Raw genomic sequence first — 57,671 nt, forward strand, 5'->3', positions numbered from 1 at the left:
GACATGGCGATGATGGCGAACTTCGACGTCGTCTGATCAGCGAGACACCCGCTAGCGTCGACGACTATGAAATACGGCGTCATTCTGCCGGGCGGCACCGCCCCCGAGCAGCTGCAGCAGGCGGTCCTGGCCGAGCAGGCCGGCTGGGACGGCGTCTTCGTCTGGGAGGCGGCGTCCGGGGTCGACGCGTGGAGCCTGCTCGCCGCGATCGCCGCCGCGACGACGCGGATCCGGCTCGGCACGATGCTGACGCCGCTGCCGTGGCGCCGCCCGTGGAAGGTGGCGAGTCAGGTCGCGACGGTCGACCAGCTCTCCGCCGGCCGGGCCGTGCTCGGCATCGGCGTCGGCGCGCTCACCGCCGACCTCCCGCTCACCGGCGAGGCCACCGACCTGCGCGAACGAGCGGCCATGATGGACGACGGCATCGACCTCATGCGCACCCTCTGGGCGGGCGGCACCAGCCACCACGGCCCGCACTACGACTACGAGGTCGGCCGCGGCGATCTGGCCGAGGTCGGCCGCCCGGTGCAGGAGCGCGTCCCGATCTGGGTGGTGGCCGTCTGGCCGAGGCCGAGGTCGTTGCGGCGGGTGCTCAAGTGCGACGGGGTGATCCCCGGCCACGGTGGCGGGCCCGACGAGATCCGCCAGATGCGCGCCTGGCTCGTCGAGCGCGGCGCACCGGAGGACCTCGACATCCTCGCCGAGGGCGAGACGCCCGGCGACGACGCCGCGGCCGCCTGGGCGCGGGTGTCGCCCTGGGCCGAGGCCGGCTGCACCTGGTGGATGGAGACCCGCTGGGAGATGCCGCACCACAGCGCCGAGCGGATGCACGAGATCCGCGGGCGGATCGCCGCCGGTCCACCCCGGCGCCCGGCGTGATCCGGCGCGCCGGATCGCCGCCGGTGCGCCAGGATGGCCCGATGACCAAGCTGACTGGACGGCAGATCGCCGACGCGGCGCTGGACGGGTGGGTCTACCTGCTCGGCGGCCTGCAGACCCGGATACCGGCCGCCGACTTCGCGGCCGGGCTCTCGCTCGCCGTCGCCATCGGCGCGGCGGCCGAGGAGCTGAACCATCACCCCGACGTGGACCTGCGCTACGACCACGTCGACGTCCGGCTCACCAGCCACGACGCCGGCGGCGTCACCGACCGCGACCTTCGCCTGGCCCGCGCGATCTCCGCGATCGCCGCCGGCGCCGGCACCCGCACCGGCGCCGAGGGCCTCTCCCGGCTCGAACTCGCCCTCGACTCACCGGCCTTCCCGAATGTGCTCCCGTTCTGGGGCGCGGTGCTGGCGATGGAGCGGCCGGGGGCGGAGCCGGGCGACGAGCTGCGTGACCCGGGCGGCGTCCTGCCCGCGGTGTGGTTCCAGGAGTCCGGCGACGAGGAACCCCGGCAGCGCTGGCACCCCGACGTCTGGCTGGACCCCGCGGAGGTCGGGCCCCGCATCGAGGCCGCGCTCGCCGCGGGCGGCACCCTGGTGAGCGACGCGGAGGCGCCGAGCTTCTGGGTCCTCGCCGACCCGGAGGGCAACAAGGTGTGCCTGTGCACCTGGCAGGAGCGCGGCTGATCTCCCACCGCCGGTCAGGCGTCGGGCAGGCCGGCGACATAGGCCGCCGCCACGCGCTTGGGGACCACCATGCGCCAGGCGTCGATCACCAGCTCCTCCATCTGGCGGTGTTCCAGCGCCGCCAGCCAGGCCTGCACCCACTGGAAGCGCATGTTTGTCGCGTTCGGCAGGTGGAAGACCTCGGGCTGGGCCGCCACCAGGGCCGCGCGCTCCTCCCTGGGGAAGCCGAAGCCCATGATCGTCTCGTCGCGGGAGAAGGCGACATAGACTATCTTTCCCACCCGGAACTTCACCCGGTCGTGGATGAGGTGCTCGCTCGTGCGGGGCAGCCTCAGCGCGACCTCGCGCACGTCCTCCACTGTGACCATGGGGGCACGCTAGCGCCGCCGTACGACACTCTCCCCACCGGCGTCAGGACGAGCGCGGCCGCGGTACGAAGGGCGGGCGGGCGGCCTCCAGCGTCTCGTCGTCGGCCGGGACCGCATCGCGGACCTTGGCCCGGGCGACCCGGTCCGGCGCGAGCCGATAGGTCGGCGCCTGCACCAGCTCGTCCGGCACCAGGTGACGCCCGATGCCCTCCTCGCCGTCGGGCCCGGGCGCACCCGGATGCAGCGACGTTCCGGCGGTATCCGGCGCCCCGAGCACGGCCGGACGAAGCCCGGCGGACGGCGGCGTGACCGACGCCTCGAGCGCCGAGGTGACGGGCCGGGCGGACGTCGAGGCGACGACCGCCGTGCCACGGGCCGCACGCCGCGGGCCGATCAACCGGGCCGCCATGCTGAACACGCTCCGCGTCGCGGTGTCGTACCCCTCCCGGTATGCCTCATCACGGTCCAGACCGGTGCGGTACCACTGGTGCAGGCGGCCGGCGGCGTATCCGGCACAGGCCGTGAACACGGCCACCAACGTGATCAGGAGGGCGTCGTCAGCAGGGGCGGTCATGGTGCGATTCTTGCCAGTTGTATCGACCGTTAGCTATAGCCCGTTTGACGGACCACGATCGGTCGACAAGCCCTCGGCGACGAACCGCCGCCGTGGCCCGGCCCGGGCGTATTCGCCGAACTCCGGCGCCCGGCGTCCTCGCGGGCCGATGCTGGAACCACGACGAGGGGAGTTCGATGGCGAAGTTCATGGACGTGCACACCGGGTTCTTCGGTACGACCCACGAGGAGCTCGACGCGGCGCACTGCGCCGACCTGCAGATCGAGGCCGAGGAGGGGGTGCACTTCGAGCGGGCCTGGCTGGACCCGGAGCTCGGCAAGGTGTTCTGCCTGTCGAGCGGGCCGAGCAAGGAGGCGGTCCTGCGGGTACACGAGCGGGCCGGGCACCCGGCGACGGAGATCTACGAGCTGACCGTCGAGGTCTGAGGTTCCGCCCGGGCGACCCGCCCGGGCGGAACCGGCGCTCAGGACGAGGACGGCCGGGGGCCGGGCGGCCCGCTGCCCATGGGGCCGCCGCCCATCGGCGCTCCGCCACCCTCGGGTCCGCCGCCGCCGGCGGTCTCGGTGCCGGCGGGGTCGATCGCGATCGTCAGCGTGGCGGCATAGCCTTCGGCGACACCGCCGGCGACGGTGGCGAGTTCGGTGGCGGCCGAGTCCTCGCCGAAGACGTTGTCGGTGGCGAGCGAGACCCGGCTCAGGTTGGCGACGCTCGCGCGGTAGCCGTCGGTCGCGTACACCGCGCCGGCGACGTCCTCCGGGAGGGCGATCTGCGAGGTCTTCACGATCGGCCCGGCACCGCTGGTGGCGTTCTCCAGCGACCGGTAGACCTCGAAGTGGATGTGCGGCCAGCGGCCGGCGTAGCAGCCGGGGAAGATACTGGTGAACGTCACGGTGCCGGTGTCGTCGGCCTCCTGGACACCGCGCAGGTAGTTCTGTTCGGTGATCCCGGTGGAGTACAGCGAGTAGTTGCCGTCCCGGTCACAGTGCCAGGCGTAGACGGCCGCGCCGGCCACGGCCGCGCCGTCGAGGTCGGTCACCCGGAGCGAGAACGTCAGCGGCACGCCCTCGGCGGTGCCGGTCGCGGTTCCGAACGAGGACCGGATGTCCCCCCGCACGATGCCCGGCTCGGTCCGCACGTCGGGCCCGTTGGATCCGTCCGCCGGGTACGGCCCGGCGGTCTCCGACGCGACCTCGCCCGTGGCGGCGCCCGCGCCCGGTGCGGCAGCCGCCTGACCCTCCGCGGTGCTGTCGCATCCCGCCGCCCCGCCGACCAGCGCCAGGGCGCTTGCCCCGCCGAGCGCCGCCAGCAGCCGGCGCCGCGACATCGTGCGCATGTCGAACGTCAGCCCCCGGTCGTGCACCCTGCGCACGTACGCGGCGTTGTCCCGGTCCTCTTGCTCCTGCACGGCTGTGGCCTTCCGTAGAAAACGTGTGCAGTAAGCAAAACCGGGGCGACTGTGTGCGACCTGCGCCTTCCCTGTGCCGGGGCCCTCAATCGCGAGGGCCGCTCAGTAGTAGGCCACCGGCGCGGGGGCGGGCGGCGGCGCCACGGGCTGCGGAGGCGCGGGCCGTCGGACGAACGGGGAGACGCGGGGGCGACGCCGGGCGGCGAGGTCCTCGACCCAGCCGAGGGCGAGCACGGCGACCCCGATGAGGCCGATCGAGACCGCGAAGTCGGCCGCGTTCGCGAGGCCCTCGCTGGGTAGCTTCCAGAGCTCCAGCGGGCCGTAGAGCAGAATCGCGACGGTGATGGCCACGTTGTGCCACAGATAGATCGTCACGGCCCGGTTGTTCACCATCGACACGAAGCCGTCCAGCGGCCGGAGCCGGGCCAGCCAGTCCATCCGCGGCTGCCAGCGCATCAGGGCCAGCACGAAACCGATGCAGAAGATCGCGTACGCGATCGGGTGGCCGGTCAGGTCGACGCCGTCCTCCCCCGGGTGCAGGAAGGCCCAGCCGAGGCCGACACCGACGCAGGCGGCGGCGAGGCCGCCGACCGTCGCGGGGCGGAGCTTGGCGAGGTCGCCCTCGCGGTGGGCGAAACCGAGAACCCAGCAGGATCCGAACATCAGGACGTTGTGCGCGACCCACGCGATGGTCGGATTGAACTCGTCCCGGTACGCCATCAGCAGCATCAGCCCGATCAGCGGCAGCAACACGGTCGGCAGGTTCCACCGGCGGTAGAGGCGCAGCAGCAGCGGCGAGAGCAGGACCAGCCAGAGGTAGGTGACCAGGTACCAGAGCACCCCGGCCGCCGGATAGCCGAACTCGCTCGACGGCGGGTCCGCGATCGGGAACACCCAGAGCAGCAGGTACGGCCAGGACGGCTGGTCCGGCCAGCCCTCGCGGATCATCAGCGGTACCGCGATCAGCGCCATCACCCACAGCGCGGGCAGCAGCCGCCGCAGGCGGTTCTTGACGGCCTGGACCTCGGCCCGGTCCAGGGACTTCACCATCAGCGAGCCGCCGAGCGCGAACATCACGGCCATCGAGGGGAAGACGAGCTCGAGCGCCGCGATCGGAAAGGCGTGGAACACGACCACCCGGAGGATGGCGAGAGTACGCAGAGTATCGAAGTATCGGTCTCGTCCGACCACGGTTCCCTCAGACACGGTGCTCCCAACAGCCAATCCTCACCGACCGCAGGCAGCGGGGACTACAGACAGTAGCCGCATTCTTGATCGCCTCAGCGGTCCGAACGGACCGTTCCGATCACCGTTCCGGCTCGGGTGCCGCGGCCGGACAGGTCACCGCCGGGCCGGTCCCGGAGGCAGACATCGATGTCATAATTGCGGCCTGCGCCGGATTAGCCCTTCCGCCGCGCCACCGAAGAGTTCGGAGCAGCATGTCCGCAGCCCGGTCCGCCAACGGGAACGCCGACGCCTCGGCCACCCGCCGGCCGACGCTCACCCAGGTGGCCGCCCTGGCCGGGGTGAGCCTCAAGACGGCGTCACGGGCGCTGAACAGCGAGCCGAACGTGGCCGAGGCCACCGGCCGCCGGGTCCGCGACGCGGCGGACCACCTCGGCTACCGGCTGAACGGCATCGCCCGGGAGCTGCGCCGCGGCGCCACCTCCGCGCTGGTCGGCCTGATCAGCGGCGACCTGACCAACCCGTTCTACTCGGCCGTGGCCAGCGGCATCGAGCGCGAGCTGCGCCAGCACGGCCTGCAGCTGGTGACCGCGAACAACGACGAGGACGCCGAGCTGGAGCACGCGCTGATCGACGCGTTCCTCGAGCGGCGGGTGCGCGCCCTGCTGGTGGTGCCGAGCGCGGACCGGCACGCCTACCTGGCGATCGAGGGCAGCCGCGGCGTGCCGTTCGTCTTCCTGGACCGCCCGCCGGTCGGCGTCGACGCCGACGTGGTCGTCATCGACAACGCCGGCGGGGCGCGGGCCGCCGCGGAGCATCTGCTGACCCGCGGGCACCGCCGGATCGCCCTGGTCGCCGATCTGGCCCGGATGGTGCCGCAGCGCGGCCGCATCGAGGGCTTCCAGCAGGCGATGCGCGCCGCCGGCAACGACGAGTGGGAGCCGTTCCTGCGCACCGACGTGCACGACGTACGCCGTGCCGAGCAGACGGTCCGCGAGCTGCTGGAGCTGGATCCGGCGCCGACGGCGCTGTTCACCACGAACAACCGGCTGACCACCGGCGCGCTGCGGGCGCTGAAGGAGCACCCCGACCCGCCGGCGCTGATCGGCTTCGACGACTTCGACCTCGCCGAGGTGATCGGCACGACGGTGGTGGCGCACGACGCGGTCGCGATGGGCCGCGAGGCGGCCCGGCTCGCCTTCGAGCGGATCAGCGGCCACTCGGGGCCGGCCCGTTCGATCGTCATCTCCACCTCGGTCATCGCCCGGGGCAGCGGCGAGCGCCCGCCCCGCTGATCCCGGCCCACCGTGAGGCCCGTCTCTTCACCCGATCCATACTTGAACACGTTCAACAGGCCTTGCCATGATGATCACATGGGACGCATCCTGGGATTCACCACGCTGGCGGGCATGAACGTCGGCGGCGCGACCGGCGCCGTGTTCACCCCGTTCGGGCTGGTCGTCGGCGCCGTCGTCGGACTGGTGCTCGGACTGCTAGCGGGCCTCTTCACCGGCGGCATGGTCATGCTCGACCGCTCGGGCCTGACGCCGGCCGGGGCCCGGCTGCTCGTCGGCGCGCCGCCCATCATCGTCCTGGCCCTCGCGACCGTCCCCCTCTTCATCTACGACGCGCTGCACGAGGGTTCCAACGTTCCCACCGCGGTGGCCCTGGTCTCCGTCGTCGTGGGTACCCCGTTGATCGTCACCGTCACCTGGACCGGGGCGCCGTGGTGCGTGGCGCCGCTCGCGCCCGGCGCGGCCGACGAATCCGCCCGGCGCCGCATGGTCCGGGGCATGCTCTGGCCGGTCTGGGTCGGAGGCCTCCTGACGGCGGGCTGGTGCGTCGCGATCGTCGCCACCGCGGGATGATGAGCGGGCGGTCCACGGACCGGTGACTCAACCGAGCGATCAGGCGCCATCTCCCCTAGAGTTCGAGGGGTGACGCTGGAGATCGGACGTGCGCCGCTGTCGCGCATCGACGTCACCGTCAAGTCCGCGCAGGAGATCCGCGACGAGCGGCGCGCCGCCGCGCTGCGCACCGAGGTCGCCCTCAAGGTCACGCTGGTCACGCTCGCCTGGCTGGTCTCCGTGTCGCTGCTGCTGGGGTGGGGACTCACCGGGCCGCAGCGGCAGTCGGGCACCATCCTGCTGGCGGCGCTGTGCGCCGTCGTGGGCCCGTTCGTCGGCGCGGTCATCGCCACCCGGCACGGCCAGTTCCGGCTCGGCGGGGTCTACGTGGTGCTGACGCTCGTCATGGTTCTTCCCGCGCTCAGCATGGTCCGGGCAGGATGAGCCCATGGCCGAGAAGGAAGAGCGTGACGGCGTACCGCTGACGAACCTTGATCAGGAGCTCTTCCCCGGCGCCGGGGCGACCAAGCGCGAGCTGGTCGACTACCTGGACGCGGTCCGCGACCGGATCGTCCCCGTTCTCCGCGACCGGCCGCTTTCGGTGGTCCGGGTGCTGCGCGGCCAGGACCGCTTCATGCAGAAGAACCTGCCGAAGTACACGCCGGAATGGGTACCGCGCACCGCCGTGTGGGCCGAGGCGTCGCACCGAGAGGTGCAGTACGCCCTCTGCAACGACCGCCGCACGCTGCTGTGGTTCGCCAACCAGCGCGCGGTCGAGTACCACCCGACGCTGATGACCATCCACGAGCGCGACCGGCCGACCCACCTGATCATGGACCTGGATCCGCCGGAGGGCGGCGCGTTCGACGTGGTCGTGCGGGCGGCCCGGCTGGTCCGGCAGGCGCTCGCCGACGCGGGCATGTCCGGCGCCGTGAAGACCAGCGGGTCGAAGGGCGTGCACATCTTCGTGCCGCTGGACGGCAACGCCGCCACCGTGGACGTGGCCGCCGCGACCCGGGCGCTCGCGGCCCGCGCCGAACGGCTCGACCCGGAGCTCGCCACCACCGCCTTCATCCGCGAGGACCGGCACGGCAAGGTCTTCCTCGACGCCACCCGGTCGGGCGGCGCCAGCGTGGTGGCCGCGTACAGCCCGCGGATCCGGCCCGGGGTTCCGGTGTCCTTCCCGGTCGGATGGGACGACCTGGGCGACGTGACCCCGGCCGACTTCACCGTGCACACCGCGCCCGGCCTGTTGAAGGACGGCGACCCCTGGGCCGAGGCGATGCCGCGGCCGCAGCCGCTCGACGCGGGCCTGGTCGAGGAGGGTCACACGATCCCGGTGGCCCGGGTGGCGGCGATGCACGAGGGCAAGCGCCGCGCCCGCGCGAAGCGCGCCGAAGGCTAGGGCGTATCTAGCGGACCAGATCGCGCCAGAAGGCGACGCTCGCCCGGCCGGGCTCGGCACGCACGCCGCCGAACTCGGCACGCAGGTAGGCGGCCAGGTCAGCGCCGTAGCAGATGATGTCGGTCTGCATCACCGACAGCACCGGATGCCCGGACGTGCCGTGGCCGGCGGGCAGGTAACGGTGCGAGTAGACCGGGATCAGCCGCGGCACGATCACCAGCAGCCGGCGGGCGACCACCACCGCGTCCGCCGTCGACTCCGGGCACGGCCCCCAGCCGGTGTACCAGAAGCCGTTCTCCGCCACGTCGAAGAGCACGCCCTCGACCGGCATGGCGAGCTTCTCGCGGAGCTGGCCGCGGTCGCCGTCGCGCCAGTCGGGCCAGCCGCGCCCGACCGGCAGGGCGGCGTTGAGGAAGGCACGGTGGTCGTCGGCGAACGAGAACCCGAACTCCTTCTCGACCGCGGCGATCTCGGAGTCGGAGAGGCCGGGGCGGAGCGTGAAACGGCCGTAGGAGGCGAGCACATCGGCGGCAGCGGCACCCTCGTCGATCACAGCCTCAGCCTAGAGCGGCATACAGCGATCGGTGTAGACCCGTACTCGAAGGGAGTCACCGGCAGAGACGCCCCGGGGACGACGCGCCGGCCACCCGCGCGACCGTAGCTTGCCGACATGACTTTCACCGGAACATCGAATCTGCGCCTGGTCGCGACCGCGCTGGCCGGGTGCGCCGCGGCTCCGGCCGTCGCCGCCCTCGGCGTCGCCACGGATCCGAGACTGGGGATCGCCGGTCATGAGACGCTCGTCTCGTTGACCGGGCGAGCCGCGCTGTGGGCGGCGACCGGATGCCTGGCCTTCGCGGCGGTCCGCCCGCTGCGACCGGCCGCGACGGTGAAGGGGTGAGGACCATGCCGCGATCGCTGCCCTGGGTGGCCGCCGCCCTCACCCTCATCGGCGTACCCGTCGGGCTCGCCGTCACCGGCGGAAACGTGCAGAGCGTCATGACGGCCACCCTGGCGTTCTGGCTGGCACTCATGATGCTGCTGGTCCGCCGGTGGCCGCTGACCGTCCTGACCGTGTCCGTGCTGACCGTGATCGCCTGGCGCACCTCGGGCCTGATCGCCAGCGGCTGGGCCTGGCCGGCCACGGCCGCCTTCGCCGCGCTGGCCCTCGCCGGCCGGCTACGGACCGCCGTGGTGGCCGGATCCCTCACCCTCGCGTACGGCCTGATGTGGGACGGCGTGGTCGAGCAGAAGCCGTCCGACTGGGTGCTGGGCCACATCGGCGGGGAGGCGCTGTGGCTGGCCGCGGTGCTCGCCGCCACCGTCGCCTACCGCAACACCCGGCGCTGGCAGGAGGAGGTCGCGGCCCGGCTGCAGCAGTCGCTGCACGAGCAGGAGTTGGAAGCCCTGCGGCGGCGCGCCGAGGAGCGCGTCGGCATCGCCCGCGACCTGCACGACGTCGTCTCGCACACGCTGGCCGTGGTGGGTGTGCACCTGAACGTCGCCCTGGACTCGTTCGACGACGAACCGGAGGAGGCCCGCGGCGCGCTGCGGCTGGCGCAGGACGTCCGGGGGCGGGCGATGACCGACCTGAAGTCCCTGGTCGACGTGCTGCGCGAGGGCAGCCGGATCGAACCCCCGGCGGCGGGCCTGGAGGGGCTTGCCGGACTCGCCGAGCAGGTCCGCGCCGCCGGCGTCGAGGTGGCCGTCACCGAGCTGGGCGAACGCTCCGAGGTGCCGGCGCCGGTCGCCACCGCGGTCTACCGCGTGGTGCAGGAGTCGCTCACCAACACCGTCCGGCACGCCGGCGCCACCCGCGTGACCGTGACGCTGCGGTACACCGCCGCGAACGTGGTGGTGGAGATCGCCGACAACGGCGGCGGTGACTCCTCCGGCGCGCCGGGGCACGGGATCATGGGTATGCGGGAGCGGGTCGCCGCGCTGGGCGGGGAGCTGGCCACCGGGCCGGACCCCCGCGGCGGCTTCATCGTCCGGGCGATGATCCCGATCGCGGCCTGACATGACCATCACCGTCCTGCTCGCCGACGACCAGCATCTGGTCCGTGCCGGGTTCCGCAGCCTGCTCAAGCGCGACCGCGGGATCGTGGTGGCGGGCGAGGCGTCCACGGGGGACGAGGCGGTGCGCACCGCCCGCGCGCTGCGGCCGGACATCGTGCTGATGGACATCCGGATGCCCGGGCTGGACGGCATCGCGGCGACCCGGCAGATCATGGCGGACCCGGACCTGCGGGACTGCCGGGTGATCATTCTGACCACCTTCGAGACCGACGAGTACGTGTTCGCGGCGCTCGAGGCCGGGGCGAGCGGCTTCCTCACCAAGGAGGTCGACCCGGAGGGCCTTCGGCACGCCGTACGGGTGGTGGCGGCGGGGGAGGCGCTGCTCTCCCCCAGCGTCACCCGCCGGGTGGTCAAGCAGTTCGCGCACCGCCCGGCCCCGGCGCCGGGCGGTGGTACGCGGCTCGCGGCGCTGACCGCCCGGGAACGCGAGGTGGTGCAGCTGGTCGCCACCGGCTTGTCCAACGAGGACATCGCCCGCGAGCTGGTGATCAGCCCGCTGACCGCGAAGACCCACATCACCCGGGCGATCGCCCGGCTCGGCGTCCGCGACCGGGTACAGCTCGTGATCCTGGCCTACGAGGAGGGGCTGGTCGGCGAACGCACACATCCGAACACCGATCACGCATGATCGATCGACGCGGGGCACTCGCTGTCCGACCATATTGCAAGCTCCAGACCGTTTGCAAGGGTTGGAGGCACCCGAGCTGACATCGATGTCAGTCGTGGGCGATCGCGTGCGAAGGAAACCTTGCATATCGACAGACTTAGAAGTGACGATGTGTCGCGGAGGTTTCCAGCGCACCGCCAAAGCCCCGAGGAGGAGACGGCATGCACCGGCCACGATGGGGTGTCGCCCTGTTATCCGTCACATTGATCGCGACGGCCGCGTCCGTCGCCATGGGCCGCGGCGCCCTGGCGGCGGCGGCCACCTCGTTCGCGTCGTCGTTCGAGACCGACGATCCGCAGCCGTCCTGGACCGACACGGTCGACCAGGACGCCGGCAGCTCCGGCGTCGACGGCAACGTCGTCGTCGGCATGCCGGGCAGCCTGCGCGGCCACGTCACGGCCATCGCCGTCAACGCGGAGCCGAACGGCAACGAGGGCGCCGGCAACCTCAACGACGGCGACTCGGCCACCAAGTGGCTCGTCGACACCCCGACCAGCTGGGCCCAGTACACGCTCGACGCGCCGGCCGAGGTGGTCAGGTACGCGCTGACCTCCGCCAACGACGCACCCGAGCGGGACCCGCGGGACTGGACGCTGCAGGGCTCCGCCGACGGCACCACCTGGACCACGGTGGACACCCGGACCTCACAGACGTTCGCCGAACGCTTCCAGACCAGGACGTACCCGGTCGCGAACCCGGCGTCCTTCCCGATCTACCGGCTCAGCATCACCGGGCATCCCTCGGGCAACCTCACCCAGCTCGCCGAGCTCGAGCTCGCCGGCGCCGACGTGACCGCGCCGCCGGCCGGGCCGATGCAGAGCCGGGTCGGCCCCGGGCCCGCCAGCTCCCCCACCGCCAAGGCGGGCGTCGGCTACACCGGGCTCCGGGCGTTCGCAATCGCGGGCCGGCACACCGCCGAGGGCCGCGGGTACTCGTACAACAAGGTCTTCGACGTCGATGTGGCCGTGACCGGCAAGACCGAGCTCTCCTACCTGGTCCTGCCGGAGTTCAACCGCGAGGACCTGTCGAATCCGGCCACGTACACGGCGGTCGACCTGGCCTTCACCGACGGCACCCGGCTGTCGGAGCTCGGGGCGCTCGACCAGAACGGCATCGTGGTCAGCCCCGCCGCGCAGGGCGCGTCCAAGACGCTGTACACCGCGCAGTGGAACAAGCGGACCGCGCGGATCGGCGACGTCGCGGCCGGCAAGACCATCGACCGCATCCTCATCGGGTACGACAAGCCGTCCGGCCCCACCGCCTTCCGGGCCTGGTACGACGACATCGCCATCGCCGAGGTACCGGCCGCGCGGCCCAAGGCCCACCTCTCCGAGTACGCGGAGACGCGGCGCGGCACCCAGTCGTCGGGCGACTTCTCCCGCGGCAACAACTTCCCCGCCACGGCGGTGCCGCACGGCTTCAACTTCTGGACCCCGGTGACCAACGCCGGCACCACCAGCTGGCTGTACGAGTACCACCGCCGCAACAACGCGGCGAACCGGCCGACCCTGCAGGCGTTCTCCGCCAGCCACGAGCCGAGCCCGTGGATGGGCGACCGGCAGACGTTCCAGGTGATGCCGAGCGCGGCCGCCGGCGTACCGGATGCCAACCGGGCCAACCGGGCGCTGGCGTTCGGTCACGAGAACGAGGTCGCGAAGCCCTACTACTACGGCGTCACGTTCGACAACGGGCTCAGGACCGAGTTCGCGCCGACCGACCACGCGGCGCTGTTCCAGTTCACCTTCACCGGCGACAGCTCCAACCTGATCCTCGACAACGTCAACACAGGCGCCGGGCTCACCATCGACGCGGCGAACGGGTCCGTTTCGGGCTGGTCGGACGTGAACAGCGGCGGCCTCTCCGCGGGCTGGACCCGGATGTTCATGTACGCCACCGTCGACGCACCCATCGCGTCCAGCGGCATGCTGGCGGCCGGGAACCGGCCGTCGACGGGTTACCTGAAGTTCGACACCACGCAGGACAAGACCGTGCGGATGCGGATCGCCACCTCGCTGATCAGCGTCGAGCAGGCCCGGCACAACCTGGACCTGGAGATCGCGGCCGACGCCACCCTGGACTCGGTGCGCGACCGCGCCCAGGCGCTGTGGGACGCCAAGATGCACACCGTCGAGGTCGAGGGCGCGTCCGAGGACCAGCTCACCACGCTCTACTCGAACCTGTACCGGCTGTTCCTCTACCCGAACTCCGGCTTCGAGAACACCGGCAGCGCCACCGAGCCGGTGTACCGGCACACCGTGCAGTCCGCGGTGACCAGCCCGGCCAGCACGCCGACGCAGACCGGCGCGCCGATCAAGGACGGCAAGGTCTACGTCAACAACGGCTTCTGGGACACGTACCGGACGACGTGGCCGGCGTACTCGCTGCTCACGCCGAAGGAGGCCGGCGAGATGGTGGACGGCTTCGTCCAGCAGTTCCGCGACGGCGGGTGGATCTCCCGCTGGTCCTCGCCGGGCTACGCCAACCTGATGGTCGGCACCAGCTCCGACGTGGCGTTCGCGGACGCATACCTCAAGGGTGTTCCCGGCATCGACGCGGAGACGGCCTACCGGGCCGCCCTGAAGAACGCCACGGTGGCGCCGCCGAACTCCAACGTCGGCCGCAAGGGCCTGGCCGGTGCGATCTTCAAGGGCTACACGCCGAGCGACGCGACCGGCGAGGCCATGTCCTGGGCGATGGACGGCTACATCAACGACTTCGGCATCGCCAACATGGCCGAGGCGCTGGCGAAGAAGGGCGGGCCGAAGGCTCAGGAGTACGCCGAGCAGGCGGAGTACTTCCGCAACCGGGCACAGAACTACGTGAACATGTTCGACCCGTCGGTCGGCTTCTTCCAGGGCAAGGACTCCTCGGGCAACTGGCGCAACCCGGCGTCGACCTACGACCCGCGGGTCTGGGGTTACGACTACACGGAGACCAACGGCTGGAACATGGCGTTCCACGTCCCGCAGGACGGCCAGGGCCTGGCCAACCTGTACGGCGGCCGCGAAGGCCTGGCGGACAAGCTGGACACGTTCTTCGGCACCGGCGAGACGGCCACCTTCTACGGCTCCTACGGCGGCCCGATCCACGAGATGTACGAGGCCCGCGACGTCCGGATGGGCCAGTACGGCCACAGCAACCAGCCGTCGCACCACATCATCTACATGTACGACTACGCGGGACAGCCGCACAAGACGCAGAAGCTGGTCCGCGAGGCGACGTCCCGGCTCTACCTCGGCAGCGAGATCGGCCAGGGCTACCCGGGCGACGAGGACAACGGCGAGATGAGCGCCTGGCAGATCTTCAGCGCGCTCGGTTTCTACCCCCTGCGGATGGGCAGCCCGGAGTACGCGATCGGCTCGCCGATGTTCACCAAGGCGACGGTCAACCTGCCCGGGGGCAAGAAGATCGTCGTCAATGCGCCGGGCAACAGCCGGTCGAACGTCTACGTGCAGTCGCTGAAGGTGAACGGCAAGGCGTACGACTCGACGTCGCTGCCGCACTCGCTGCTGGCGGACGGCGCGACCCTCGACTTCACGATGGGCGCCGAGCCGTCCCGGTGGGGCACGGGTGCGGACGCGGCGCCGCCGTCGATCACCTCGGGCGCCGCGGTGCCGACCCCGCTGAAGGACCTGACCGGCCCCGGCCGCGGCACCGCTTCGGACCCGGCGCTCGTCGACGACACGTCCACCACGCAGACGACGTTCGCATCGCGGACGCCGGCCTGGCAGTACCGGTTCGCCGGCACGGGCGAGCGCGCCGACTTCTACACCCTCACCTCGGGTACGGCGGCCGGCGACCCGACCGCCTGGAAGCTGCGGGGCTCGTACGACGGCATCACCTGGACGACGATCGACGAGCGCGCCGACCAGGCGTTCGAGTGGCGGCTGCAGACCCGCCCGTTCAAGATCACAAGTCCGGGCCGCTACGCGTACTACCGCCTCGAGGTCGGCGCCAACACCGGCGAGGCGAGCACCACGCTCGCCGAGGTGGAGCTGCTCGGCGTACCGGAACCGGCCTGCACCACGGTGATCTCCGACCGGGTCGTCGGCGCGGTGTCGGTGCGCTCCGGCGTCACCTGCATCCGGGCGGGCGCGCAGATCACCGGCCTGGTGTCGGTGTCGAGGGGCGCCTCGCTCTACGCCACCGGGGCGACACTGCGGGCAGCGGTGACGGCGAACGGCGCGGGCACGGTCTCGCTGCTGCACTCCACCGTGTCCGGGCCGCTGACCGTCACCGGATCCGGGCCGGTCAGCCTGGAGGCCTCCACTCTGAAGGGCGCGGTCACCCTGCTCAACAACACCGGATCGACGGTCGTCGCGGGCAACACCATCGGCGGGCCGCTCACCTGCACCGGCAACAAGCCGGCACCGGTGAACAACGGCCTGCCGAACACGGTCGGCGGCGCCCGCCTCGGCCAGTGCGGCCGGCTCTGACCCGGGCCGCCCGGCGCGGCCGCCTCCCCCGTACGCGGTGGGAGGCGGCCGCGCCGCCGTCTGGACTAGCGTGACGGTATGTCCGACAACCTCTGGGCCGTCCTCGCCGCGGCCAACCTGTGCACACTCGCGACCATCAAGCGCGACGGACGCCCCCAGCTGTCGGACGTGAACTACACCGCCGGCGAGACCCGGGTGCTGCGCACGTCCACCCGCGACTCCCTGGCCAAGGTGCACAACCTGCGCCGCGACCCGCGCGGCAGCGTCCGGGTCGCGGGACCGGGCGGCGCCGGCTACGTCGTCGCCGAGGTGCACGCCACGTTCTCACCGGTCTCGACCGACGAGAACGACGAGACGGTCGAGGAACTGATCGAGGTCTACCGGCTGATCACCGGCAAGGAACACCCGGACTGGGACGACTACCGCCGTGCGATGGTCACGGACGGCCGCCTCGTCCTGAGCCTCCACGTCGAACGCCTCTACGGCTGGGTGATGTAGCCCGCCGGCCCGTGAGCCCAACCTGCCGCACGCCGGCCGGCGCCGCTAACGGCCGACACACGTCAGGATCACCTGGCATGAATGCGGATCGACACCAGCGCCCCCAGACATCGCACGGCGGGTCCGCGTCTTATCCACTGTGAAGCTTCCGGATGATCGGCTCGGACGTGTGGTCCAGCTCCGCCGATCTCATGCGATCCGACGATAGCGACGGTCTTGATCAGGCCGAACGGGCACGACGCGAGCCGGGCGTCTGCGGGAGAGGACCGGCGTCCAAGCCGCTTCCCCTCCACCGCCGCCGCGGACGTTGGCGGACAAGGCGCCAGCTCACCGCTCCCCCACAACATCCACCACGATGCTCAACGTTGGCGGACAAGACGCCGAGCCCACCGCACCCCACAACATCCACCACCACCCTCAACGTTGGCGGACAAGACCCCCAGACCATCACTCCCCCACAACATCCACCACCACCGTGAATGCGGCCGGGCGAGGACGCCCAAGCGCAACAAGCGCCTACCGCAGAGCCCGGGCGAACGGACCACCGCAATCGCGCCACGCGGACAACCAGCAGACCCGGCATCCACCACCGACAAACACCCGAGCCGCCGAACGGATTCGAACAGACTGACTACCAAAAGTGTCAAGAGCTTGGCCCCTCAGCCCACCTCAAATGGTATGCGATTGGTCACGCAACCATCCCTCATCCGGCGGTGATGTTCGAGAAATTGGCATGATCGATCAACGATCGGAAATGGCGATCCTCGCCGGTTCGCGGGATAATTTATTCATGCGGCAGCTTCAGTTGTTCAGCACCAGTCAGCTGGCTGTCATGCGTGACCGGACCGCCTCCCGCAACTATTCACCCGCGCGGGACGAGTTTCGCCGCGACCACGAACGTCGTCGCGATTTCGGCCTGTCGCGGCGCCATGCCGAGCGTCTGCGCCACGCCCGCCATCGGTCTGGTGGCGGCAGAATCGCGGGCCAAGACGAGAAGCACCAGGAGACTCCACATCCGACACGGCCCGGTGCGGGCGCCCGCACCGCGCAGACACCGCACGCGGCGCCGGAGCCGCTCCGCCCCGATCCACCAGGACCTGCCGCAGCGCCACGACCAGCAGCAAACCGAACCCACCGAGGCGCACTTCCCTCGGCCCGCACCCACCGCAACATGCCCGCCGAAGCCCGCCCACGGCCTGCACCCAACGGGCTGACCGAACCTCAGCCAGGCGAAAACCTGCCGGTCGACGCCGGCCACGACCCGGGCCTGAGAGTCAAGCGGACCGGCCACAACCCGGACCTGAAGGTCAAGCAGACCGGCCACGACCCGGGGCCTGGAGGTGAATCAGAACCACCAGCGGCGCCCGACCATGCCCTGACCTGGCCGGGCGGGACAGGCCACGTCCGGCCAACGCCCACGGCGCCCAACCAAGCTGAACCCCGCAGACGGACGGACCACACCCAACCAACCCCCGCAGCACCCAACCAAGCTGAACCCCGCAGACGGACGGACCACACCCAACCAACCCCCGCAGCACCCAACCAAGCTGAACCCCGCAGGCAGGCGGACCACACCCAACCAACACCCGCAGCCCGATCACGAGCGTTACCAGTCCTGGGGAATATGCCTGCCGACGACTTTGCAGCAACGCATGCACGCCCTGGCCCGCAAGAGGGGAGATCCCGCCCGGACTCCCCGGCCACCCGCCGCCGTGGGGCGATGCTCGCCCCTGCTCCGAGACCAACCGGGAATTCCCGGACCGCCCAGGCCGGCAACCGGGGAGAGCTGGCCGCCACCCGCGGATACCCCGGCAGCGGTTCGGCGTTTCATCCGCTGCGATGGCCGAGGCCGCGCGGTTCAGGCGTCGGCCCGGCGCCCCGGGACCATCCCGTTCCGCGGCGAGCTCACCGCGAACAATCGCCGCGCTTTCGAAATTCGCGAAGGCAAAATCGGTAGGCTTAATCACGAAATCAGGCCCGGACAAAATCAAATTCATGCAGGATGCGCTCAACCCCAAGAGGACCGAATTCAAACCTTCACCTGGAAGCCCGCCACGAATCGGCAGGCCACGAACGGACCCCTCAGTGGGTGTCAAATCATTCTCGGGGCGGCACGGCGGACGCATTCCCATCGACAGATCCAGCGCACGCGATCATGAGTCTGCGCTTTACCGAGCTGACGACCACACCATGTGGCGCATGTTGAGCGGCGGATCCAGATGATGGGACGGCCTGTTGCCGGGGGCGCTGAGGGCAGGACTCGGTGAATGGAGAGCAATGACTGCCGTGAAAGGAGCGACCACTCAGGACAGCAACGCGGCACCGATTCGCATCCGCGTCCTCGTCGTTCCCGGGCCTGCTACCCGATCTCCTGGGAAGCGGCAGATGGCACCACCCGCCACCCGGACATGCTGCTACGCCGCCGGCAACCCGCCACCCAGACGCCCAGACTCGCCGCTACCTCGCCGGCAACCCCGCTACCCAGCCACGCCACCATCCCGCCACCAAGCCACCCCGCTACTCCGCTACTCCGCTACTCCGCCAGCAACCCACCATCCAGACACGCCACCACCCGGACACACAGCTACCCCGGCAACCCGCCACCCAGACTTCCCCGCTACCTCGCCAGCAACCCACCACCCAGACACACCACCACCCGGACACACCGCTACCCCGGCAACCCGCCACCCAGACTTCCCCGCTACCTCGCCAGCAACCCACCACCCAGACACACCGCTACCCCGGCAACCCGCCATCCGGACTTCCCCGCACTCGCCGGCGCACCGGCGGCCCGGCGCAGCGGTCTCCGGATCCAGTGGGCGCGGCGCGCGGCCGGTCAGGCCAGGGTGATCGCGTATAGGTGCAGACGGGGGTCGTTCGGCAGGGTGATCGAGCGGAGCTGTTTGCCTTCGGACAAGGGCAGGCTCAGGCCGAAGAGATTCACCGGCGGGCCGTCGACGCCGCGGCCCGCCTTGATCCGGTGTGGCATGGCGAGGACGGTCGTGGTGCCTGGGGACGCGGTGCCGCACCAGTCGGCGACCGTCACCGCGGACGATGAGGTCGTGCCGTCCGTGTACCCGATGGTCAGGGCGGCCGTGACCGGTCCGTTGTGTGTCGTCGCGATCAGCTTGACCGCCGTGTGATCGCCGGCCGGCAGCAGCAGCGACTGGCCGCGGGACCGTACGAGGTTCTTCGCCGTGCCGGTCGGATCCGGTGCCTGGTAGGTGACGCCGTCCCAGGTGACCGGGCCGGCGGCGGGCAGCAGGTCGGCGTCGTAGCTCCAGCCGCCGCCGTCGAAGTCGCCCTCCGCCGGCGACGCGACGGTCGCCGTGCCGTCGGCGTTGCGCTCGGTGCCGAGATCGACGAGGCAGGCGCCGGCCGTTGTCGAGGCGCAGGTGACCGGTTCGCGGACGGTGATCGAGGCCGGGCGCCGGACGGTCTGCGTGCCGGGTGCGGAGACCGAGACCTCCACCGGGTATTCGCCGACGGCCGTTCCCGCCGGGGCCCGCACGGTGACCGTCGCGGTGGTCCCGATCGGCAGGTGGCGGGTGACCAGGGTCCTGGGTAGCCGGGGGCTGACCGTCACCTGCCAGCCGGCCGGGGCGACGGCGGTGACCCGGGGCGTGATGGCCAGCGGCGCCTGGGCGACCACGTCCACCTCGAAGGCCGCCTGCTGCGCGGCGGGCGAGCCGGCGGGCAGGGCCGCTGTCGACGGGCGGACGGCGGCGTCCACGTGGGTGCGGTCGTCCGCCGGGGCCCGGTTGACCGACGGCGGCTGGGCGGCGACCGAGGTGCCCCAGTTCGAGGGGGTCGCGCCGAGGGTGTGGCTGAGGGTGCCGCCTGCGGCGACCGCCGACCAGTCGAGCCAGGTCCTGGCGACGGGCGCGCCGCCCAGCCGGACCCGCTGGATGTAGCGGTTGGCGTCGGAGGCACCCGGTGCGGTGATCACGAGGCGGCGGTCGCCGATGGTGACGGTCGCCTCGGGGAACTGCGGGCTGGAGAGCGCCAGGAAGTTCCCGCCGCTCATCGTCGGGTAGAGGCCGAGCGAGGAGAAGACGTACCAGGCGCTCATCGTGCCGAGGTCGTCGTTGCCGGTCATGCCGTCGGGGCCGGTGGTGAACAGCGTCATCGCGGCCCGTACGACGGTCGCGGTCTTCGCCGGCGCGCCCGCCCACAGATACATGTACGGCGCCAGCAGATCCGGCTCGTTGTTGGGGTTGTACGTGGCCTTGGCGTAGTAGTCGTAGGGGCTGGCGATCCAGTCCGTGCGCGCGGTGCCGGCGGGGTCGGTGAGCAGCCTGTCGTAGACGAAGAAGTCGTCCAGCCGCCGCTCCGTCGCCTTGCGCCCGCCCATCAGCGAGACCAGCCCGGCCGGGTCCTGCGGCACCAGCCACTGGTACTGGTAGGCGCCGCCCTCGTGGAACTGCTCGCCCGCCGCGACCGGGTCGTACGGCGTCAGCCAGGTCCCGTCGACCGTGCGCGGGCGGAACTGCCCGATCGACGAGTCCCACAGGTTGCGGTACCACTGCCCGCGGCCGGCGAACAGCCTGGCGTCGGCGGTCCGGCCCAGGCCCTCGGCCATCAGCGCCAGCGCCGCGTCGGCGGCCGCGTACTCCAGCGTCGCGGAGGCCGGGTGGTCGCAGTCGTTGTCGCCGCCCTTGTCGGCGCAGTCCCCGCCCACGTCGAGCCCGGACGGGACGTAGCCGCGGTCGGCGTAGTAGTCCTGGCCCGTGCGCCCGTTGTAGGGCGAGTCCACCGGCGGCTGCGCGGTGGCGTTGTCGCGCAGCAGCGCGTACGCCTCCTCCTCGTACCCGGCGAGCAGGCCCTTCGACCAGGCCTCGACCAGGAACGGGGTGACCGGGTCACCGGTCATGATGTTGGTTTCGCTGTTGGCGAGCGCCCAGCGCGGCAGCCAGCCGCCGTCGCGCCCGATCGCGACGACCGACAGCGCGACATCGCGGGCCACGTCCGGGACGAGCAGTTCGAGCAGCTGGTTCTGCGGCCGGTACGTGTCCCACAGCGAGAGGTTCTGGTACGGCGTGTACCCGGCGGCGGTGTGCACCCGCCGGTCGAAGCCGACGTAGCTGCCGTCGACGTCACCGGCCAGGTTGGGGTGCAGCAGCGAGTGGTACAGCGCGGTGTAGAAGACGCTGCGCCGCTGCGTGGTACCCCCGCCGATCTCGATCCGGTCGAGTTCACCGGCCCAGGTCTCGCGCAGCTTCACGCGGGTGGCGTCGAAGTCGTACGAGTCGGCGGTCTCGGCGGCGAGGTTGCGCCGCGCGCCGTCGGGCCCGGTGTAGGAGAGCGCGACCTTGACGACGACGTCGTGGTCCTGGGTCGCGTCGAAGGTGACCCACGCGCCGTTACCGCCGGCGCCGGACGCGTCCCTGCCGCCGGGGGTCAGCGCCGCGCCCCGCCAGGTGCCGGTCGACGCGAACGGGCGGTCGAAACTCGCGGTGAAGTAGACGGTGTGGTCGTCCTTGCCGGCGCAGAAGCCGCCGGCGTGCACACGTCCCTCGACGGTCCGGTCGCCGACGACGTGGATCTCGGAGTCGAAGACGGACTGGTTGGCCCGGCCGGTGTTGAACAGCACGTTCGCCGCGCCGGTCGCGGGGAACGTGTAGCGCTGCCAGCCGGTCCGCGGCGTCGCCGTCAGCTCGGCCCTGGTCTGGTACCTCGTCAGGCCGACCCGGTAGTAGCCGGGCGAGGCCTCCTCGTCGTCGTGCGAGTACGGCGAACGGTAGGAGTTCGGGTCGGACGTGGTGACCGCGCCGGTGGTGGGCAGCATGGGCAGTTCGCCGGCGACACCGCAGCCGACGCCGGACAGGTGCGTCTGGCTGAATCCGTGGATGCTGCCCTGCTGGTAGTCGTATCCGCCCTGGCCGCCGGTGTCCGGGCTGACCTGGACCATGCCGAAGGGCGCGCTCGCGCCCGGGAAGGTGTTGCCGAAGTTCTGCGTGCCGACGAAGGGGCGCACGAGGTCGACGGGACCGTCCGCCGCGGCGCCGGCCCGCGCGGGGCTCGCGTGGCAGGCGGTGGCGGCGAGCAGCATGGCAACCAGGAACCGACGGGTCATCGACAAGCCTCCCGTTAACGACGTCATCGTCCGGTGACAACGTTGTCACAAGCCAGCGACACATGTCAATGAAACGACCCGCGCGGACACCCGGATTGCACCCCGGGGCGCCTCAGATCAGGCCGTCCGTACCCGATCTCACCTGGTACGACCGTCCAGCAACAGGCGGTTTCACCGACCGGAGATGAGCTGATGGCAGCCAGCACGCAATCGCCGGCCCCGCCCGGAGCTATCGAACGGCGCGCGCCCCGCGCCGCTCAGAGCTGGGCGCGGGCCTGCATCGCCGTCGCCGTCACCATCGCCGTCTTCGGTGCCGTGCTGAGCACCGGCGTGTTCGGGCCGGACGCCTCGCGGATCATCGCCAACCTCGGGCTCTTCCTGGCCGCGCTCGGCGCGTCCGCCGCCTGCCTGTTCCGCGCCGCGAGGTTCGGCGGCCGGATGCGCGCCGGCTGGGCCATCATCGGCCTCGGCGCCCTTTCCTGGAGCGTGGGCCGGGTGCTCGCGTTCCGGCTGGAGACCTCGACGGGCACCGTCCCGCTGCCGTCCGAGGCCGACTTCGGCTATCAGGGCATGGTCCTGCTGACCACGGTCGGCCTGCTGGTGCTGCCCGTCGCCGCGCAGACCCTGGCCAACCGGGCCCGCAGCGTCCTGGACGGCCTGATGGTCGCCGCGTCGCTGCTGCTGATGGCCTCGTACGTCGTCTACGAGCCGATATTCGAGGCCGGCGTGGCCAACGTCCGCGGCCTGCTCGTCAACCTGTGGTACCCGGTCGGCGACGTCGTCATCGTGACCATCCTCGTGTACATGCTGGCCCTGCAGCGCCGGCAGGGGAGCGGCCTGGCCCGCCTCGCGCTGGTCGGCGCCGGCATCGCCGCCTTCACGGTCTCCGACATCGGCTTCGCGTACCTGAACATGCACAGCGCGTACAGCTCGGGCGGGGCCATCGACGTCGGCTGGTTCGCGGGCTTCCTGCTGATCCTGCTCGCCGCCGCCAAGCCCGCCGGCACCTACCCGGACGCCGGATCCGACGCCGCGGACTCCCGGCCGTTCGGCGTCCTGCTGCCGTACGTCGCCGTGCTCGCCGCCCTGGTGGTCAGCGTCATCTGGTTCCTGCGCACCGGGCAGAGCAGCGCCTTCACCTCGTACACCCGCTCGGCCATCATCCTGCTGATCGTCGGCCGCCAGCTGCTCACCCTGCTGGAGAACCGCAGCCTCACCGGCAACCTGGAGACCCGGGTCGCCGACCGCACCGCCGAGCTGTCCTCCAGCGAGCAGCGCTTCCACTCGCTCGTGCAGCACAGCTCGGACGTCGTGACCGTGGTCGGCACCGACGCCGAGGTGCTCTACCAGAGCGAGTCCGTACAGCGGGTCTTCGGCTACTCGCCGGGACTGCTCACCGGTCGCCGGCTCACCAGCCTCCTCGAGCCCGCCGCGGCCGCCCGGCTCGCCGGCGCCCTGCGCTCGGTCACCGAACGCCCGCACGCGACCACGATGCTCGAGTTGACCGTGCCGCACCGCGACCGCCGGCTGCGCCAGGCCGAGATCACCATCACCAACCTGCTCGACGACCCGAACGTCGGCGGCCTCGTACTCAACACCCGCGACATCAGCGAGCGCAAGGAGCTGCAGGAGCAGCTCGTGCACGAGGCGTACCACGACGCGCTCACCCAGCTCGCCAACCGTGCCCTCTTCCGCGAGCGGGTCTCCGCGGCCCTGGACCAGCGCCGTGCGGACGACGACGTGACCGTGCTCTTCCTCGACCTCGACGGCTTCAAGGAGGTAAACGACAGCCTCGGCCACATCGCCGGCGACCAGCTGCTGGTGCAGGTGGCCGAACGGCTGAGCACCTCCGTCCGCAGCGGCGACGTGGTGGCCCGCTTCGGCGGCGACGAGTTCGCCGTGCTGATCTCCTCGCCGCTGGGCGCGGGCGAGGCCGAACTCGTCGCGCAGCGCATCGTCGACGGGCTGCACGAGCCGTTCCTCGTCGACGCGCGCACCCTGCACGTGCGGGGCAGCATCGGGCTCGCCTCGTACACCACGCTGGCCGGCGGCGAGGATTCCGGCAACGCCGAACAGCTCATGCGCAATGCCGACCTCGCCATGTACAAGGCCAAGGGGACCGGCGGCAGCAGCTTCGCCAGCTACGACCCGCGGATGCTGGCCGGCCTGGTCGAGCGCCTCGAGCTCGAGGCCGACCTGCGCCTGGCCCTCGATCGCAACGAGCTCCGGGTGCACTACCAGCCGACCATCGACATGGTCGACAGCCGGGTCGTCGGCTTCGAGGCGCTGGTGCGCTGGCAGCACCCGACCCGCGGCATGATCAGCCCGCTCGACTTCATCCCGATCGCCGAGGCAACCGGCCTCATCGTCCCGCTGGGGCGGTGGGTGCTCACCGAGGCGTGCCGGCAGGCCGTCGAGTGGGCGAAGCGCGACAACCAGCGGCCGATCAAGATGGCCGTGAACGTCTCGGTGCGCCAGTTCGACCGCAGCGACCTGCCGACCGTCGTCCGCGAGGTGCTGACCGAGACCGGCATGCCGGCCGACCAGCTCTGCCTCGAGATGACCGAGAGCGTGCTGATGACCGACACCGAGGAGAACCTGGCCCAGCTGGTCCGGCTCAAGGCGCTCGGCGTGACCCTGGCGATCGACGACTTCGGCACCGGCTACTCGTCGCTTGCCTACCTGCGCCGGTTCCCGGTCGACATGCTCAAGATCGACCGGTCGTTCATCGAGCGGCTCGGCGAGCAGACCGACGACACCGCGCTGGCCAGCACCATCGTCCAGCTCGGGCAGAGCCTCGGCATGACGACCGTCGCCGAGGGCATCGAGGAGTACGGCCAGCTCGCCGCGCTGCGCGACATGGGCTGCACGTTCGCGCAGGGCTTCTACTTCTCGCGCCCGGTGCCGGCCGGCGAGGCAGGTCGCCTGCTACCGCAGGGCGCCGACGCCGCCGTCGCCTGATCCCGGCACCGCGCCGGCGTCAGAACAGGGTCGCCGGCCCGACCGGCTCCGGCTCGGGCAGCGCCCCGAGTCCGGGTACCCGCGCCCGGACCTCCTCGTGGAAGCGGCGGGCGAGCGCGGGCGCGTCGGCGTTGTCCGGGGTGTGTATGAACATGGTCGGCGAGCGGCCCTCGCGCAGCCACCCGGCGACGATGTCGACCCAGTGACGCCAGCCCTCGATCGTCCGCTCGGGATCGTCACGGCCGAGGTACCGGACGATCGGGCGGTCGGTCAGCGCGCGCGTCCGCAGCGGCAGGCGCGGCTTCTTGGCCCAGGCGTCCCGTTCCGCGTCGCTGGTCGGCGGGCTCGCGAAGAACGCGGCGGTGTCGAAGGGTATCCATTCGGCGTCCGCGGCGGCGAGCACGCCTTCCAGCAGCCCCGCCGAGCGGGGATCGTCGAAGAACGCGGGATGGCGGACCTCGACCGCGTACGGGTAGGCGGCCGGGAGCCGGCGCAGGAAGCGGTCGAGCGCGGGGACGTCGGCGGGGCCGAAGGATCCCGGTAGCTGGATCCAGAGGGCATGTGCTCGCGGGCCGAGCGGCTCGATCGCATCCAGGAAGATCCGGAGCGCCTCGTCGGCGCCGGCGAGGCGGCGTTCGTGCGTGATGAACCGGGGGAGCTTCATCACGAAGCGGAAGTCCGTGCCGGTCTGGCTCGCCCACGATGCCACGGTGTCCCTGGCCGGAGTCGCGTAGAATGTCGTGTTTCCCTCGACCGCGTCGCACCAGCCGGCGTAGGCACGCAGGCGCTCCTGCGGCGCGAGCGGATGCGCCAGAAAGCGCCCCTGCCACGACTTGTGGGTCCACATGGCGCACCCCACGTGAAGACGCACGCTCGGCGCCACGAATCCCCCTTTACCCCGCGTAACACCGCGAGGGTAACAATGCCTCGGCGGGAAACGCCCGAGCCGGTACCCGTTGTCGACCCGGGATGCCACGATGTTCGCCATGACCTTGGTACGCACGGTCCGGTTGCGATTCGGACAACTCTCCCGGGCAGCGGCCACGCACACGAACCTGTCCGCGGTCCGCGCCGACGGCCGGGTGCTCTGGATCGCCGGCGACGAGACGGCGACCCTGGAGCGGCTGGTGGCCGACGACCCGGCGGCGCCCACGGAGTACGCCGACGAGCGGACGTTCCGGCTGGCCGACTTCGTCGACCTGCCCGGCGAGGACGCCGACGAGGAGGCGGACATCGAGGGGCTGGCCCGCAACGGGCACTTCCTCTGGGCTGTCGGCTCGCACAGCCTGCGACGCAAAAGGATCAAGGAACGCCACGCCGGCGACAAGGCGCTGCGGCGGCTCGCGCGGGTGGAGGGCCAGGCCAACCGCCAGATTCTGGTACGGCTACCGATCGCCGACGTGGACGGCCTGCCAACACCCGTGCCCGAGATCGTGGTGGACGGTGAGCGGCACCGCGTGGCGCAGCTGGACCCCCGGGACGGCCTGCGTACGCTCCTGCGGCACGACGATCACCTGGCGCCCTTCCTGGCCATCCCCGGCAAGGACAACGGCCTGGACATCGAGGGCATCGCGGTGATCGGTGACCGGGTCTACCTGGGCCTGCGCGGCCCGGTGCTGCGCGGGTGGGCGTTCGTCCTAGAGCTGCGGCCCTACGTCGACCCCGGCGATCCGGGCCGGCTGCGCCTGCGCGACTTCGAGGACGGCCGGCCGTACCGCAAGCACGTCCTGGACCTCGACGGCCTGGGGGTTCGTGACCTCTGCCCGGCCGGCGACGACCTCCTGGTGCTCGCCGGACCGACGATGGCCCTCGACGGTCCGGTACGGATCTACCGCTGGCGCGGCGCCTGCCAGGTGGGCATGCCGGCGATCGTGCGCGGGGAGCTCCTCTCCCGCGAGCTGGAGCTCACCTACGGCGAGGGCGACGACCACGCCGAGGGGCTGGGCCTGGTCGGCCCGCCGGAGAACCGGACGGCGCTGGTGGTCTACGACAGCCCGGCCGCGATCCGGCTGACCGACGACGGCACGGTCGTCGCCGACGTGGTGCGGCTGCCGTAGCAGCCCGCGGGCCGGGGCGCCCGCGCATTGCCGCGACGCCGCCGTCCGCCTCGCGGACTTCATAAGCCCCGCGCATTGCCGCGACGCCGTCCGCCTCGCGGAGTTCATAAGCCCCATTGTGGACGGGCCGCGACGCGTGGCAGGGGACGCACGAGGTTCCGGAACCGTGAGCTTGCGGCGTGGCCTTGATCGGCCGCCACGCCGCCCATCACCACGCCCACCTGCGGAGACGAGCGTCGATCCCCGGCGCGCCCGGGTAGCGCCGCCGAGAACGCAGATGATGAAGCGCTTCCCGAGCCCCTAGCAGGCATTGACACCCGTTAACCCGGGGTTCACAGTGACCTATCAAAGAGCGCTTTCTCACGCATGTAGCGGCTCGGTAATCGCATCGACACATCCCCGGTCACCATCCCCATCCCCATCCCCCACTTCTTGATTCCCCGCAAGGAGGACCGTTCATGAGTTCAGCCGTTTTCCGAGGCGGAGGGCGCGGTATGTCGCCCGCGAGGGCCGTCGCCCTCACCGCCGCGCTTCTCGGTCTGCTCGCCGCCTACCTGGTCGCAACGATCCGGGACGCCGACGCGGCCGAGGTCATCGTCTCGCAGGGCAAGCCGACGACGGCCTCCTCCGTGGAATGGGCCGGCACCCCCGCCTCCGCCGCCACGGACGGCAACACCGGCACCCGCTGGTCCAGCGCCTTCTCCGCCAGCCAGTGGCTACAGGTCGACCTCGGCTCCACGATGGCCGTGAGCAGCCTGAATCTGAACTGGGAGGCCGCGTACGCGACGGCCTTCACGGTGCAGTTCTCCACCAACGGCACGACCTTCACCAACGCCACCGGCACGCTGCGCGGCAACGTCGGCGCCCAGACGGTCGCCGCCGCGGGCAATGCCCGGTACGTGCGGCTCAACCTCACCGAGCGGGCGTTGTCGATCTACGGGTACTCGCTCTGGGAGTTCCAGGTGTTCGCCGGCGGCACCCCGCCGACCGACCCGACGACGCCCCCGCCGACCGGCGGCGCCACGCTGCTGTCGTACAACAAGCCCGGCGCGGCGTCGAGCGAGCAGAACGACGTCAACTGCAACCCGTGCACCGTCGGCAAGGCCTTCGACCTGGACCCGGCAACCCGCTGGGCGACCAGTTCGACCACCGGGTGGGTGGACCCGGGCTGGATCTACGTCGACCTCGGCGCCACCGCACAGATCAGCCGGGTGGAGTTGCAGTGGGACCCGGCGTACGCGACCGCGTACCGGATCCAGGTCTCGCCGAACGCCGCCACCTGGACCGACATCTACTCGACGACGACCGGCCGGGGCTTCAAGGAGGTCCTGAACGTCTCCGGCACCGGCCGCTACGTCCGGATGTACGGCACCGCCCGCTCCGGCCCGTACGGCTACTCGCTGTACGACTTCAACGTCTACGGCACCGGCGGCACACCGAACACCCCGCCCGCCCGGCCCGCCGACCCGACCTTCCCGGCCACGAACCTGGTCTGGAGCGACGAGTTCAACGACCCGGCCGGCACCCGGCCGAGCACGGCCAAGTGGACCTACGACCCGGGGTTCCCGCAGAACGGTGAGATCCAGTACTACACCGAGAACAGCAACAACGCGCAGATGGACGGCGGCGGCAACCTCGTCATCGAGGCGCGCAGGGAGGCCTCGAACGGCCGCGACTACACCTCGGCACGGATGAACACCGGCGGCAAGTTCACCGCGCAGTACGGCCGGGTCGAGGCCAGGATCAAGGTGCCGAAGGGCAACGGCCTCTGGCCCGCGTTCTGGATGATGGGCGCCGACTTCCTCACCGGCCGCCCGTGGCCGTACAACGGCGAGATCGACATCATGGAGGTCCTCGGCCGCAACACCACCGAGGGCTACTCGACCCTGCACGCGCCGCAGTACAACGGCGGCGGGGGCTACGGCCAGAAGTACACCGCACCGGGCGCGGCCGACCTGTCGAACGCCTTCCACGTCTGGACGGCCGAGTGGGACAGCAAGGGCATCCGGTTCCTGCTCGACGGCGTCCAGGTCTTCTACGCCAGCAAGGCGACCGTGGAGGCGACCCGCGGACCGTGGATCTTCGACCACCCGTTCTACATCATCCTCAACCTCGCGGTCGGCGGCGACTTCCCCGGCCCGATCGACGCCTCGACCCCGTTCCCCTCCCGGATGCTCGTCGACTACGTCCGCGTCTACAAGTGACCTGACGACCTGCATCCAGCGCCGGGGCGGGGCCCCCATCCCCGCCCCGGCGCACCCACCTCCCAGAAGTTCCACCGCCACTGCTGGAGGGATTCCCCGATGAGAAAGAGAACCCTGTCCATCGCGGCCGCGATCGCGGCCGTCCTCACGACGTACGTCGCCGCCGCGCAGACGAGCGCGAGCGCCGCGGACGGACTGCTCTCCCAGGGCCGTCCGGCCACCGCGTCGTCCACCGAGTCCGCGGCCTTCCCCGCCTCGAACGCCGTCGACGGCAACCCGGGCACCCGCTGGTCCAGCGCGTTCAGCGACCCGCAGTGGCTACAGGTCGACCTCGGCGGCACCGCGACGATCTCCTCCGTCGTGCTGGCCTGGGAGACCGCGTACTCGAGGACCTTCAGCCTGCAGGTCTCCCCCAACGGCGGCACGTGGACCACGGTCAAGGCCAACGTCGCCGGCACCGGCGGGCGACAGAGCGTCGCCGTCGCCGGCTCCGGGCGCTACGTACGCCTGCTGTCGACGGCCCGGGCCACCCAGTGGGGCGTCTCGCTGACCGAGTTCGAGGTGTACGGCAGCGGCGGCGGCACGCCTGTCCCGCCGACCATCCCGCCGGGTGCCGTACGGGTCGCCGAGTTCCTCGCCGACTGCCCGTACAGCCACCGGTTGCCGGACGACCCGATCGTGTTCCCGAACATGCCGGGCGCCTCACACATGCACAGCTTCTTCGGCAGCACGGTGACCAACGCCCACTCGAACGTCACCGACCTGCTGAACGCGAACAGCAACTGCAATCCGTCGATCGACAAGTCCTCGTACTGGATACCGACCTTCTACCAGAACAACGTCCCGGTCGAGCCGACCACGGGCATCTTCTACTACCTGGGCGAGGGCGTCAGCGACGCGCTGATCGCGCAGACCCGGCCGCTGCCGCTCGGCCTGCGGATCGTGGCCGGCAACGCCCGGGCGACCGGACCGAACGACAACACCATCTCGCGCTGGTCCTGCCTGCACGCCGGGGAGGTCGGCTCGTCGCACGACTTCGTGACCTGCCCGGCCGGCACGATGCTGGAGGCGTACCTCGACTTCCCGCACTGCTGGGACGGGGTGAACCTGGACTCGGCCGACCACAAGAGTCACATGGCGTACCCGGTTAACAATGCGTGCCCGGCCAGCCACCCGGTGGTCGTGCCGAAGCTGCGCCAGGTCATGCGGTACCCGGTCAACGGCAATCCGGCCGGCTTCCGGCTCGCGTCGGGGCCCGGATACACGATGCACGGCGACTTCTTCAATGCCTGGCCGGAGGACGAGATGGCCCGCCGGGTCAACGACTGCATCCGGATCATCGTGAAGTGCGGCACCAACGGGCGGCCGTGAGATGACCGCCGCGGCCGCCGGGGCGCAAGACGGCCCCGGCGGCCCGCGTGGCCGGGCTAAATCGGTGCAAGAAAGCGCTCTCAGGCGGAAATATTCTGGTGCTATAACAGACGCCATGACAACCCGGCCCGCCCGCGGAGGGCAGAACCCGACGATGGATCAGGTCGCGGAGGCGGCCGGGGTCTCGCGGGCGACCGTGTCCCGGGTGATCAACGGCGCACCCAGCGTCGATGCCAAGATCCGCGAGATCGTCCAGCGGGCCATCGCCGAGACCGGATACGTGCCGAACGTCGCGGCCCGCTCGCTGGTCACCCGCAAGTCGAATTCGGTCGCGCTGGTCATCTCCGAGCCGGACCGGCCGTTCGACTCCTCGTTCCTGAACCGGATCTTCACGGACCCGTACTTCGGCCGGATCACCGCGGGCGCGACCAGCGCGCTGCGCCCGCACGACATCCACCTGGTGATCATCCCGACCGACTCGACGGACCATCACCACGTGATCCGCTACCTGCGCCAGGGCCACGTCGACGGCGTGCTGCTGATCAGCAGCCACGAGCAGGACCCGCTGCCCCGTCAGGTGCACGAGCTGGGCATCCCCGCGGTCGTCTCGGCCCGCCCCGCCTCGCCGCTGGCCGTCAGCTTCGTCGACGTCGACCAGCGCCTGGGCGCCCGGCTCGCGGCCGAGCACCTGCTCGCCCGCGGCTGCCGCCGACTCGCCACGATCAGCGGGCCGCTGGACATGCCGTCCAGCCAGGACCGGCTCGACGGCTTCCGGTCGTACCTGGCGAATCGCGGCATCGGCGACGTGCCCGCCGTCGAGGGCGACTTCACCCGGCACGGCGGCGAGGCGAGCGCCCGGCGGCTGCTCGGCGAGCACCCCGACATCGACGGCCTCTTCGTCGCCAGCGACCTCATGTCCGAGGGCGCGCTGCGAGCGGTGCAGGACCTCGGTCGCCGGGTGCCCGACGACGTGGCGGTGGTCGGCTTCGACGACAGCAGCGCCGCCCTCGACTGCCGGCCGCTGCTGACCACGATCCGCCAGCCGGTCGAGGAGATGGCCGCGGAGATGGCCGAGGTGCTGATGGCCCGCATCGCCGCACCGGGCCGGCTGCCGCGCTCGGTGACGTTCCAGCCGACCCTGGTGATCCGCGAGTCCGCCTGAGGAGGCCTCGACCCCATCGGCCATCATGACTCCGTGGTCGACCTCCTGATCAACCTTCTCGCCAGCGTCATCGCCGGCACCGCCGTATGGCTCGCCGGGCAGGTCCTGCGCCGCCGCCGGCTGGCCCGCGAACGCGCCTTCTTCGGCCTCACCGAGGGGGCGAGCTGCCTGCTCGTCGTCTCCCGGCACGCGTCGTCCCCGCGCGAGCACAGCGTCCATCGCCGCGACGTCGCCGCGCTGGTCGAGCTGGCGACGATCGCCCGCGAGTGCGGCGCCCGGGCCGACCGGGTGGGCGAGGCCGAACCCGCCGGCGAGATCGGCAGGCAGACGGAGTTCTGCGTCGGCGGCCCGCTGATCGCCAACCCGCGCAGCGCGGTGCATCTGCGCACGATCCTGCGCGGCGTGACGTTCACGAGCTCCGGTCCCGGCGAGGCAAGCGAGGCCCGGCTGGCCTTCACCGTCGACGGCAAGGAGTACGTCCGGACCCCGGACACGACCTACGTGGTGCTGGCGCGGTTCTGGGGACCGGGCCGCGGGCGCCCCGTCTTCCTGCTCGCCGGCCTCACCGCGGGGGCCAACCTCGCCGCCGCCCGCTACCTCGCCGGCCGGCACCGGCAACTAGAGCGCCGGTACGGCGCCGACCGGCCGTTCTGCCTGGTGCTGCGGATCGTCGAGCCGGCGGCGTACGGCACCGACTTCACCGACGTGGCGGCCGACGTGACCGGCGTCGCCTTCGAGGCGGTTCCAGCCCGGACCACCGAACCGATCGACCCGGCACCGCAACCCTCCGGGCAGTAGCCTCCGAGGCATGGGGAACTTCCTGCGCACCGCCGAGGCCGGGCGGTGACCACCCGTCACGGCAGGTCCTTGGCCATCTGCTGGGCCAGCAGGCCGTAGCCGAGCCGCTCGAAGAGGCGCCGGGCCCCCTGGTTCGAGCCGTCGACGTTCAGGCCGAGGCCGCGCACTCCCCGGTGCACCATCTCGGCCTCGATCGCGGCGATCACCGCCCGGCCGTGCCCCCGGGAGCGGAACGCCTCGTCGATGCCGACGTGGTGCAGCCAGCCCAGGCCAGGCCGGGGCGGCGCCGGCATGGCGGCCCAGACCCAGCCGGCCGGCTCGCCCTTCGCCAGGACCGTACGCATGATCGTCCCCTCGGTCCGGTCACCGTGCGGGAGCAACTCGGCCAGCCGCCGGGCCGAACGGGCCTCGGCCTCGCCGTGCCAGACGCCCTGCTCCTCCACGAGGTGCTGGGCATACTCGGCGAACAGCGTCTCGACGCGGCCCGCATAGTCGATCATCGGCACGAGCTCGACCCCGGCCGCGGACGGGACGTCGACAAGCGAACGGGACCGCTGCTGCGCGGTCACCTCGAACCCGAGCCGCTCGTAGAGGCGGCGGGCGGTGTCGTTGTCCCCGAAGACGTTCAGCCCGAGCCGCGACACGCCCAGCTGCGCCAGCTCGGCCTCGACGGCCGTGATGATCGCCGCGCCGTATCCCCGGCGGCGATGGCCGGCGTCGACCTCGACGTCGCTGATCCAGGCCATCTCGGGCATGGTCGTGCCCGGCAGCGACACCCAGATCCAGCCGACCTCGGCGCCGTCCACGACGGCCTTGCGGAGCAGCTGACCTCGCGTCGCCGGGCCGCGCGGCAGCCGCTCGGCGATGTCGCGTTCGGACTCCGCCGCCGCCTCCGGCAGGGAGAGGCCGCGGGCGACGGAGATCGCCGTCGCGTAGCCGGTGACCATCGGCTCGCGCCGGGATGCGAAATCCCGGTCGTCCATTTCCAGCAGCGTCAATGCCATGAGGTGACCCTTTCACGACGGAGTGACACGGCCGTCCGGCATGTCCGGAGAAACGGTGACCGAGGGACTGAATCGGCGCCGCCGTCCCTCGGTCGGGGTATACACAGGCGCCGCCGAATCAGGCCATCATCTGACCAACCGGTCCGATAGGGACCGGACAGGAGAAAAGGCAGGATGTGGGGCCTGATGGTCAACTGGACCCTGGTGCCGTGCCTGGTGACTCTGCGCAACGAGTTCAACCGGCTGGCCCCGAACCGCGACAAGGCGAGCGACGGATCCGTCGGCGACACCTCGCACGCGGCGAACTCCTCGGACCACAACCCCGACGAGACAGGCAACACGCCGCAGGAGGACAGCGACAGAAGGAACGAGGTCCACGCCATCGACGTGGACGACCGCCTGCGCAAGTCCGGCTGGACCATGGACCGGTGCGTGGAGATCATCGTCACCCGGCACCGCGAGGGCCGTGACGACCGGCTGCAGAACGTCATCTACAACCGCCGCATCTGGTCGCGGTCGTGGGGCTGGACGGCCCGCCCCTACACCGGGACCAGCGCACATACCGAGCACGCGCACTTCTCCGCGCGGTACACCACCGCCCAGGAGAGCGACACGAGCCCGTGGGGACTGCTGGAGGAAGACGTGACGAAGACCGAATTCAACGCCTGGATGACCGAGTGGGCGCGCAGCGCGGTGGGGCGGGAGGCCCTTGCCGTGGCGGTTCTGGCCTGGGACCCCGGCGTCGACGCGAACGGCCACGTCCGTCCCGGCGGCGTGCCGAACCCGGATCCGGTCGGCTTCAAGAACAACCCGACCTTCGGGCCGAACTACGCCCTGCACCGCGCGGTGGTCGCCGCGACCCTGGGCTACGAGATCCGCGAGCGGGTCGACAACGTGCAGGCGTCGGTCGACGCCCTGGCCAAGGCCCAGCCGGTCGCGCCCGTCGGCATGCAGGTGAACCCGCAGACGGCGCTGGACGCGCTCGGTAACGGTCTGTCCAACCAGGAGGCCGCGGCGGCGCTGCGGGCGGCGCTCGGCGACCGGGCGGCGGAGGTCGGCCGGCTGCTGGCCGGCTAGCCGGTACGCCGTCCGGTACGGGACGCGGCCAGGGCGCCGGGAGTGCGCGCCTGGCCGCGTACACCCGGCCGGCTACGGAATAACGGCCTTCGGTGGCCCGCCCCCGGAGCCCGGCAGTACGGTGAAACGCATGTTGATCAGCTGTGGGTGCCCGGTGTCCGGGGTGTGGGCGGATCCGCTGTCGGTGACCGGCTTCGCCATGCGCGCGGAGGAACTCGGCTACCACGGCCTCTGGTCGTTCCAGCGGTTGCTCGTCGGCTCGGACCAGGACCTCGCGCCGGTGTACCGGAGCGTCCTCGACCCGCTGCTCGCGCTCACCTACGCCGCCGCCCGCACCACGCAGATCCGGCTCGGCGTGGCCGTGATCAACCTTCCCTACGTCTCGCCCACCTACCTCGCCAAGCAGGCGAGCACCCTCGACGTGCTCTGCGGCGGCCGCTTCGACCTCGGCCTGGGCACCGGCTGGTCCGAGGTGGAGTTCACCGCGACGGGCTCCGACCCCAACCCCCGCGGGCGCCGCACCGAGGAGTACCTCGCCGTGCTGCGCACCCTGTTCCGGGGCGAGCGGGCGGAGTTCGACGGCGAGTTCTACACCGTGCCGTCGAGCGTGATGGCGCCCCGGCCGGTGCAGGCGGGCGGTCCGCCGATCCTGCTGGGCGGCACCGCGGACGTCGCGCTGCGCCGGGCCGGGCGGCTCGCCGCCGGCTGGGTCAGCAGCAGCCGCGCCAGCCTCGACGACATCGCCCGCGGTACCCAGATCGTCCGGCGCGCGGCCGAGGAGTCGGGCCGGGACCCGGATTCCGTACGGATCGTCGTGCGCGGCGTGGTCAAGGCCGGCCTGCGCGACGACGACGTGCCGCTGTCGGGCACCTGGGACCAGATCCGGGCCGGCGCACAGGCGTACGCCCAGGCCGGCGTCACCGAGCTGTTCTACGACCTCAACTGGGATCCGTTCATCGGCTCCCCGGACGGTGACCCGCGCGCCGCGGGTGAGCGGGCCGAGGAGATCCTCACCGCGCTCGCCCCTAACGGCTGAAGTTCTCCCGCATACGTGTCAGCGAGGGGTACCGGACCTTCCCGGGGCCCCTCGCGGACCGGCAACCTGGGGCGGACGCAGCACGCAGCGTCCACCGGAGGGAGAGCCATGTTGCGCCGCCCGCTTGCCGCCCTCGTCACCGTCGCCGCCCTCGTCGCCCTGACCGGATGCGGAATGCTCGGCGACGCGCCGACCTCCGCCTCCGACGGCGCCGCCACCCCGGCGCCGGGCGCCTCCCGCACGCCCGGCTCCGACAGCGGCCTCGGCGACTCGGTGAAGGACTCCGGCGACATCCCCGATCCGTGCACGCTGCTCAGCAGGTCCGAGGTCACGAGCCTGACCGGTCGCGACATCAGCCAGATCGACGAGGACGGGCTCGAGGACGGTGACGCGACCCGCTACTGCCAGTGGCAGCAGCCCGGCGGCCAGCTGGCGGTCTTCCTGAGCCGGACGACCGAGGACGAGTTCAAGATCAAGACTGCGGAGGCGACCCCGGTGGACGGCGTCGGGGAGGACGCCTTCGCGCTGGCCGGGCACCTCTACGTGCTCTACGGCACGGTGTCGATCGACGTCTACAGCCGCGGCGACAGCGACGAGGAGAACCTGGAGAAGTCCGAGACGATCGCCAAGGTACTGATCCCGAGGATCTGAGCCGGGGGTTAACGCGCGGGCCCAGCTGGGCTAGTCTGCTGAGCCCATGACTACGCCGCCCCCTCCGCCGCCCGGTGTGTACCGCTCCCGGTCGCGGGTCACCCGCAACCGGCTCGGGCTCGCCGCGGCCGGGCTCGCGCTCGTGCTGCTCGGGTACCTGATCGGGCGCCTGCAGGGCGGCTCGGAGACGCCCGCCGTCGCCGCGCTGCCGCCGGCGTCGGCGCCGGCCTCCGCGCCGGCCTCGACGGAGCCGGCGCCCGAGCCGTCGACCGCGCCACCGACGACGGAGCCGGCGGCGCCCGGCCGGGACGCGTACTCCGTGCTCCAGGCCGAGGCGGCGTCCGGGCAGCAGGGCACCGACGTCCAGGAGACCGAGGACGAGGGCGGCGGGCAGAACGTCGGCTGGATCAGCAACGGCGACCTGCTGCGCTTCGACGACGTCGACTTCGGCGACACCCCGGCGACCAGGTTCGCCGCGCGGATCGCCGCCGACGCCGACGAAGACGCCAACGGCCGGATCGAGATCCGGATCGACAGCCCGGCCAACCCGCCGGTGGGCACCCTCACGACGGGCGACACCGACGGCTGGCAGAACTGGACGAGCCGGGAGACCGAGATCAAGGCGACCACCGGCCGGCACACGGTCTTCCTCGTCTTCGCCGCCGACGAAGACGACGAGTTCCTCAACCTCAACTACTTCGCGTTCGCACACTGACACCACCCGGCCGGGTCCGGCCGTAACGGCTTTTCGAACATGTGTGCGAAGATGGTCGCGTGTCCGACGAGGCGACCATCCTGCACGCCGACCTCGACTCCTTCTACGCCTCGGTCGAGCAGCGCGACGATCCCGGGCTGCGCGGCAGGCCGGTGCTGGTCGGCGGCGGCGTGGTGCTGGCGGCGAGCTACGAGGCCAAGGCCTTCGGGGTGCGCACCCCGATGGGCATCGCGCAGGCCCGGGCGCTCTGCCCGCACGCGCTCGTCGTGCCGCCGCGGATGTCGGCGTACTCGGCGGCGAGCAAGGCGGTGTTCGAGGTCTTCCGCGACACCACGCCGATCGTCGAGGGCATCTCCATCGACGAGGCGTTCCTGGAGGTCGGCGGCCTGCACAGGATCCGCGGCACGCCGGCCGCGATCGCCGCGCGGCTGCGCGGTGACGTCCGCGACCGGGTCGGCCTGCCGATCACGGTCGGGGTGGCCCGCACGAAGTTCCTGGCCAAGGTCGCCAGCGGTGTCGGAAAGCCGGACGGCCTGCTGGTCGTCGCGCCCGCGGAGGAGCTGGCGTTCCTGCATCCGCTGCCGATCGAGCGGCTCTGGGGCGTCGGCCCGGTCACCGCCGGCAAGCTGCGCGAACGCCACATCCTGACGGTCGGCCACGTGGCCCGCATCGGCGAGGCCGCCCTGGTCGCCATGCTCGGCGCGCACGCCGGACGGCACCTGCACGCGCTCGCACACAACCGCGACCCCCGCCGCGTGCGGACAGGCCACCGGCGCGGGTCGATCGGCTCGCAGTGCGCGCTGGGCCGGCGGGAGCGCCCGTTCGAGGAGATCGAGGCGACGCTGGCGGCCCTGGTCGACCGGGTCACCCGCCGGATGCGCACCGCGCGGCGGGCCGGCCGCACGATCACGCTGCGCCTGCGCTTCGGCGACTTCACCCGGGCGACCCGCTCGCGCAGCCTGCTCAAGGCGACCATGCAGACCCGGGCGATCCTGGAGACCGCCCGGCAGCTGCTGCGGGAGGCCCGGCCGCTGATCGACGAGCGCGGTCTGACCCTGGTCGGCGTGGCGGTCGGCAATCTGGACAGCGACGGCGCCGTCCAGCTGGAGCTGCCCCTCGCCTTCCCCGCCGAGGACAGCCTGGACACCGCGCTCGACGCGGTCCGGGACCGCTTCGGCTCGTCGTCGGTCACCCGGGCCAACTCGCTGGGCCGGGACCTCAACCCGGCCGTCCCGATCCTGCCGGACTGACGGGCCACGGCCCGGGTGCGTCCTGCCGATCCCGGCCCGCGCCGGGCCGGTCTCGCCTTTGGGCGCAGGCCCCTTCCGCCTCCCGGCGCAGGCCGGACGCCGTTTCCGCCTCGCGGTGCGTGCCGGGGTCAGAGGCCGAGCTGGGCCCGGCCGGTGGGGCTGAGCTCCTCGGCCGTCGGCCGGCCGGACCAGCCCGCCTCGTAGTCCTCGGCCGCGAAATCGGTCGGGCTGATCCCCTTGAGGAAGGCCTGCCCGCACTCGGCGGCGTAGGCGGCGTTCTTCTCGCAGTACGGGCTCGCCGGGATGTACATGACGTTGCCCCAACCCTGCTGGTCCCGCACCGCGCCGACCGAGTGGATCAGGTCGCCGTGCCACCAGACGGTGTCGCCGGGCTCGACCGCGGGGATCGGGGTCAGCGCGGGCATCAGCGCCGGGTGCCAGCGCTCGCTGATCGGCAGCGCCTGCCCGTTCGCGGCGCCGCACAGGTCGTCGTCGGCCACGTCGTCCTGCAGGGCGCGCAGCAGCAGGTAGGCCATCGCCGACGGGATCGGCACGACGTGCAGGACACCCTCGGTCGGCGCCATATCGGACAGCGCGGTCCAGCCCTGGAAGGTACGGAAAGCCGAGCACATCACCGTGGACTCGTACTCGTGGACATCGGTGCGGTAGGCGCCGTCCCACGGGTCGTGCGCGTCCGGGTCGCCGCGGAAGACGTGCCGGAAGACGTTCTGGTACGCCGGGAGCAGCCAGCGCTCGATCGAGCCGGAGTCGGTGTGCGCGGACAGGCCGGACGAGTCGCTGCCGGGCCCGCGGCGGCGCACGCGGTCCGGGTACGCGGTGTCGCGGGTGGGGTCGAACCAGATCCGGCCCTCGGACTCGTGCTTCCAGAAGGAGTTCAGGAAGCCCCGGACCGCGACCATGTTGTCGTCCTCGCGGGCCTGCATCTGCGGCCGCGACCAGTAGATCGGGAAGATCGACGGCCGGCTCGCGGCGAGGCCGCCGAAGACGCCGTCGTCGACGTAGCGGTAGGTGCCGGCGAAGTCGTTGCGGTCCAGGTAGGAGACCAGTTCGGCGTCCCACCGCTCGGCGCGCTCGCGCGGGAACGTGCCCTTGACGACGGCGCAGCCGCGGCGCCGGACGGCCTCGACCAGTTCGGCCGGCACGGTGCCGGCGGCGATGTCGTCGAACCGCACGACGGGCCAGACCTCCTCGCCCCGCCCGCGCTGGGCGAGGATCTCGGCGACCTCGGCGCGGACGGCGGTCTCGGCCCGCGCGAAGGCGGCGGCGACGTCGCCGATCCGGGACCGCAGCCGCGCCTTCGTCTCGCGGATCGCGGTGGGGATGTCGGCCGGTGCGGTGTTCATCGGTGTCTCCCTGCGTTCGTCCGGGATTTGATTAGGTGACCTAACTAGAATCTTGCCTTAATGTAAGAGGTCGGCGGGGTAGATCACAAGGGGTGTATGTGAACGAGGTCGCCCGGGCGCTGCCGCAGACGGTTCTGCGCGAGGCCACCGACCGCCGCCTGCTCGACGAGACCATCCGGCAGGGCCGGACGACGCGGGCCGAGCTGGCGGACGTCACGGGCTACTCGCGGCCGACCGTCTCCGAGGCGGTCCGCCGCCTGGTCGAGGGCGGGCTGCTCGACGCGACCGGCCTGAAGGAGACCGGCCGGCGCGGCCGGGTGGGCATCTTCTACGAGCTGGGTGCGCAGTCCGGGTGGGTGCTCGCTCTGGAGCTGGACCAGTCCGGCGTGCACGCCCGCGCGGCCGACCTGGGCGGACGCACCCGCGCCGAGCTCCGCCGGCCACCCACCCCGCCGGGTGACGTCTCGGCGCTGGTCGAGAGCGTGCGAGCCGCGGTGCGGACGATCGACGGCGGAGCGGGCCCACTACGCACGGTGGGCGTCTCGATCGCGAACCCGGTCGACCCCGCCACCCATCAGACCGTTCCGCTGGCCGGCACGCCGTTCCCGGAGGGCCTGCTCAGCCCGGTGGAGATGATCGGCGACCTGGTGCCGGCCCCGGTGCTTGTCGACAACGACGTCAACCTCGCCGCGCTGGCCGAGCACCGGGTGGGACGGGCGGCGGGCGAGGCCAGCTTCGCGTACGTCTACGTCGGTGCCGGCCTGGGCGTCGGGCTGTACATCGGCGACCAGCTCGTCCGGGGCGCGCACGGGCTGGCCGGCGAGATCGGCTACCTGCCGGGCGCCTCGGCGCCCACGATCGCGGCGGACCTGGCGGCGGGCGGGCTGGGACGCTCGGACGCGCCGTCCAACGACGTGGCGGCGGTGCTCGCGCTGCTCGACCGGGCGGACGAGGCGGCGCTGGGTGTGCTCGCGGACGCGGTGGCCCGCGCGATCAACTCGGTCGCCGCGGTGGTCGACCCCGCCCTGGTCCTGCTCGGCGGTCCGGTGGGCACGCACCCGGCGCTGCTGCCCCGGGTACGCGCGGCGCTGTCCTTCCCGGGCCCGATCCGGGTCGAGCACGGCGCCCTTGGCACGGACGCGGCGCTGCGCGGCGCCCTGGAGCTGGCCATCGAGCACGCCCGGGCGGCGGCGGTGGCCGTCTGAGCGCACCGCGGCCCGGGCACCGGGCGCGTTCGCGCGGTGCGGCAGACTGCTGGGTGTGCGGAAGATCTACGTCATCGGGATCGGCTCTGGCGACCCCGACCACCTGACCCTGCAGGCAGCCAAGGCGATCGGCCGGACCGACGTGTTCTTCCTCCTCGACAAGGGCGAGGCCAAGGAGAGCATGATCGAGCTCCGCCGCCGGATGCTGAAGGCCTACGGGCGGCCGAGCCGGCGCATCGCGGAGGGCCGCGACCCCGACCGCGACCGGACGCCGGCGGACTACGAGGGCACGATCGCCGACTGGCGGCACCGGCGCTCCGAGGTCACCGAGGCGCTGATCGGCGAGCACCTGCTCGACGGCGAGACCGGCGCGTTCCTGGTCTGGGGCGACCCGTCGCTCTACGACTCGACCATCGGCATCCTGGACGAGATCCTGGCCCGCGGCCTGACGACCTTCGAGTACGAGGTCATCCCCGGCATCAGCAGCGTCTCGACCCTGGCCGCCAAGCACCGGATCGGCCTGAACCGGGTCGGCCGTCAGTTCGAGGTCACCACCGGACGCCGCCTGGCCGAGGGGTGGCCGGCCGGCGTCGACGACGTGGTCGTGATGCTGGACGCGCACCAGTCGTTCGGCACGGTGGACGCCGAGCACGTGGAGATCTTCTGGGGCGCGTACCTCGGAACCGAGGACGAGCTGCTCGTCGCCGGGCCGCTCGACGAGGTGGCCGACGAGATCCGCCGGGTGCGCGCGGAGGCCCGCGAGCGCCACGGCTGGATCATGGACACCTACCTTCTGCGCCGCCGGGCCTAGGAACGCCTTGACCCGGCTTGGCAGACTCGACCGATGCTGGCCCGGCGGTACCACGCGTTTCGCAAGCTCGGCGGTGGTGCGATCCCCGTGGCGTGCCTGGTGCTGTTCCTGGTCATCGGCGGCATCACGTCGGTCCTCAGCGGGATCGACGCGCTGCGGGTCGAGCGTCGGGCGGTCGCCGGCACCCTCACGCCCACCGGCTGCGAGCCCGCCCGGAACCGGACCAGGCAGCTCTTCTGCGTCGGCTCGTTCGCCTCGGACGACGGGACCGTCCACATCGAGCGGGTGCGGCTGTTCCCGCGGTTCGACGAGGAGCCACGGGCGCCGTTGCGGGTGGTGGTCAGCGGGCCGGGCGCGGACTACGCGTACTGGCCCGGCCAGGATGCCGGGTGGGGGATGGTCCTTTCCGGAGTGGTGATCACGATGATCGGCGTGTTCGCGTTGTGGCTGTTCACGCTTCCGCAGCGGGCCGGCTGACGCCCGGCTACCCGTCGCCCTCCAGGTCGCCCTCGGTCTCCAGGAACACCTGCTGCAGGGCGGTCAGCGTGGCCGGGTCCGGTGCCTCCCAGAGCTTGCGGTCCGCCGCCTCCAGCAGCCGCTCGGTGATGCTGTGCAGGGCCCACGGGTTCGACCGGGTCATGAACTTCTGGTTCTCCGGGTCCAGCACGTAGGCCGCCGCGAGCTGCTCGTACATCCAGTCCGCGACGACGCCCGCCGTCGCGTCGTACCCGAAGAGGTAGTCGACCGTCGCGGCCAGCTCGAAGGCGCCCTTGTAGCCGTGCCGCCGCATGGCGGCGATCCAGCGCGGGTTGACCACCCGGGCCCGGAACACCCGGGCCGTCTCCTCGGTGAGGCTGCGGGTCCGTGTCGCGTCCGGGTTGGTGGAGTCTCCGATGTACGCCGCCGGCGCCCGCCCGGTCAGCGCCCGCACCGTGGCGATCATGCCGCCGTGGTACTGGAAGTAGTCGTCCGAGTCGGCGATGTCGTGCTCGCGGGTGTCGATGTTCTTCGCCGCGACCTCGATCCGCCGGTACGCGGTCTCCATGTCGCCGCGGGCCTCGACCCCGTCCAGCCCCCGGCCGTAGGCGAACCCGCCCCAGACCGCGTAGACCTCGGCCAGGTCGGCGTCGCCGCGCCAGTTGCGGCTGTCGATCAGCGGCAGGATCCCCGCACCGTAGGCGCCCGGCCGCGAGCCGAAGATCCGCGTGGTGGCCTGGCGCCAGCTCTTGTCCGCGGCGACGTCGGCGAGCGCGTGCGCCCGGACGTAGTTCTGTTCGAGCGGCTCGTCCAGCCCGGCGACCAGGCCGACGGCGTCGTCCAGCATGGCCACCACGTGCGGGAACGCGTCCCGGAAGAAGCCGGAGATGCGCACGGTCACGTCGATGCGGGGCCGGCCCAGCTCGTCCAGGCCGATCGGCTCGATGCCCGTGACGCGGCGCGAGGCCTGATCCCAGATCGGGCGTACGCCCATCAGCGCGAGGATCTCGGCGATGTCGTCGCCCGCCGTACGCATGGCGCTCGTGCCCCAGGCCGAGAGGCCGACCGAGCGTGGCCAGTCGCCGTAGTCGCCGCGGTAGCGCGCGAGCAGCGAGTCGGCCATGGCCTGGCCGGTCTCCCAGGCCAGCATGCTCGGGATGGCCTTGGGGTCGACGGAGTAGAAGTTGCGGCCGGTCGGCAGCACGTTGATCAGGCCGCGCAGCGGTGAGCCGCTCGGCCCGGCCGGCACGTAGCCGCCGTCGAGCGCGTGCAGCACGTTGGTCAGCTCGTCGGTGGTCCTCGCCAGGCGGGGTACGACCTCGGTGGCGGCGAAGCGCAACACGTTCGCGACCGTCTCGTCGTCGGTGACCTGCGCGGCGGCGGCCGGGTCCCAGTCGCGCGCCTCCATGGCGACGACGAGCGCGCGGGCCCGCTCCTCGACGGCGTCCGTCTCGGCCGTCGACGCCGCCTCGCCCAGACCCAGCGCCTCGCGCAACCCCGGCAGCGCCGCAACCTGGCCGCCCCACATCTGGCGGGCGCGCAGCATCGCCAGCACCAGGTTGACCCGGGCCTCGCCGCTCGGCGCGGCACCCAGGACGTGCAGGCCGTCGCGGATCTGTACGTCCTTGATCTCGCAGAGCCAGCCGTCGACGTGCAGGATGAACTCGTCGAACTCCTCGTCGTCGGGCCGGTTGTCGAGGCCCAGGTCGTGGTCCATCCTGGCGGCCTGGATCAGGGTCCAGATCTGCGAGCGGATCGCGGGCAGCTTCGCCGGGTCGAGCGCGGCGATGTTGGCGTGCTCGTCGAGCAGCTGCTCGAGCCGGGCGATGTCGCCGTACGACTCGGCGCGGGCCATCGGCGGGATGAGGTGGTCGACCAGGGTCGCGTGCGCGCGCCGCTTCGCCTGGGTGCCCTCGCCCGGGTCGTTGACCAGGAACGGGTAGATCAGCGGCAGGTCGCCGAGCGCCGCGTCGGTGCCGTCCGACGCGGACATTCCGACGTTCTTGCCCGGCAGCCACTCGAGGTTGCCGTGCTTGCCGACGTGCACGACCGCGTGCGCGCCGAAGTCCTCCGCCAGCCACCGGTACGCGGCGAGGTAGTGGTGGCTCGGCGGCAGGTCGGGGTCGTGATAGATGGCGACGGGGTTGGCGCCGAAACCGCGCGGCGGCTGCACCATGACGACGACGTTGTGTCCGCGCAGCGCGGCGAGAACGATGTCGCCCGCGTCCACGTACAGCTCGCCGGGCGCCGGTCCCCAGTGCCGCTCCATCGACTCGCGCAGGTCGGCCGGCAGCGTCGCGAACCAGGAACGGTAGGCGTCGCCGGAGATCCGCACCGGGTTGCCGGCGAGCTGGTCCTCGGTCAGCCAGTCCGGGTCCTGCCCGCCGGCCGCGATCAGCGCGTGGATGAGCGCGTCGCCGTCCTCCTCGGCCACGCCGGGGAAGTCGCCGACCCGATAGCCCCGCTCCCCCATGGCCCGCAGCAGGCGCACGGTCGAGACCGGCGTGTCGAGGCCGACCGCGTTGCCGATCCGCGAGTGCTTCGTCGGGTACGCCGAGAGCATGACCACGATCCGGCGCTCGGCCGGCGGGACGTGCCGCAGCCGGGCGTGCGCGACGGCGATGCCGGCGACCCGTGCGGCGCGCTCGGGGTCCGGCACGTAGACCGAGAGCCCGTCGGGGTCGATCTCCTTGAACGAGAACGGCACGGTGATGATCCGGCCGTCGAACTCCGGGATCGCCACCTGCGTCGCCGCGTCGAGCGGGGAGAGCCCGTCGTCGCTCGCCTCCCAGGCGGCGCGGCTGCCGGTCAGGCACAGTCCCTGGAGGATCGGCACGTCCAGGTCGGCGAGGACGCCCACGTCCCACGCCTCGTCGTCGCCGCCGGCGGACACCGTCGCGGGCCGGGTGCCGCCGGCCGCGAGCACGGTCACGACCAGGGCGTCGGCCTTGCGCAGCTCGGCAAGCAGCTCCGGCGAGGCGGTGCGCAGCGAGGCCGTGAAGATCGGCAGCGGCCGCCCACCCTTGGCCTCGATCGCCCGGCACAGCGCCTCGACGAAGTTCGTGTTGCCGGCCATGTGGTGTGCGCGGTAGTAGAGCACCGCGACCACCGGGCCGCCGGCGTCCGTCTCGCGCGCCAGCAGGCCCCAGTCGGGGGCCGCGACCGGCGCCGCGAAGCCCCGGCCGGTCAGCAGGATCGTGTCGGAGAGGAAGTCGTGCAGCGCCGCCAGGTTCTCCGCGCCGCCGTACGCCAGGTAGCCGTGCGCCTCGGCGGCCACGCCGGCGGGCACGGTCGAGAGCTTCATCAGCTCGGCGTCGGGCGCCTGCTCGCCGCCGAGCACCACCACCGGCACCGGCCCGGCGAGCAGCGCGTCGAGGCCCTCCTGGAAGGCCCGGCGCCCGCCGAGCAGGCGCACGACCACCAGATCGACCCCGTCGAGCAGGGCGGGAAGGTCGGCGACCGCGGTGCGGGCCGGATTGGCCAGGCGGTACGCCGAGCCGCTGGCACGGGCGCTCAGCAGGTCGGTGTCTGATGTCGACAACAGCAGGAACACGGCTCTCCCCTCGGGGTCCGCGCCCCGGGTCGAAGGAAACACGGCGACCGGAGTTCCTGGCTCCCGGGTCGATGTGCACCCGGTGACAGTGGCGGGACCGCGCCGGACTCGCACCGGCTTCCTCCGCGGCGTCGCCGCACGTGGACTCCCACTCTTGCGATCGGCGCGGGCGGCGTCAAGGCGGGGCGGCGGGTGTGACGATGCCGACCGCCGCCGGGATGTCGGCAGCCCGTCTCGCGACTGGCACGGGCGGCGTCAGGGCGGGGCGGCCGGTGTGACGATGCCGACCGCCGCCGGGAAGTTGTCAGCCCGGATCCGTAGTATCCGGGCCGTGTCCCAGCCATCCACGCGCGCCGACGTCGACGCCTGCCCGGGCGCGCTGCGGCTGCACGCCGCGGCCGACGGCCCGCTGGCGCGCGTCCGGGTGCCGGGCGGGCGCCTGACGGGCGCGCACGTCCGGGTGCTGCGCGAGCTGGCCGGGCGCTGGGGCGACGGCCACGTCGAGCTGACCAGCCGCGCAAACCTACAGCTCAGAGCGGTGCGGGACGCCGCGGCGGCCGGGCTCGCGGCCGGCCTCGAGGCGGCGGGCCTGCTGCCCTCCCGCACCCATGAGCTGGTGCGCAACATAGCCGCGTCCCCGCTGGGCGGGGACCCGGCGGTGGACCGCCTGGACCGGGCCCTGTGCGCGGATTCCCGGCTGGCCTCGCTGCCGGGGCGGTTCCTGTTCGCGCTCGACTCGGGCCTGGGCGACGTGGCGTTCTCCGCCGACGTGGCCGCCCTTCCCGTCCACACGCACGAGGGGCACCCCGCCGCCGTCGCGATCCTGTTCGCGGGCGCCGACGCGGGCCTGCGGGTGGCACCCGACGCCGTGGTGCCGGCACTGCTGGCGGCGGCGCACGCCTTCCTCGACGAACGCGCGGCGCAGCGGACCACGGCGGTCGAGGCGACGCCGGGAAGCCGCGCGGACGCTCCGGACGCCGGGGTCGCCGACGGCCGGCGGCAGGTGGCGTGGCGGGTGCGGGAGCTGGCCGACGGGCCCGCGCGGGTGGCGGCGCGGACCGCCGCGGCGCTGGGCGTGCGGCCCGGCCCGGCCGCCGTGCTGCCCCGGCCCGTCCCGCGGGAGCCGATCGGGCTGATCGAGCAGCCCGGCGGGCGCGTCGCCGTCGGGGCGCTGGTGCCGCTCGGGCGGCTGCGCCCCGTACAGCTGAGGGTTCTGGAATCCGCCGCGACCGTGACCGTCACGCCCTGGCGTGGGATCGTGCTGCGCGGGCTGACGCCGGAGGCGGCGCGGAACTGGGCCGCGGCGCTGACGGAGGCCGGCCTCGAGGTCGCCGCCGGGTCGCGGTGGGCCGGGGTGACGGCCTGCGCCGGCCGGCCCGGGTGCGCGAAGTCGCTCGCCGACGTCCGGCACGACGCGGACGCGGCGACCACGGCCGGCACGGGTCTGCCCGTGCACTGGGTCGGGTGCGCGCGCGGATGCGGAAGCCCGGCCGGCCCGCACGTGCGGGTCGAGGCGACCGGATCGGGCTACCGGGTGCGGTCGCCGGGCGGATCCGGGTTCGCGGCAGTGACCGAGGTGGGGGCGCTGGTCAGCGCCGCGAGGAAGGGCTGAGATGGAATACGTGCGCGACGGCGCGGAGATCTACCGGCGGTCGTTCGCGACGATCCGGGCGGAGGCCGACCTGTCGGTGCTGCCGTCCGATGTGGCCCGGGTCGCGGTCCGGATGATCCACGCGTGCGGGATGGTCGACCTGGTCGGCGACATCGGCTTCAGCCCGGGCGTGGTGACCGCCGCCCGCAAGGCGCTCCTCGGCGGCGCGCCGATCCTCTGCGACGCCGAGATGGTCGCCGCCGGGGTGACCCGGAAGCGGCTGCCCGCCGCCAACGAGGTCATCTGCACGCTGCGCGACCCGGCGGTGCCGGCGCTCGCCGCCCGGACCGGCGACACCCGCAGCGCCGCCGCCCTGGAGCTCTGGGGCGACCGCCTCGCCGGCGCGGTGGTCGCGATCGGCAACGCGCCGACGGCCCTGTTCCGGCTGCTGGAGATGGTCGAGGCGGGCGCGCCGCGGCCGGCGGCGGTGCTGGGCATCCCGGTCGGTTTCATCGGTGCCGCCGAGTCCAAGGACGCGCTTGCCGCCTCCGACCTGGACTACCTGGTCGTACGCGGACGGCGCGGCGGCAGCGCGATCACGGCGGCGGCGGTCAACGCCCTCGCCTCGGAGGAGGAGTAGGCATGGCGGGTCGGCTGTTCGGGGTCGGGCTCGGTCCGGGCGACCCGGAGCTGGTCACCGTCAAGGCGGCGAGGCTGATCGGCGCGGCGGACGTGATCGCGTACCACGCGGCCCGGCACGGGCGCAGCAACGCCCGAGCCATCGCGGCCCGATATCTGCGCGAGGGCCAGCTCGAGGAGCCGCTCATCTACCCGGTCACCACCGAGACGACCGACCATCCGGGCGGCTACCAGGGCGCGATCGACGAGTTCTACGCGCAGAGCGCGGAGCGCCTCGCCGCGCACCTGGACGCGGGCCGCGACGTGGTCGTGCTCGCCGAGGGCGACCCGTTCTTCTACGGCTCATACATGCACATGCACAAGCGGCTCGCGGACCGCTACGAGGCGCAGGTCGTGCCCGGCGTGACGTCGGTGAGCGCGGCGTCGGCGGTGCTGGGCAGGCCGCTGATGGAGCGCGACGAGACCCTGACCGTGCTGCCCGGCACCCTGCCGCCGGCGGAGCTCGCCGCCAGGCTGGCCGGCACCGACTCCGCCGCGATCATGAAGCTGGGCCGCACGTTCCCCGGCGTCCGGGACGCCCTGGAACAGGCCGGCCGGCTCGACGACGCCTGGTACGTGGAACGGGCGACCACCGACCGCGAACGGCACGGCCGGATCGCGGACATCGATCCGGCGACGGTCCCGTACTTCTCCCTTGCCCTGCTGCCGAGCCGGGCCGCCGCGAGCTTCTCCGAGGCGCCGGCCCCGCGGCCGGGCGGCGGCGGGGTGACCGTGATCGGGCTGGGCCCGGCCGGGCCCGGCTGGCTCACCCCGGAGGCGCGGTCCGCGCTGGCCGCGGCGGACGACGTCGTCGGCTACGGCCCGTACGTCGACCGCGTTCCGCGGCACCCGCGCCAGCGCCGCCACCCCTCCGACAACCGGGTCGAGGCGGAACGGGCGGCGTTCGCGCTCGACCTGGCGAAGCGCGGCCACCGCGTCGCGGTGGTCTCCTCCGGCGACCCGGGCGTGTTCGCCATGGCGGCGGCGGTGCTGGAGGCCGCCGAGGATCCGCAGTGGAAGGACGTGCCGGTCCGGGTGGTGCCCGGGCTGACCGCGGCGCAGGCCGTGGCGAGCCGGGTGGGCGCGCCGCTCGGCCACGACTTCTGCGTCCTGTCGCTCTCCGACCGGCTCAAGCCCTGGGAGGTGATCGAGTCCCGGCTGACCGCGGCGGCGGGCGCCGACCTGGTCATCGCGATCTACAACCCGGCGTCGCAGAGCCGCAAGGAGCAGCTGGTGCGGGCCCGTGAGCTGCTGCTGGAGTGGCGCGACCCGGCCACGCCGGTGGCGGTGGGCCGCGACGTCGGCGGGCCGGAGGAGTCGGTGCGGGTGACGACGCTGGGCGAGCTGGATCCGGCCACGATCGACATGCGCTGCCTGCTGATCGTCGGCTCCAGCCAGACCCGGATGGCCACCCGCGGCGACGGCACTACCCAGATGTACACGCCGCGGCACTACCCCGCCTGAGCCACTCGGCGGCGGCCTCGACCGTCGCCGCCACGGTGACCGACCGCGGCAGGGGCGGCCGGTCGACCATGACGACCGGAATCCCGCGCTCGCGGGCGGCGTCGAGCTTCGCCGCGCTCCCGCCGCTGTCCTTGGTGACCAGCACGTCGATGCGGTGCCGGGCCAGCAGGGCACGCTCACCCTCGGCGGTGAACGGGCCCCGGTCCAGCAGCACCTCGAGACGCCTCGGCACCGGCGCGACCGGCGCCTGCACCGAGCGGGACAGGAACCAGCAGGCGTCCACGCCCGCGAAGGCCGCGAGGCCCTGCCGCCCGGTGGTCAGGAACACCCGCTCCCCCAGCGCCGGCAGCGCCGCGGCGGCCGCGGGAAGGGTCGCCACCCGATGCCAGACGTCGCCGGGCCGCTCGGCCCAGCCCGGCCGGCGCAGCACCAGCAGCGGCACCCCGGCCAGCGACGACGCCGCGGCCGCATTGCCGGTGATCGTCGCCGCGAAGGGGTGCGTGGCGTCCACCACCGCGTCGACCGACTCCGCGCGCAGGTAGGCCACCAGCCCGTCGACGCCGCCGAACCCGCCGATCCGGACCTCGCCCGCGGGCAGCAGCGGCGCGCTGGTCCGCCCGGCGAGCGAACTGATCACCTCGAGGCCGGGCACCGCGGCGCAGGTCGAGGCCAGCGCCCGCCCCTCGGTCGTCCCCCCGAGGACGAGCACCCTCACGTCCGGCAGCGCTGCGTCGAGTAGAGGTGGCTGCCGGGAAAGGCCGAAGCCGTCAGCGCCGCGCCGACCACGATCACCGCGGTGCGCCGGATGCCGGCGGCGGTCACCTTCGCGGCGATGTCGGCCAGCGTGCCCCGGACGATCAGTTCGTCCTCCCGGCTCGCCCGCGCCACCACCGCCACCGGGCAGTCCGCGCCGTAGTTCGGCACCAGCTCGGCCACCACGGCGTCGATGCGCTGCACGGCCAGGTGCAGGACCATCGTCGACCTGCTCGCGCCCAGCGTCGCGAGATCCTCCCCGGGCGGCATCGCGGTGGCCCGCTCGGCGGTCCGCGTCAGGATCACCGTCTGCGCGACCCCGGGCACCGTGAACTCCCGGCCCAGCGCCGCGGCCGCCGCGGCGAAGGCGGGCACGCCCGGCGTCACGTCGTAGGCGATCCCGGCCTCGTCCAGCCTCCGCATCTGCTCGGCGACGGCGCTGAACACCGACGGATCACCGGAGTGCAGCCGCGCCACGTCGTGCCCTGCCTTCGCCGCGGCCACCATCTCGGCGAGGATCTCGTCCAGGTTCAGCCCGGCCGTGTCGACCAGCCGCGCGCCCGGCGGGCAGAAGGCCAGCAGGTCGGCGGGCACGAGGCTGCCCGCGTACAGGCAGACCGGGGACGACCCGATCAGCCGCTGCCCGCGTACCGTGATCAGGTCGGCCGCGCCCGGCCCGGCCCCGATGAAGTGCACCGTCACGGCTTGATCACCGACCAGATGGTCACCGGCATCATCGCTCTCCATCCCGTGAAGCCGCCGACCGGTGACGTCCGGTTGACGGCGATCCGCGTCAGCTCGCCGCCCAGGCGTGCATACCAGGCCGCCAGCACCGCCTCCGATTCCAGCGTCACCGCGTTGGCGACCAGCCGGCCGCCGGACGGCAGCGCGGCCAGGGCGGCCTCGACCACGCCGTCGCGCGTCAGCCCGCCACCGACGAAAACCACGTCGGGCGCGGGCAACCCGGCAAGAGCGCCGGGCGCGCGTCCCGCTACGACCCTGAGCTTCGGTACCCCCAGAGCGGCCGCGTTCCGCGCGATCCGTCCCACCCGCTCGGCGGACGACTCGACGGCGACCGCCCGGCAGTCGCGGTGCGCGCGCATCCACTCGATCGCGATGCTGCCGGAGCCGGCGCCGATGTCCCAGAGCAGCTCGCCGGGCTGCGGCCCGAGAGCCGCGAGGGTTACGGCGCGGACCTCGCGCTTGGTGAGTTGCCCGTCGTGTTCGTAGACGGAATCGGGCAGGCCGGGCACCAGCGGACGGGAGCCGGCCAGGACCGGACCGGCATGCCGGCCGCCCGGCTGCCCGGCCTCGGTCCCGCCGGCCTCCGGCGAGCCGCCGCCAGGCCCGGCCGGTCCCACAGTTGCGACCGGCCCCTCCGCCACCGCGGCGGGGCCGGTCGAGCAGGCGACGGCGACGACGTTCAGCGGGTCGAACTCGCGGGCGCCGAGGTTCTCCGCGGCGCAGGTGGTCACATCCTCGGCGGGGCCGCCGAGCTGGGAGAGCACGGTCACGGTGCTGTCGGCGTACCCGCGGGAGGTGAGCAGGGCCGCGACGGCCGCCGGCGTGTCCGCGCCCGCGCTGAGGATCAGGATCCTGCGGCCCGGGTGGACGAGCGGGTGTAGTTCCTCGACCGGCGCGGTGACCAGGCTCAGCACGTCGACGTCCGGTAGCGACCAGCCAAGGCGTGCCGCTGCGAGCGACACCGACGACGGGCTGGGGATGACCCGCACCGCCGCCGCGCCGAACAGGCGGACCAGCGTCGCGCCGAGGCCGTGGAACATCGGGTCGCCGCTGGCCAGGACCGCGATGCGCCGGCCACGACGCGATTCGAGCAGACCACGCAGCGCGGGAACGAGCGGCGACGGCCATGGTAGAAGCTCGGCGTCGACGAACTCCGGCAGCAGGGCCAGCTGGCGCGAACTTCCGAAGATCACCTCGGCGCCGGTCAACGCCGCCGTGGCCGTACCCGTCAAGCCCGGCCAGCCATCGGCGCCGATGCCGACCACGGTGAGGGCCGCGGGGGTTTCAGTCACGCCGTGACGTTAGCCCGCCGGAGTCCGGAGGGCTTCCGTCGTACCCCATAAATCGATAGGTTTCACTGCATGAAGGGCTCCCTGATAGTCCTGGCGATCCTTGCCCCGCTGGTAGCGGCACCCACCGCCGCCCTCGCCGCGCCCGCCCCCACGCCCGTCGCCGCCCGCACCGCACCCATCGCCGCCCAAACCGGGGCCGCCGCCGAGGCCGCCGTAGAGCCCGCCGCCGTCAATCCCGCCGCCGTCAATCCCGCCGCGGCCAATCCCGCCGCCGCCGATCCCGCCGCCGTCGATCCCGCCGCGGTCAATCCCGCCGCCGCCGTTGTGCCCGCCGCCAAGGCTGCCGCCATAGAGCCTGTCGCCGCCAAGGCCGCCGCGGTGCTCGCCGCCGATGCGTCCTATCGGACGTTGAGCTCGGCCAGCCATCCGGACTGGATGCGTTCCCTGCCCGATTCGACCCGCCTATCCGTGTTGTCCATCCCCGGCACCCACAACTCGATGTCGATTCACGGCGGCGCGCTGACCCAGACCCAGGAGAACTTCGGCGACAGCGGCGCGACGCTGGCCCGGCAGCTCGAGGCCGGCATCCGGATGATCGACATCCGGGCCCGGGTGAACGGCGGGAACACCTTCACGATCCACCACGGCACGTTCTATCAGAACGCCAACTTCACCGATGTCCTGAATGTGCTGCGCACCTTCCTCGCGGCCCACCCGGGCGAGACCGTCGTCATGCGGCTCAAGCAGGAGTGCACGGGCGAGATCGGATCCTGTACGGACGTGTCGGGCCAGAAGAGCTTTCCGGACATTTTCGACTCGTACGTCTCCTCGCTGTTCTGGCAGCCGTCGGTGACCCGTGCGGCCGCGGCCGCGACGCCCACGCTGGGCGCGATCCGGGGCAAGGTGGTGCTCGCCGTGCTGCACGGCGCGTTCGGCGGCCCGATCGAGCGCTACGGCCTGGCCCAGTTCGGACAGTGGGGCAACGGCTCGCCCTACATCCAGGACAACTACTCGGTGCCCAACATCGGCGCCATCGCCACCAAGCGCGACCAGGTCAGACGCCACCTGGACGCGACGAGCGCCGGCGACCCGGCGACGATGTACGTCAACTTCACCAGTGGCGCCAGCCTCTTCGCCCAGCCGCAGCAGGTGGCCGGCGGCGCACTCTGGGTACAGGGCGTCAACCCGTTCCTGCTCGGCTACCTCAACGAGGGCCACGGCCTGGTCCGTACCGGGATGGTCCTGCTCGACTTCCCCGGGGCCGGCCTGATCGACAAGATCATCTCGTACAACTGACTTTTTCCTCTCAGGTTTGAGCCTTCACCCGCTGAACCGCGTAGTACCCGTCGACGGCCTGCCGAGAACCGGACCGTCACGTCGGCCGCCGGGGGGTGGCAGACGCCGAGCGACGACTGCTGAGCGGGTGAGGTCGATGGCGCGAGCGTACGGCGACACTGCCGGCCGACCAGGGCCGACGATGTTCCAATCCTTCGATGACCTGCGCGAGCCGGCGTCCGGACAGACCCTCGCGCCCGAGCGCGAGTTCTGGCAGCAGCCGGATCTGAACGAAGGCGTCCCGCGCGGCGACATCCTCGTCGAGGCGCCGTCCGACCCGTCCGGCTGGCAGGGCAGCGGCCCGGCGATCGTCACCGACGACCGCCCGCCGGCCGAGGCCACGTCGGGAAACCGCCTGCTCACGGTGCTGCTGTTCTTCTCCGGGCTGGCGACCAGCGTCGCGCTCTGGCTCTTCGACACCCAGGCCGGCGCGATCAACGACACCCCGACCCTGATGTTGGCGGTCGGCCGGATCACCGGCCTGGTCGGCGGCTACCTGCTTTTCATCCAGCTGTTGATGATGAGCCGGGTCTCCTGGCTGGAGGAGTGGGTCGGCGCCCGCGACCTGCTGCGCTGGCACCGCTGGCTGGGCACCTCGCTGGTCGTCGCGGTGCTCGCGCACGTCGTTTTCATCGTCTACGGGTACGCGCTCACCGCCGAGGCCGGCGTGGTCGACCAGGCCTGGACGATCATCACCACGCTGCCCGAGATGATCAGCGCGACGGTCGCCACCGGCCTGCTGGTCCTGATCAGCGTCATCTCGATCCGGGCGGCCCGCAGCAAGCTGCCGTACGAGTTGTGGCACTTCATCCACCTCACCGCGTACCTGGTGCTGCTGCTCGGCTACGGACACCAGGTCGCGACGGGCGCGGACCTGTCCGGCCGGTTCGCCTCGGTCTTCTGGCCCGGGCTGAGCGCGCTGGTGATCGCCGCCCTGGTCTGGGGCCGGCTGGTCGAGCCGCTCTGGCTCAACGTGCGGCACCGCTTCGAGGTGGCCGAGGTCGTCGCCGAGGGCACCAACACCTTCTCGATCTACATCGACGGCCGCAAACTCGACAAGCTTCCGGCCCAGGCGGGCCAGTTCATGCGCTGGCGGTTCCTGACCGCCAACGGCTGGTGGCAGTCGCACCCGTTCTCGCTGTCGGCGGCGCCGAACTCGCAGTGGCTGCGCCTGACCGTCACGGTGGTCGGCGGGCACACGTCGAAGCTGGCGGAGATGGAACCGGGCACCCCGATCTGGGCCGAGGGCCCGTTCGGGACGTTCACCGCGCAGCGCCGCACCCGCCGCCGCGCCCTGCTGATCGCCGGCGGCAGCGGCATCGCGCCGATCCGCGCCCTGCTCGAGGACATGCCGCCGGACACGATCGTGATCTACCGCGCCAGCCGCCCCGACGAACTGGTCTTCCGCGAGGAACTGGAGGACCTGGCCGAGCGCCGCGACGCCTGGGTCCGCTACATCGTCGGCTCCCGCAACGATCCCGGCCCACGACGCCTGTTCACGGCGAACGGCCTGCTCGGGCTGGTGCCCGACGTCAACCGCCGCGACGTCTACCTGTGCGGCCCGCCCGGGCTGGTCGACGCCGCGGTGCAGACCCTGCGCGAACTGGAAGTGCCAGACAGCCAGTTGCACCTCGACCCCTTCGAATTCTGATATCCGGGAGTTTCCTCATGCGACGCAGCACCGCAGCAGCCATCGGGACGTTGACCGGCGCAGCCTTGATCGTCGGTGTCCGGCTGAGCGTGTCCGCACCCGTGGTTCCCTCGGCGGCGCCGCCCGCGGTCGACCTGGCGAACTCTGGCCAGGACGCGGACCCGTCGGCCACTCCCTCGAAGAAGGCGTCGAAGAAGCCGGCCGCCCCCGAGGGCTCCTCCGACGAGGCCTCGGGCGAGGCCGGTGGCGGCGGCCTCACCAACGGTGTCTTCAAGGGCTCGGCGGCGAAGAACCCGTACGGCACGATCCAGGTCTCGATCAAGGTCACCGGCGGCAAGATCACCGCAGCGGATGCGACGTACCCGGTCACCGGCGACAGCGCGACGATCAACCCGCCCGCGATCGCCTCGCTCAAGCAGGCGACGGTCAAGGCACAGAGCGCCGAGGTCGACGCGGTCTCCGGCGCGACGTTCACCTCCGAGTCGTACGTGAAATCCCTCCAGGCGGCGATCGACGCCGCCACCGCGTAGAGTCCGGCGCCATGCACCACGCCGAACACGTCATGGGCACGGTCGTCAGCATCGACCTGGCCGACGACCTCCCGCAGGCGGACCTGCGGACGATGATCGACGACGTCTGCGGCTGGCTGCACGAGGTGGACCGGCGCTTCAGCACGTACCGGGACGACAGCGAGGTCAGCCGCTTGCGCCGGCGGGAGATCGCACCGGCGGACTACTCGGCGGACCTGCGCCACGTCCTCGAGGCATGCGCCGACCTGTGGCGGGAGACCGACGGGTACTTCGACGCCTACGCGGCCGGCCCACTCGACCCGTCGGGATACGTCAAGGGCTGGTCGGTGGAGGTCGCCTCGGCCCGCCTCGCCGAGGCAGGCTCGGTGAACCACTGCGTGAACGCCGGCGGGGACATCAGGGCCCGCGGGCTGTCCGGCGCCGGCGCGCCGTGGCGGGTCGGCATCCGGCACCCCTGGGTCGCGGACAAGCTGAGCTGGGTGCTCGCCCTGACCGACCAGGCGGTGGCGACCTCCGGTACCTATGAGCGCGGTGATCATGTCTTCAATCCACGTACGGGCGGGCCGGCCCGGGGTCTACGGTCGGTGACCGTCGTGGGACCCGACCTGGCACTTGCGGACGCCTACGCGACGGCGGCGCTCGCCATGGGCGAGGCGGGGATCGCCTGGCTCGCCAAGCGCGTCGCCGACGGCTACGACTCGGCGGTGGTGACCGACGACGGGCGCGCGTTCAGCTCATCGGGTCTGCCGGCCGCGGTCTAACCCACGCCTCGCACCACCCGCGGTCTAACCCACGACCCGCCTGACCCACGACCGGCACCACCCCGCGGCCTGACCCACAGCCGGCACCACCCCACGGCCTGACCCACGACCGGCACCACCCCACGGCCTGACCCACGACCGGCACCACCCCACGGCCTGACCCACGGGCAGCACCACCCCACGGGTGATCAGAAGTCGGCGAATACGTAGGGCATCCGCTTCGGGAAGAGCGCGGTCAGCTTGTCGATCGCCGCGGCATCCACCTGGCCGAATCCCCTCGTGATCACCTCGACCGGGTCGAGCACGCCGTAGGCGAGGGCCGAGATGCCGGCGCAGGTGAGCGTGGCCTCCGGCTCGTCCTTGCCCTGCTCCACAATGAGCCTGCCGCCCTCGCCGGCCAGCCGGTAGCGCCCGCCGATGAACTCGTCGCCGGTCACCTCGATCGTCACCGCACCGATGGCCGACGTGGCGGTGCCGGTGAGCGCCTCCATCGAGAGCAGGCGCGCCATCGGTCCGCCCCGGCGGGGAAATGAGACGCGGCCCTCGGTGAGCACCGCCAGGTCGGTCCCCCACAGCTCGGGCACCTCGTCCACGCCGATGGTCATGACGATCCGGGCGACCTGGTCCACGTGCCGGGCGAAGAACTGCAGCAGCAGCGCCCTGCCCAGCGGCCCCGTGACCAGCAGATCGTCCGTGATCAGCTCCCCGCCGAACTCGTCGATCCGGTAGGCCACGGCACCCACCACCGCACCGTCGACCCGGGCGATCGCCACCCAGCGCGCCGGGCTCTCCCGGAACTCGGCCGTGCGCACCTCGTCGAACACCGAGAAGCCGTGACGGTCACCCAGCAGGCGCAGCGTCAGGGCGTTGTAGTCGTCGAAGGCCTCCCGCATAGGCAGACGCTCCACCTCGCCCCGCAGATCGGCTCTCAGCAGATGCTCCAGGCCCTCCGGGGCGAACGTGGCGGTCCGGACCCGCGGAAGGCCCACGAAGCCGAAACGGCCGTAGAACGACGCACGGAACGGATAGAGGGTGCTCACCGTGCTCCCCCGGTCGTGCATCTCG

Annotated in this window: 49 protein-coding genes and 1 riboswitch (2 of these 50 only partly in view); of the genes, 34 read left to right on the forward strand and 15 right to left on the reverse strand. The window is 72.3% G+C overall.

Annotated elements, in window-relative coordinates; translation table 11 throughout:
- The 3 genes in view from AB0B58_RS16660 to AB0B58_RS16670 are tightly spaced (at most 41 nt apart) and all read left to right on the forward strand, a layout consistent with a single transcriptional unit that may run on beyond the window.
- Positions 1-36, forward strand: the 3' end of a protein-coding gene (locus AB0B58_RS16660; RefSeq protein WP_360224091.1) for a multicopper oxidase domain-containing protein. Its footprint begins 1,488 nt before the window's first position; 36 of the gene's 1,524 nt are visible here — the last part of the coding sequence; the start codon falls outside the window, past its left edge; the stop codon is at positions 34-36.
- Positions 37-66: 30 nt separating this feature from the next.
- Positions 67-879 carry an LLM class flavin-dependent oxidoreductase gene (locus AB0B58_RS16665; protein WP_360224093.1) on the forward strand — a complete coding sequence of 271 codons (813 nt, stop codon included), beginning with the start codon at positions 67-69 and terminating at the stop codon, positions 877-879.
- A gap of 41 nt (positions 880-920) precedes the next feature.
- Complete coding sequence (locus AB0B58_RS16670; protein WP_360224095.1) at positions 921-1,571, forward strand: 4a-hydroxytetrahydrobiopterin dehydratase; 651 nt, start codon at positions 921-923, stop codon at positions 1,569-1,571.
- 14 nt (positions 1,572-1,585) lie between these two features.
- Here the strand turns inward: AB0B58_RS16670 and AB0B58_RS16675 are convergent, their stop codons facing one another.
- Together AB0B58_RS16675 and AB0B58_RS16680 are read right to left on the reverse strand one after the other, a co-directional pair.
- Complete coding sequence (locus AB0B58_RS16675; RefSeq protein ID WP_360224097.1) at positions 1,586-1,939, reverse strand: MmcQ/YjbR family DNA-binding protein; 354 nt, start codon at positions 1,937-1,939, stop codon at positions 1,586-1,588.
- 43 nt (positions 1,940-1,982) lie between these two features.
- Positions 1,983-2,513, reverse strand: a complete 531-nt coding sequence (locus AB0B58_RS16680; protein ID WP_360224099.1) for a hypothetical protein — start codon at positions 2,511-2,513, stop codon at positions 1,983-1,985.
- 176 nt (positions 2,514-2,689) lie between these two features.
- On the opposite strand from AB0B58_RS16680, the gene AB0B58_RS16685 reads away from it, so the two are divergent.
- On the forward strand, positions 2,690-2,938 hold the full coding sequence (locus AB0B58_RS16685; protein WP_360224101.1) for an SCO4226 family nickel-binding protein: 249 nt from the start codon (positions 2,690-2,692) through the stop codon (positions 2,936-2,938).
- Positions 2,939-2,976: 38 nt separating this feature from the next.
- Here AB0B58_RS16685 and AB0B58_RS16690 read toward each other — a convergent pair whose 3' ends face one another.
- Positions 2,977-3,918, reverse strand: coding sequence for an intradiol ring-cleavage dioxygenase (locus AB0B58_RS16690; RefSeq protein ID WP_360224103.1), 942 nt, complete (start codon positions 3,916-3,918; stop codon positions 2,977-2,979).
- Between the two features lie 102 nt (positions 3,919-4,020).
- Complete coding sequence (locus AB0B58_RS16695; protein ID WP_360224105.1) at positions 4,021-5,124, reverse strand: acyltransferase; 1,104 nt, start codon at positions 5,122-5,124, stop codon at positions 4,021-4,023.
- 233 nt (positions 5,125-5,357) lie between these two features.
- Between AB0B58_RS16695 and AB0B58_RS16700 the strand changes: the two genes are divergently transcribed.
- The 4 genes from AB0B58_RS16700 (at position 5,358) to ligD (ending at position 8,355) form a co-directional block, all read left to right on the forward strand.
- Complete coding sequence (locus tag AB0B58_RS16700) at positions 5,358-6,398, forward strand: LacI family DNA-binding transcriptional regulator (protein WP_360224107.1); 1,041 nt, start codon at positions 5,358-5,360, stop codon at positions 6,396-6,398.
- Positions 6,399-6,476: 78 nt separating this feature from the next.
- A complete protein-coding gene (locus AB0B58_RS16705) occupies positions 6,477-6,971 on the forward strand; it encodes a hypothetical protein (RefSeq protein WP_360224109.1) in 495 nt (164 codons plus the stop codon).
- 69 nt (positions 6,972-7,040) lie between these two features.
- A complete protein-coding gene (locus tag AB0B58_RS16710; RefSeq protein WP_360224111.1) occupies positions 7,041-7,394 on the forward strand; it encodes a hypothetical protein in 354 nt (117 codons plus the stop codon).
- A 4-nt stretch (positions 7,395-7,398) separates the two neighbouring features.
- A complete protein-coding gene (gene ligD, locus AB0B58_RS16715; RefSeq protein WP_360224113.1) occupies positions 7,399-8,355 on the forward strand; it encodes a non-homologous end-joining DNA ligase in 957 nt (318 codons plus the stop codon).
- 7 nt (positions 8,356-8,362) lie between these two features.
- Here ligD and AB0B58_RS16720 read toward each other — a convergent pair whose 3' ends face one another.
- The gene (locus AB0B58_RS16720; protein WP_360224115.1) at positions 8,363-8,908 is read right to left on the reverse strand and encodes a hypothetical protein; all 546 of its coding nucleotides are present in this window, start codon (positions 8,906-8,908) and stop codon (positions 8,363-8,365) included.
- A 117-nt stretch (positions 8,909-9,025) separates the two neighbouring features.
- Between AB0B58_RS16720 and AB0B58_RS16725 the strand changes: the two genes are divergently transcribed.
- The 5 genes from AB0B58_RS16725 to AB0B58_RS16745 all read left to right on the forward strand — a co-directional run bounded on the left by AB0B58_RS16725 (position 9,026) and on the right by AB0B58_RS16745 (position 16,035).
- Complete coding sequence (locus tag AB0B58_RS16725) at positions 9,026-9,256, forward strand: hypothetical protein (RefSeq protein WP_360224117.1); 231 nt, start codon at positions 9,026-9,028, stop codon at positions 9,254-9,256.
- 5 nt (positions 9,257-9,261) lie between these two features.
- Positions 9,262-10,374 (forward strand): sensor histidine kinase, encoded by a 1,113-nt coding sequence (locus AB0B58_RS16730; RefSeq protein WP_360224119.1) that lies wholly within the window; start codon positions 9,262-9,264, stop codon positions 10,372-10,374.
- Position 10,375: 1 nt separating this feature from the next.
- Complete coding sequence (locus AB0B58_RS16735; protein ID WP_360224121.1) at positions 10,376-11,062, forward strand: response regulator transcription factor; 687 nt, start codon at positions 10,376-10,378, stop codon at positions 11,060-11,062.
- 200 nt (positions 11,063-11,262) lie between these two features.
- A complete protein-coding gene (locus AB0B58_RS16740) occupies positions 11,263-15,537 on the forward strand; it encodes a GH92 family glycosyl hydrolase (protein ID WP_360224123.1) in 4,275 nt (1,424 codons plus the stop codon).
- A gap of 78 nt (positions 15,538-15,615) precedes the next feature.
- Positions 15,616-16,035: a PPOX class F420-dependent oxidoreductase gene (locus tag AB0B58_RS16745; protein ID WP_360224125.1), complete on the forward strand. Its 420-nt coding sequence runs from the start codon at positions 15,616-15,618 to the stop codon at positions 16,033-16,035.
- Between the two features lie 862 nt (positions 16,036-16,897).
- Here AB0B58_RS16745 and AB0B58_RS16750 read toward each other — a convergent pair.
- Positions 16,898-17,035: a hypothetical protein gene (locus AB0B58_RS16750; RefSeq protein ID WP_360224127.1), complete on the reverse strand. Its 138-nt coding sequence runs from the start codon at positions 17,033-17,035 to the stop codon at positions 16,898-16,900.
- Positions 17,036-18,871: 1,836 nt separating this feature from the next.
- A complete protein-coding gene (locus AB0B58_RS16755; protein WP_360224129.1) occupies positions 18,872-22,111 on the reverse strand; it encodes a GH92 family glycosyl hydrolase in 3,240 nt (1,079 codons plus the stop codon).
- Between the two features lie 192 nt (positions 22,112-22,303).
- On the opposite strand from AB0B58_RS16755, the gene AB0B58_RS16760 reads away from it, so the two are divergent.
- Positions 22,304-25,072 carry a bifunctional diguanylate cyclase/phosphodiesterase gene (locus tag AB0B58_RS16760; protein ID WP_360224131.1) on the forward strand — a complete coding sequence of 923 codons (2,769 nt, stop codon included), beginning with the start codon at positions 22,304-22,306 and terminating at the stop codon, positions 25,070-25,072.
- Positions 25,073-25,091: 19 nt separating this feature from the next.
- Here AB0B58_RS16760 and AB0B58_RS16765 read toward each other — a convergent pair whose 3' ends face one another.
- Positions 25,092-25,919 carry a DUF72 domain-containing protein gene (locus AB0B58_RS16765; RefSeq protein ID WP_360224133.1) on the reverse strand — a complete coding sequence of 276 codons (828 nt, stop codon included), beginning with the start codon at positions 25,917-25,919 and terminating at the stop codon, positions 25,092-25,094.
- Positions 25,920-26,058: 139 nt separating this feature from the next.
- On the opposite strand from AB0B58_RS16765, the gene AB0B58_RS16770 reads away from it, so the two are divergent.
- The 5 genes from AB0B58_RS16770 to AB0B58_RS16790 all read left to right on the forward strand — a co-directional run bounded on the left by AB0B58_RS16770 (position 26,059) and on the right by AB0B58_RS16790 (position 32,664).
- Positions 26,059-27,129: a DUF3616 domain-containing protein gene (locus tag AB0B58_RS16770; protein WP_360224135.1), complete on the forward strand. Its 1,071-nt coding sequence runs from the start codon at positions 26,059-26,061 to the stop codon at positions 27,127-27,129.
- A 494-nt stretch (positions 27,130-27,623) separates the two neighbouring features.
- Positions 27,624-29,333 (forward strand): discoidin domain-containing protein, encoded by a 1,710-nt coding sequence (locus tag AB0B58_RS16775; protein WP_360224137.1) that lies wholly within the window; start codon positions 27,624-27,626, stop codon positions 29,331-29,333.
- A gap of 99 nt (positions 29,334-29,432) precedes the next feature.
- On the forward strand, positions 29,433-30,704 hold the full coding sequence (locus AB0B58_RS16780) for a DUF1996 domain-containing protein (protein WP_360224139.1): 1,272 nt from the start codon (positions 29,433-29,435) through the stop codon (positions 30,702-30,704).
- A gap of 115 nt (positions 30,705-30,819) precedes the next feature.
- A complete protein-coding gene (locus tag AB0B58_RS16785) occupies positions 30,820-31,866 on the forward strand; it encodes a LacI family DNA-binding transcriptional regulator (RefSeq protein ID WP_360224141.1) in 1,047 nt (348 codons plus the stop codon).
- 33 nt (positions 31,867-31,899) lie between these two features.
- Positions 31,900-32,664 (forward strand): hypothetical protein, encoded by a 765-nt coding sequence (locus AB0B58_RS16790; RefSeq protein ID WP_360224143.1) that lies wholly within the window; start codon positions 31,900-31,902, stop codon positions 32,662-32,664.
- A gap of 56 nt (positions 32,665-32,720) precedes the next feature.
- On the opposite strand, the gene AB0B58_RS16795 is transcribed toward AB0B58_RS16790, so the two are convergent.
- Positions 32,721-33,668 (reverse strand): GNAT family N-acetyltransferase, encoded by a 948-nt coding sequence (locus tag AB0B58_RS16795; protein WP_360224145.1) that lies wholly within the window; start codon positions 33,666-33,668, stop codon positions 32,721-32,723.
- Positions 33,669-33,854: 186 nt separating this feature from the next.
- Between AB0B58_RS16795 and AB0B58_RS16800 the strand changes: the two genes are divergently transcribed.
- The 5 genes from AB0B58_RS16800 to dinB all read left to right on the forward strand — a co-directional run bounded on the left by AB0B58_RS16800 (position 33,855) and on the right by dinB (position 38,397).
- Positions 33,855-34,745: a hypothetical protein gene (locus AB0B58_RS16800; RefSeq protein ID WP_360224147.1), complete on the forward strand. Its 891-nt coding sequence runs from the start codon at positions 33,855-33,857 to the stop codon at positions 34,743-34,745.
- A gap of 130 nt (positions 34,746-34,875) precedes the next feature.
- Positions 34,876-35,781, forward strand: coding sequence for a TIGR03619 family F420-dependent LLM class oxidoreductase (locus tag AB0B58_RS16805; RefSeq protein WP_360224149.1), 906 nt, complete (start codon positions 34,876-34,878; stop codon positions 35,779-35,781).
- Between the two features lie 108 nt (positions 35,782-35,889).
- Positions 35,890-36,432, forward strand: coding sequence for a DUF3558 family protein (locus AB0B58_RS16810; protein WP_360224151.1), 543 nt, complete (start codon positions 35,890-35,892; stop codon positions 36,430-36,432).
- A gap of 46 nt (positions 36,433-36,478) precedes the next feature.
- Positions 36,479-37,147: a carbohydrate-binding protein gene (locus AB0B58_RS16815; RefSeq protein WP_360224153.1), complete on the forward strand. Its 669-nt coding sequence runs from the start codon at positions 36,479-36,481 to the stop codon at positions 37,145-37,147.
- Between the two features lie 59 nt (positions 37,148-37,206).
- On the forward strand, positions 37,207-38,397 hold the full coding sequence (gene dinB, locus AB0B58_RS16820) for a DNA polymerase IV (protein WP_360224155.1): 1,191 nt from the start codon (positions 37,207-37,209) through the stop codon (positions 38,395-38,397).
- A 128-nt stretch (positions 38,398-38,525) separates the two neighbouring features.
- On the opposite strand, the gene AB0B58_RS16825 is transcribed toward dinB, so the two are convergent.
- On the reverse strand, positions 38,526-39,761 hold the full coding sequence (locus tag AB0B58_RS16825; protein WP_360224157.1) for a YbiU family protein: 1,236 nt from the start codon (positions 39,759-39,761) through the stop codon (positions 38,526-38,528).
- Positions 39,762-39,859: 98 nt separating this feature from the next.
- Between AB0B58_RS16825 and AB0B58_RS16830 the strand changes: the two genes are divergently transcribed.
- The 3 genes from AB0B58_RS16830 to AB0B58_RS16840 are packed head-to-tail and all read left to right on the forward strand — an operon-like array spanning position 39,860 to position 42,254.
- Positions 39,860-40,966: an ROK family transcriptional regulator gene (locus AB0B58_RS16830; protein WP_360224159.1), complete on the forward strand. Its 1,107-nt coding sequence runs from the start codon at positions 39,860-39,862 to the stop codon at positions 40,964-40,966.
- Positions 40,967-41,021: 55 nt separating this feature from the next.
- Entirely contained in the window at positions 41,022-41,777 is a 756-nt protein-coding gene (cobF, locus tag AB0B58_RS16835; protein WP_360224161.1) for a precorrin-6A synthase (deacetylating), read from the forward strand.
- A gap of 33 nt (positions 41,778-41,810) precedes the next feature.
- Positions 41,811-42,254: a hypothetical protein gene (locus AB0B58_RS16840; RefSeq protein WP_360224163.1), complete on the forward strand. Its 444-nt coding sequence runs from the start codon at positions 41,811-41,813 to the stop codon at positions 42,252-42,254.
- 7 nt (positions 42,255-42,261) lie between these two features.
- Here the strand turns inward: AB0B58_RS16840 and cobN are convergent, their stop codons facing one another.
- Positions 42,262-45,807, reverse strand: coding sequence for a cobaltochelatase subunit CobN (cobN, locus tag AB0B58_RS16845; RefSeq protein WP_360224165.1), 3,546 nt, complete (start codon positions 45,805-45,807; stop codon positions 42,262-42,264).
- A 50-nt stretch (positions 45,808-45,857) separates the two neighbouring features.
- Positions 45,858-45,931: riboswitch (cobalamin riboswitch) on the reverse strand.
- A 207-nt stretch (positions 45,932-46,138) separates the two neighbouring features.
- On the opposite strand from cobN, the gene AB0B58_RS16850 reads away from it, so the two are divergent.
- The 3 genes from AB0B58_RS16850 to AB0B58_RS16860 are packed head-to-tail and all read left to right on the forward strand — an operon-like array spanning position 46,139 to position 49,540.
- Positions 46,139-47,419 (forward strand): precorrin-3B synthase, encoded by a 1,281-nt coding sequence (locus tag AB0B58_RS16850; protein WP_360224167.1) that lies wholly within the window; start codon positions 46,139-46,141, stop codon positions 47,417-47,419.
- A gap of 1 nt (position 47,420) precedes the next feature.
- Entirely contained in the window at positions 47,421-48,038 is a 618-nt protein-coding gene (locus AB0B58_RS16855; protein WP_360224169.1) for a precorrin-8X methylmutase, read from the forward strand.
- A 2-nt stretch (positions 48,039-48,040) separates the two neighbouring features.
- Complete coding sequence (locus tag AB0B58_RS16860; protein ID WP_360224171.1) at positions 48,041-49,540, forward strand: precorrin-2 C(20)-methyltransferase; 1,500 nt, start codon at positions 48,041-48,043, stop codon at positions 49,538-49,540.
- On the opposite strand, the gene AB0B58_RS16865 is transcribed toward AB0B58_RS16860, so the two are convergent.
- Genes AB0B58_RS16865 through cbiE form a run of 3 tightly spaced genes read right to left on the reverse strand, consistent with a single transcriptional unit; the run spans position 49,503 to position 52,329 of the window.
- A complete protein-coding gene (locus AB0B58_RS16865; protein WP_360224173.1) occupies positions 49,503-50,255 on the reverse strand; it encodes a cobalt-precorrin-6A reductase in 753 nt (250 codons plus the stop codon). The genes AB0B58_RS16860 and AB0B58_RS16865 overlap by 38 nt on opposite strands.
- Positions 50,252-50,995, reverse strand: a complete 744-nt coding sequence (cobM, locus tag AB0B58_RS16870) for a precorrin-4 C(11)-methyltransferase (RefSeq protein ID WP_360224175.1) — start codon at positions 50,993-50,995, stop codon at positions 50,252-50,254. The genes AB0B58_RS16865 and cobM overlap by 4 nt, the downstream gene beginning before the upstream one ends.
- Positions 50,992-52,329, reverse strand: a complete 1,338-nt coding sequence (gene cbiE, locus AB0B58_RS16875; RefSeq protein ID WP_360224177.1) for a precorrin-6y C5,15-methyltransferase (decarboxylating) subunit CbiE — start codon at positions 52,327-52,329, stop codon at positions 50,992-50,994. The genes cobM and cbiE overlap by 4 nt, the downstream gene beginning before the upstream one ends.
- 69 nt (positions 52,330-52,398) lie before the next feature.
- Here cbiE and AB0B58_RS16880 point away from each other — a divergent pair, with 69 nt between their 5' ends.
- The 4 genes from AB0B58_RS16880 to AB0B58_RS16895 all read left to right on the forward strand — a co-directional run bounded on the left by AB0B58_RS16880 (position 52,399) and on the right by AB0B58_RS16895 (position 56,606).
- Positions 52,399-53,625 carry a phosphatidylinositol-specific phospholipase C gene (locus tag AB0B58_RS16880; protein ID WP_360224179.1) on the forward strand — a complete coding sequence of 409 codons (1,227 nt, stop codon included), beginning with the start codon at positions 52,399-52,401 and terminating at the stop codon, positions 53,623-53,625.
- Positions 53,626-53,806: 181 nt separating this feature from the next.
- The gene (locus AB0B58_RS16885; protein ID WP_360224181.1) at positions 53,807-55,315 is read left to right on the forward strand and encodes a ferric reductase-like transmembrane domain-containing protein; all 1,509 of its coding nucleotides are present in this window, start codon (positions 53,807-53,809) and stop codon (positions 55,313-55,315) included.
- Positions 55,316-55,332: 17 nt separating this feature from the next.
- A complete protein-coding gene (locus tag AB0B58_RS16890) occupies positions 55,333-55,845 on the forward strand; it encodes an FMN-binding protein (RefSeq protein WP_360224183.1) in 513 nt (170 codons plus the stop codon).
- 11 nt (positions 55,846-55,856) lie between these two features.
- On the forward strand, positions 55,857-56,606 hold the full coding sequence (locus AB0B58_RS16895) for an FAD:protein FMN transferase (protein WP_360224185.1): 750 nt from the start codon (positions 55,857-55,859) through the stop codon (positions 56,604-56,606).
- Positions 56,607-56,794: 188 nt separating this feature from the next.
- Here AB0B58_RS16895 and AB0B58_RS16900 read toward each other — a convergent pair whose 3' ends face one another.
- On the reverse strand, positions 56,795-57,671 hold the 3' portion of the coding sequence (locus AB0B58_RS16900; RefSeq protein ID WP_360224187.1) for a GNAT family N-acetyltransferase. 311 nt of this gene lie beyond the right edge of the window; 877 of the gene's 1,188 nt are visible here — the last part of the coding sequence; the start codon falls outside the window, past its right edge; its stop codon occupies positions 56,795-56,797.

Origin of the sequence: Actinoplanes sp. NPDC049118 (genome assembly GCF_040648555.1) — a bacterium.
In the GTDB taxonomy this organism is placed as follows: domain Bacteria; phylum Actinomycetota; class Actinomycetes; order Mycobacteriales; family Micromonosporaceae; genus Actinoplanes.

Excerpts from the sequence above, each read along its gene's own strand:
- AB0B58_RS16665 (WP_360224093.1), top strand. The coding sequence starts at position 67 with ATGAAATACGGCGTCATTCTGCCGGGCGGCACCGCCCCCGAGCAGCTG.
- AB0B58_RS16670 (WP_360224095.1), top strand. The coding sequence starts at position 921 with ATGACCAAGCTGACTGGACGGCAGATCGCCGACGCGGCGCTGGACGGG.
- AB0B58_RS16675 (WP_360224097.1), bottom strand. The coding sequence starts at position 1,939 with ATGGTCACAGTGGAGGACGTGCGCGAGGTCGCGCTGAGGCTGCCCCGC.
- AB0B58_RS16680 (WP_360224099.1), bottom strand. The coding sequence starts at position 2,513 with ATGACCGCCCCTGCTGACGACGCCCTCCTGATCACGTTGGTGGCCGTG.
- AB0B58_RS16685 (WP_360224101.1), top strand. The coding sequence starts at position 2,690 with ATGGCGAAGTTCATGGACGTGCACACCGGGTTCTTCGGTACGACCCAC.
- AB0B58_RS16700 (WP_360224107.1), top strand. The coding sequence starts at position 5,358 with ATGTCCGCAGCCCGGTCCGCCAACGGGAACGCCGACGCCTCGGCCACC.
- AB0B58_RS16705 (WP_360224109.1), top strand. The coding sequence starts at position 6,477 with ATGGGACGCATCCTGGGATTCACCACGCTGGCGGGCATGAACGTCGGC.
- ligD (WP_360224113.1), top strand. The coding sequence starts at position 7,399 with ATGGCCGAGAAGGAAGAGCGTGACGGCGTACCGCTGACGAACCTTGAT.
- AB0B58_RS16725 (WP_360224117.1), top strand. The coding sequence starts at position 9,026 with ATGACTTTCACCGGAACATCGAATCTGCGCCTGGTCGCGACCGCGCTG.
- AB0B58_RS16730 (WP_360224119.1), top strand. The coding sequence starts at position 9,262 with ATGCCGCGATCGCTGCCCTGGGTGGCCGCCGCCCTCACCCTCATCGGC.
- AB0B58_RS16735 (WP_360224121.1), top strand. The coding sequence starts at position 10,376 with ATGACCATCACCGTCCTGCTCGCCGACGACCAGCATCTGGTCCGTGCC.
- AB0B58_RS16740 (WP_360224123.1), top strand. The coding sequence starts at position 11,263 with ATGCACCGGCCACGATGGGGTGTCGCCCTGTTATCCGTCACATTGATC.
- AB0B58_RS16745 (WP_360224125.1), top strand. The coding sequence starts at position 15,616 with ATGTCCGACAACCTCTGGGCCGTCCTCGCCGCGGCCAACCTGTGCACA.
- AB0B58_RS16755 (WP_360224129.1), bottom strand. The coding sequence starts at position 22,111 with ATGACCCGTCGGTTCCTGGTTGCCATGCTGCTCGCCGCCACCGCCTGC.
- AB0B58_RS16760 (WP_360224131.1), top strand. The coding sequence starts at position 22,304 with ATGGCAGCCAGCACGCAATCGCCGGCCCCGCCCGGAGCTATCGAACGG.
- AB0B58_RS16765 (WP_360224133.1), bottom strand. The coding sequence starts at position 25,919 with ATGTGGACCCACAAGTCGTGGCAGGGGCGCTTTCTGGCGCATCCGCTC.
- AB0B58_RS16770 (WP_360224135.1), top strand. The coding sequence starts at position 26,059 with ATGACCTTGGTACGCACGGTCCGGTTGCGATTCGGACAACTCTCCCGG.
- AB0B58_RS16775 (WP_360224137.1), top strand. The coding sequence starts at position 27,624 with ATGTCGCCCGCGAGGGCCGTCGCCCTCACCGCCGCGCTTCTCGGTCTG.
- AB0B58_RS16780 (WP_360224139.1), top strand. The coding sequence starts at position 29,433 with ATGAGAAAGAGAACCCTGTCCATCGCGGCCGCGATCGCGGCCGTCCTC.
- AB0B58_RS16785 (WP_360224141.1), top strand. The coding sequence starts at position 30,820 with ATGACAACCCGGCCCGCCCGCGGAGGGCAGAACCCGACGATGGATCAG.
- AB0B58_RS16795 (WP_360224145.1), bottom strand. The coding sequence starts at position 33,668 with ATGGCATTGACGCTGCTGGAAATGGACGACCGGGATTTCGCATCCCGG.
- AB0B58_RS16800 (WP_360224147.1), top strand. The coding sequence starts at position 33,855 with ATGGTCAACTGGACCCTGGTGCCGTGCCTGGTGACTCTGCGCAACGAG.
- AB0B58_RS16805 (WP_360224149.1), top strand. The coding sequence starts at position 34,876 with ATGTTGATCAGCTGTGGGTGCCCGGTGTCCGGGGTGTGGGCGGATCCG.
- AB0B58_RS16810 (WP_360224151.1), top strand. The coding sequence starts at position 35,890 with ATGTTGCGCCGCCCGCTTGCCGCCCTCGTCACCGTCGCCGCCCTCGTC.
- AB0B58_RS16815 (WP_360224153.1), top strand. The coding sequence starts at position 36,479 with ATGACTACGCCGCCCCCTCCGCCGCCCGGTGTGTACCGCTCCCGGTCG.
- AB0B58_RS16825 (WP_360224157.1), bottom strand. The coding sequence starts at position 39,761 with ATGAACACCGCACCGGCCGACATCCCCACCGCGATCCGCGAGACGAAG.
- AB0B58_RS16840 (WP_360224163.1), top strand. The coding sequence starts at position 41,811 with ATGCTGGCCCGGCGGTACCACGCGTTTCGCAAGCTCGGCGGTGGTGCG.
- AB0B58_RS16855 (WP_360224169.1), top strand. The coding sequence starts at position 47,421 with ATGGAATACGTGCGCGACGGCGCGGAGATCTACCGGCGGTCGTTCGCG.
- AB0B58_RS16860 (WP_360224171.1), top strand. The coding sequence starts at position 48,041 with ATGGCGGGTCGGCTGTTCGGGGTCGGGCTCGGTCCGGGCGACCCGGAG.
- AB0B58_RS16880 (WP_360224179.1), top strand. The coding sequence starts at position 52,399 with ATGAAGGGCTCCCTGATAGTCCTGGCGATCCTTGCCCCGCTGGTAGCG.
- AB0B58_RS16885 (WP_360224181.1), top strand. The coding sequence starts at position 53,807 with ATGTTCCAATCCTTCGATGACCTGCGCGAGCCGGCGTCCGGACAGACC.
- AB0B58_RS16890 (WP_360224183.1), top strand. The coding sequence starts at position 55,333 with ATGCGACGCAGCACCGCAGCAGCCATCGGGACGTTGACCGGCGCAGCC.
- AB0B58_RS16895 (WP_360224185.1), top strand. The coding sequence starts at position 55,857 with ATGCACCACGCCGAACACGTCATGGGCACGGTCGTCAGCATCGACCTG.